The 56945-nt window shown below is 36.8% G+C and carries 37 protein-coding genes, 1 tRNA gene, 1 other RNA gene and 5 pseudogenes; 18 read left to right on the top strand and 26 right to left on the bottom strand.

Going from position 1 to position 56945, the window contains the following annotated elements; genetic code table 11:
* From AC0QT1_RS06035 to AC0QT1_RS06015, 5 genes are all read right to left on the bottom strand, one after another.
* On the bottom strand, positions 1–2193 hold a 2193-nt coding region (locus AC0QT1_RS06035), incomplete at its 3' end, for a restriction endonuclease (protein WP_473201859.1).
* A 647-nt stretch (positions 2194–2840) separates the two neighbouring features.
* Positions 2841–4454 (bottom strand): YfjI family protein, encoded by a 1614-nt coding sequence (locus AC0QT1_RS06030; protein WP_473201858.1) that lies wholly within the window; start codon positions 4452–4454, stop codon positions 2841–2843.
* Positions 4451–5374: a DUF7146 domain-containing protein gene (locus tag AC0QT1_RS06025; RefSeq protein ID WP_473201857.1), complete on the bottom strand. Its 924-nt coding sequence runs from the start codon at positions 5372–5374 to the stop codon at positions 4451–4453. Before AC0QT1_RS06025 ends, AC0QT1_RS06030 begins: the two co-directional genes overlap by 4 nt.
* Positions 5375–5475: 101 nt before the next feature.
* Complete coding sequence (locus AC0QT1_RS06020; protein WP_473201856.1) at positions 5476–5676, bottom strand: helix-turn-helix transcriptional regulator; 201 nt, start codon at positions 5674–5676, stop codon at positions 5476–5478.
* 211 nt (positions 5677–5887) lie between these two features.
* Positions 5888–7063 (bottom strand): tyrosine-type recombinase/integrase, encoded by a 1176-nt coding sequence (locus tag AC0QT1_RS06015; protein WP_473201855.1) that lies wholly within the window; start codon positions 7061–7063, stop codon positions 5888–5890.
* Between the two features lie 144 nt (positions 7064–7207).
* On the opposite strand from AC0QT1_RS06015, the gene AC0QT1_RS06010 reads away from it, so the two are divergent.
* A complete protein-coding gene (locus AC0QT1_RS06010; protein WP_473201854.1) occupies positions 7208–7834 on the top strand; it encodes a DapH/DapD/GlmU-related protein in 627 nt (208 codons plus the stop codon).
* Positions 7835–7882: 48 nt separating this feature from the next.
* On the opposite strand, the gene AC0QT1_RS06005 is transcribed toward AC0QT1_RS06010, so the two are convergent.
* The 5 genes from AC0QT1_RS06005 to ssrA form a co-directional block, all read right to left on the bottom strand.
* Entirely contained in the window at positions 7883–10138 is a 2256-nt protein-coding gene (locus AC0QT1_RS06005; protein ID WP_473201853.1) for an ATP-dependent helicase, read from the bottom strand.
* A 183-nt stretch (positions 10139–10321) separates the two neighbouring features.
* Entirely contained in the window at positions 10322–10573 is a 252-nt protein-coding gene (locus AC0QT1_RS06000) for a ribbon-helix-helix domain-containing protein (RefSeq protein WP_473200269.1), read from the bottom strand.
* Between the two features lie 11 nt (positions 10574–10584).
* Complete coding sequence (locus AC0QT1_RS05995) at positions 10585–10767, bottom strand: DUF4169 family protein (RefSeq protein ID WP_473200268.1); 183 nt, start codon at positions 10765–10767, stop codon at positions 10585–10587.
* Positions 10768–10774: 7 nt separating this feature from the next.
* Complete coding sequence (locus AC0QT1_RS05990) at positions 10775–11320, bottom strand: SspB family protein (RefSeq protein ID WP_473200267.1); 546 nt, start codon at positions 11318–11320, stop codon at positions 10775–10777.
* A 170-nt stretch (positions 11321–11490) separates the two neighbouring features.
* Positions 11491–11844: a transfer-messenger RNA gene (ssrA, locus tag AC0QT1_RS05985) on the bottom strand.
* A gap of 96 nt (positions 11845–11940) precedes the next feature.
* On the opposite strand from ssrA, the gene AC0QT1_RS05980 reads away from it, so the two are divergent.
* Positions 11941–12246: a DUF2853 family protein gene (locus AC0QT1_RS05980; RefSeq protein ID WP_473201852.1), complete on the top strand. Its 306-nt coding sequence runs from the start codon at positions 11941–11943 to the stop codon at positions 12244–12246.
* A 75-nt stretch (positions 12247–12321) separates the two neighbouring features.
* Here AC0QT1_RS05980 and AC0QT1_RS05975 read toward each other — a convergent pair whose 3' ends face one another.
* The 3 genes and pseudogenes from AC0QT1_RS05975 to AC0QT1_RS05965 all read right to left on the bottom strand — a co-directional run bounded on the left by AC0QT1_RS05975 (position 12322) and on the right by AC0QT1_RS05965 (position 17349).
* Positions 12322–13629 (bottom strand): MFS family transporter, encoded by a 1308-nt coding sequence (locus tag AC0QT1_RS05975; RefSeq protein WP_473200265.1) that lies wholly within the window; start codon positions 13627–13629, stop codon positions 12322–12324.
* A 537-nt stretch (positions 13630–14166) separates the two neighbouring features.
* A pseudogene (locus AC0QT1_RS05970) lies at positions 14167–15474 on the bottom strand (MFS family transporter).
* A 567-nt stretch (positions 15475–16041) separates the two neighbouring features.
* A complete protein-coding gene (locus tag AC0QT1_RS05965) occupies positions 16042–17349 on the bottom strand; it encodes an MFS family transporter (protein WP_473200263.1) in 1308 nt (435 codons plus the stop codon).
* A gap of 207 nt (positions 17350–17556) precedes the next feature.
* On the opposite strand from AC0QT1_RS05965, the gene AC0QT1_RS05960 reads away from it, so the two are divergent.
* The 7 genes from AC0QT1_RS05960 to AC0QT1_RS05930 all read left to right on the top strand — a co-directional run bounded on the left by AC0QT1_RS05960 (position 17557) and on the right by AC0QT1_RS05930 (position 26294).
* On the top strand, positions 17557–18351 hold the full coding sequence (locus AC0QT1_RS05960; protein WP_473201851.1) for a thymidylate synthase: 795 nt from the start codon (positions 17557–17559) through the stop codon (positions 18349–18351).
* Positions 18348–18857 (top strand): dihydrofolate reductase, encoded by a 510-nt coding sequence (locus AC0QT1_RS05955; protein ID WP_473200261.1) that lies wholly within the window; start codon positions 18348–18350, stop codon positions 18855–18857. Before AC0QT1_RS05960 ends, AC0QT1_RS05955 begins: the two co-directional genes overlap by 4 nt.
* Before the next feature lie 118 nt (positions 18858–18975).
* Positions 18976–20121, top strand: a complete 1146-nt coding sequence (gene hflK, locus AC0QT1_RS05950) for an FtsH protease activity modulator HflK (RefSeq protein ID WP_473201850.1) — start codon at positions 18976–18978, stop codon at positions 20119–20121.
* Between the two features lie 2 nt (positions 20122–20123).
* The gene (gene hflC, locus AC0QT1_RS05945; protein WP_473201849.1) at positions 20124–21059 is read left to right on the top strand and encodes a protease modulator HflC; all 936 of its coding nucleotides are present in this window, start codon (positions 20124–20126) and stop codon (positions 21057–21059) included.
* 151 nt (positions 21060–21210) lie between these two features.
* On the top strand, positions 21211–22722 hold the full coding sequence (locus tag AC0QT1_RS05940) for a Do family serine endopeptidase (protein ID WP_473200258.1): 1512 nt from the start codon (positions 21211–21213) through the stop codon (positions 22720–22722).
* Positions 22723–23357: 635 nt separating this feature from the next.
* Positions 23358–24230, top strand: a complete 873-nt coding sequence (miaA, locus tag AC0QT1_RS05935) for a tRNA (adenosine(37)-N6)-dimethylallyltransferase MiaA (protein WP_473200257.1) — start codon at positions 23358–23360, stop codon at positions 24228–24230.
* A gap of 270 nt (positions 24231–24500) precedes the next feature.
* Positions 24501–26294 carry an acetolactate synthase 3 large subunit gene (locus AC0QT1_RS05930; RefSeq protein WP_473201848.1) on the top strand — a complete coding sequence of 598 codons (1794 nt, stop codon included), beginning with the start codon at positions 24501–24503 and terminating at the stop codon, positions 26292–26294.
* 665 nt (positions 26295–26959) lie between these two features.
* On the opposite strand, the gene AC0QT1_RS05925 is transcribed toward AC0QT1_RS05930, so the two are convergent.
* Both AC0QT1_RS05925 and AC0QT1_RS05920 read right to left on the bottom strand, forming a co-directional pair.
* Positions 26960–27799, bottom strand: coding sequence for a TauD/TfdA family dioxygenase (locus AC0QT1_RS05925; protein WP_473201847.1), 840 nt, complete (start codon positions 27797–27799; stop codon positions 26960–26962).
* Between the two features lie 187 nt (positions 27800–27986).
* Positions 27987–29195 (bottom strand): MFS transporter, encoded by a 1209-nt coding sequence (locus tag AC0QT1_RS05920; RefSeq protein WP_473201846.1) that lies wholly within the window; start codon positions 29193–29195, stop codon positions 27987–27989.
* Between the two features lie 1670 nt (positions 29196–30865).
* On the opposite strand from AC0QT1_RS05920, the gene AC0QT1_RS05915 reads away from it, so the two are divergent.
* From AC0QT1_RS05915 to ilvC, 3 genes are all read left to right on the top strand, one after another.
* The gene (locus AC0QT1_RS05915; protein WP_473201845.1) at positions 30866–31987 is read left to right on the top strand and encodes an ATP-dependent DNA helicase; all 1122 of its coding nucleotides are present in this window, start codon (positions 30866–30868) and stop codon (positions 31985–31987) included.
* An 82-nt stretch (positions 31988–32069) separates the two neighbouring features.
* Positions 32070–32804, top strand: a complete 735-nt coding sequence (locus AC0QT1_RS05910) for a pyridoxine 5'-phosphate synthase (RefSeq protein WP_473201844.1) — start codon at positions 32070–32072, stop codon at positions 32802–32804.
* An 882-nt stretch (positions 32805–33686) separates the two neighbouring features.
* The gene (ilvC, locus tag AC0QT1_RS05905) at positions 33687–34706 is read left to right on the top strand and encodes a ketol-acid reductoisomerase (protein ID WP_473200251.1); all 1020 of its coding nucleotides are present in this window, start codon (positions 33687–33689) and stop codon (positions 34704–34706) included.
* 85 nt (positions 34707–34791) lie between these two features.
* Here the strand turns inward: ilvC and AC0QT1_RS05900 are convergent, their stop codons facing one another.
* The 6 genes and pseudogenes from AC0QT1_RS05900 to AC0QT1_RS05875 form a co-directional block, all read right to left on the bottom strand.
* On the bottom strand, positions 34792–36192 hold the full coding sequence (locus tag AC0QT1_RS05900; RefSeq protein ID WP_473201843.1) for an amino acid permease: 1401 nt from the start codon (positions 36190–36192) through the stop codon (positions 34792–34794).
* A 1390-nt stretch (positions 36193–37582) separates the two neighbouring features.
* Positions 37583–38149 (bottom strand): LysE family translocator, encoded by a 567-nt coding sequence (locus AC0QT1_RS05895; RefSeq protein ID WP_473201842.1) that lies wholly within the window; start codon positions 38147–38149, stop codon positions 37583–37585.
* Positions 38150–38211: 62 nt separating this feature from the next.
* The gene (locus tag AC0QT1_RS05890; RefSeq protein WP_473200248.1) at positions 38212–38820 is read right to left on the bottom strand and encodes a fumarylacetoacetate hydrolase family protein; all 609 of its coding nucleotides are present in this window, start codon (positions 38818–38820) and stop codon (positions 38212–38214) included.
* Between the two features lie 234 nt (positions 38821–39054).
* Positions 39055–39359: pseudogene (locus AC0QT1_RS05885) on the bottom strand (NAD(P)-dependent oxidoreductase).
* Positions 39356–39790 carry a Rossmann-fold NAD(P)-binding domain-containing protein gene (locus AC0QT1_RS05880; RefSeq protein WP_473200247.1) on the bottom strand — a complete coding sequence of 145 codons (435 nt, stop codon included), beginning with the start codon at positions 39788–39790 and terminating at the stop codon, positions 39356–39358. Before AC0QT1_RS05880 ends, AC0QT1_RS05885 begins: the two are co-directional and overlap by 4 nt.
* Positions 39787–40354: pseudogene (locus AC0QT1_RS05875) on the bottom strand (2OG-Fe dioxygenase family protein). Before AC0QT1_RS05875 ends, AC0QT1_RS05880 begins: the two are co-directional and overlap by 4 nt.
* Before the next feature lie 542 nt (positions 40355–40896).
* On the opposite strand from AC0QT1_RS05875, the pseudogene AC0QT1_RS05870 reads away from it, so the two are divergent.
* A pseudogene (locus tag AC0QT1_RS05870) lies at positions 40897–41837 on the top strand (DnaB-like helicase C-terminal domain-containing protein); the annotation flags it as partial.
* Positions 41838–42232: 395 nt separating this feature from the next.
* Here AC0QT1_RS05870 and AC0QT1_RS05865 read toward each other — a convergent pair.
* A tRNA-Lys gene (locus AC0QT1_RS05865) sits at positions 42233–42308 on the bottom strand.
* Positions 42309–42761: 453 nt separating this feature from the next.
* Between AC0QT1_RS05865 and AC0QT1_RS05860 the strand changes: the two genes are divergently transcribed.
* Positions 42762–44315 carry a TerC family protein gene (locus tag AC0QT1_RS05860; RefSeq protein WP_473201841.1) on the top strand — a complete coding sequence of 518 codons (1554 nt, stop codon included), beginning with the start codon at positions 42762–42764 and terminating at the stop codon, positions 44313–44315.
* 526 nt (positions 44316–44841) lie between these two features.
* On the opposite strand, the gene AC0QT1_RS05855 is transcribed toward AC0QT1_RS05860, so the two are convergent.
* The 4 genes from AC0QT1_RS05855 to AC0QT1_RS05840 form a co-directional block, all read right to left on the bottom strand.
* Positions 44842–45795 (bottom strand): lysylphosphatidylglycerol synthase transmembrane domain-containing protein, encoded by a 954-nt coding sequence (locus AC0QT1_RS05855; RefSeq protein WP_473200245.1) that lies wholly within the window; start codon positions 45793–45795, stop codon positions 44842–44844.
* A gap of 16 nt (positions 45796–45811) precedes the next feature.
* The gene (locus tag AC0QT1_RS05850) at positions 45812–47566 is read right to left on the bottom strand and encodes a cation:proton antiporter domain-containing protein (RefSeq protein ID WP_473201840.1); all 1755 of its coding nucleotides are present in this window, start codon (positions 47564–47566) and stop codon (positions 45812–45814) included.
* Between the two features lie 93 nt (positions 47567–47659).
* A complete protein-coding gene (gene secD, locus AC0QT1_RS05845; protein WP_473200243.1) occupies positions 47660–50173 on the bottom strand; it encodes a protein translocase subunit SecD in 2514 nt (837 codons plus the stop codon).
* 76 nt (positions 50174–50249) lie between these two features.
* Entirely contained in the window at positions 50250–50624 is a 375-nt protein-coding gene (locus AC0QT1_RS05840; RefSeq protein WP_473201839.1) for a hypothetical protein, read from the bottom strand.
* 179 nt (positions 50625–50803) lie between these two features.
* Here AC0QT1_RS05840 and AC0QT1_RS05835 point away from each other — a divergent pair, with 179 nt between their 5' ends.
* From AC0QT1_RS05835 to AC0QT1_RS05820, 4 genes and pseudogenes are all read left to right on the top strand, one after another.
* Positions 50804–53179 carry a mechanosensitive ion channel domain-containing protein gene (locus AC0QT1_RS05835; protein WP_473201838.1) on the top strand — a complete coding sequence of 792 codons (2376 nt, stop codon included), beginning with the start codon at positions 50804–50806 and terminating at the stop codon, positions 53177–53179.
* On the top strand, positions 53173–53445 hold the full coding sequence (locus tag AC0QT1_RS05830) for a hypothetical protein (protein ID WP_473200241.1): 273 nt from the start codon (positions 53173–53175) through the stop codon (positions 53443–53445). Before AC0QT1_RS05835 ends, AC0QT1_RS05830 begins: the two co-directional genes overlap by 7 nt.
* 640 nt (positions 53446–54085) lie before the next feature.
* Positions 54086–54979, top strand: a complete 894-nt coding sequence (locus AC0QT1_RS05825; protein ID WP_473200240.1) for a porin — start codon at positions 54086–54088, stop codon at positions 54977–54979.
* A gap of 531 nt (positions 54980–55510) precedes the next feature.
* Positions 55511–56685, top strand: a pseudogene (locus AC0QT1_RS05820) (tyrosine-type recombinase/integrase).
* Positions 56686–56945: the final 260 nt, after the last annotated feature.

Below are 56945 nucleotides of genomic sequence, written 5' to 3'. Positions count from 1 at the left end.
GATGGCAAATTTCTTTGTTAAAAGGGTTATCAGAGCATTACGGAACTCTTTAAAAAAAGATAATTGTTGTCCCAGTATTCCAACGCTCTTAGAAGGTTCATAGGCAGGTTTTCCAATCTGAAGTCCCGTACTTTCTGATTTCTCATGGATTGAGAGTTTATCCTCAACCGCAGTCATACTGTCTAAGGCAAGAATCTCTAGGGTATGACTTACATCTTGCCCTAAAATCATCTGGTTAAGGATAATCTCAAAATTTTCATCATGGGCAAGAAGAGCATTGATTACTTGCCAGACAACTTTGTATCTCTTGTTGTGTCTTAAAGCCTGTTCAGCAGAAATCCCCGCAGGAACGCCAACAGGCAGAATGATATAGCCTCTTTTTTTCCCCTTGGCACGGCGCATGATACGTCCCACCGCCTGTATGACATCCACATGACTTTTGCGCGGGTGTAAAAACATCACCGCATCAAGAGCAGGAACATCCACACCTTCAGAGAGACAACGAACATTGCTTAACACACGGCAGGTATTGTCCCCCGCATCTTCCTTTAGCCAATCAAGAGCTTCATTGCGTTTTTTAGCACTTTGTTTTCCATCAATATGTTTAAATCTACAGTGAAGAGCAGGCGTCTTTTTATGACTTTCATAAAGAGCACGCAAGTCAGACTGAGTTTCATCAGAATTAAATGCTCTACAGATAAGTTCAGAGGTTTTAATATCTTTACAAAAAGCCAAAGCACGGCGCATGGGATTGGGGTCATCGCTTAAATCAATCTTCAAATCGATTTTGCTCAGAGCTTGGTAACAGCCTATGAGCTTGGTTTCATCATCAAGAGTAAGTTCATAATTATCATCGGTTATACGATGTTGGATGGATCGACTTACGATTTCTTCATTCACCCCCAAGACAATAATCTTATAAGGTGCTAGCAATTCATTCTTTACGGCTTTTGAGAAGGTATAAGTGTAAAGGGTTTTTCCATAGAGATCTTCATCATCCATGGAAGCTAGCACAGCATTAATCTCATTGGCTTGTTTCTTGGCATTATCGGTAAAGATCTTTGGTGTTGCTGTCATGTACAGGCGTTTTTTGCCTTTAACAATACTGTTGTCATGAACCTTAACAAATTCTGATTCACTGTTGTCTGTACCCAATACAGCACCCGTTGTCCTATGGGCTTCATCGCAAATAATCAGATCAAATTCAGGTAAATCATAGTTCCTTTGCGCATCGGATATCACTTGGATTGAATGATAAGTCGAAAACACGACAGTCATCACATCAGGAGAAATTTTATTGGCTTTGCTAGCAAGTTCTTTTGCATCTGTTGTAGCAGGCAGGACAAGATCGGATGCGTTAAAATCAGCAGCATCCTCTTGGTTTTTACGCCGCTTGCCAACTTGTGTATCAGAACACACCGCAAAGGACCGCAAGGGTATCTCTGTATCGAGGGTCCATTCTCTGATGGTTTGTGACATAAGAGCAAGGGAAGGGACCAAAAACAAAACACGCTTGCCTTGACCAGCAAGAGTTTCTGCTATCTTAAGACTGGTAAAGGTTTTACCGGTTCCACAAGCCATAATCAGCTTGCCACGATCGGCTTCTTTTAAACCCTCACAGACAGCTTGAAGGGCTTCTATCTGATGATCTAACAGCTTTTTCTTCTTTTGCTCTTTAAGGATAACATCCCCATTTTCTTCAAAAGCACTCCAATCGATTTGGCTGTTTTCTAGATCAAACAGATTAATCTGTTGAATGCGGATTTCTTGTCCTTCACAGGTATGAGAAGCATTATCACTCCAATCACTTTCAGTGCTGTCAATAAGAATGCGACGGGAGAAGATCTTTTTCCCAGAGGCAGCAATGAAGCTATCAATATCTTCTTTTTTAATGCAATGAGAGGCGTCATAGCATTTGCATTGGATGGCAGCATAGCTTTCTTGATCACGGATTTTAGCAACCAAATCAATTCCAATATCACGTCCATCTTCCCCACGCTCTTTAGCCCAGTCGCAATAGGTTTGAACCTTTTCGTATTCTTGGCATTGCAGCGGGTCATGGGTCAAATAAGCCATGACAAGGTTTTCGAAAAGAGTACCTAATTCACGAGGAGATTGTGCTTTATTACGATAAGACTGTAAGAGAGAGCGTAAAGAAGATTGTTTATTATCAGAATTGAGAGATTGAAGCATTATGCAATAAACCTCATTGCTTTGTAATATTGATCAATTATCATCAAAGGAATCGAAATGAAGTTTATTAAAGGGTTTCAAAATAAATATCGACAACAAAATGAGACAAATATACTCAAAAGCCGGTAAATTGCTTAAAAATAAATTTTATAAATGAGCACTGCTATAAGCAAAGTTAAACCTACAAAATCAATAAAGTAGTAAATTTTTCTATTCATTTTCATCTCCATATGCCAGTGATTTGATCATTTTATGGAATAATAAGAACATATTCAATATGTATTTTATTATCAAATATGTAATTTTGAGTAGCTTTATGGTTCTCTTTATGAACCTAAAAATCTAAAAAATAAATTACACCCAAAACCTCCAAAACCCCCAAAACATATAGCATTGGTTGTATTTTCACATTATATCGTTAATTGTTATCAATCATGAGTTGTCTCTTGAAAATTGATAAATCTTAACATATTGAAATATAACATTTTTTATTTTTAGATAATTTTTTTTAAAAATGAGCCCCCAAAAGAACCCCCAAAACCCCCAAAACTTATAAAAGATGTTGTTTTTATGCTCTATACATCTGTTAGCACAAAGAACTTTTTACATTTTTTGTTATAGGTTTTGAGAGTATTTTAAGAAGTGCTTCATTGTTGTGTCCTCTGATTTTTTACCAAAGGATGCCATTCATAGCGTATGGTAGGACGACCGCCTTTTTGCTCCTTGTCTTCAGAGGTTTCACGAAGATAGTTGCAACGACATAAAACATCTAAAGCTTTTTTAACGCTTTCAGTATCCTTTAAAAATCTCCAACCATGCTTATAAACATCTCGTACTGTAAAAATATCAGGTAAGCAATCACAACGCTTTACAAGCAAATTTGCACGCTCTGTTGTTAAGCTATCATCTGCCGCATAAAGCCGTTTCGCATGACTTAAAAGATATTTTGACCAACGCAATGCCATAAAAAGATAAGGGTAATCGACTTCAAAACGCTTTCCATCAACAAGTTGGAAGATTAAAGCAAGACTTGCTATGGTTTTGGGCATTTTTAAAAGATAGGATTGTAAGGTTTCAGAGAGATTATCCTCTCTTACTTCTTTATGAAGATTTTCCCACCATTCACGAAACGCCTCTTGTGCTTTGGAAGAAAAATGTATCACCCGCGGCTGTTCGGGAGAGCCTAACGGTTTATCCCGAAAAGAACGAAACACCTCTTCATAGTCTTTATAGGCGTCTTGTAAGGGGGTTCTATCAATCCATTTGCATTCTTTATTATTATCGGGCCAAACGATTATTTGAAACCGTTGCAAGAAACCATCATCGTTTATTCCACGGTTTATAGCCTGAACGATGGGAATAATCCGAGAAGGTTGAATGCCCCCAATCATAGAAAGTGTTGCATTTTCAACATGGATTGTGCCACGCCCAATACGGTCATGGGTATAGGGTTGATCACCATTGAAAGATTGCAAATAAAAACCGCGGTCTGTTTGATACTCCTTACGATCTAGATTTGCTAAAAAACCAGAAAGTTCATCACGGACAAACAATAATCCACGCGGGTTTTCTTTGAGTAATTCTCCAAGCTTTTCAACTGTTGCATCATTGACAAGAAGACGCCGCTTTGTATCGTTTTGGTTACTTTCTTCCTCATTTTCAATCATTTCTTCTAAAAAGGCACGGGTTGCGTTATAATCACCCTTTTTAAAAGCCTTTGCTGCTTTTTTATTTCCTTCTTTTTTACGCAAGGTCTCAAAAGCTTCCTTCACTTTTGCTTGTTTATTCTTTTGTTGACAGTTTTTATGCCATTCATTTTGTAAGCTATAGAGAGGGGCAAGAGCCGCTTGCATGGCAGGTGTTTTTCGTGCAGAAGGTTCTCCAATAATAGCTCCCCACAGATTAGGAACAATGTACCAATTATCATGCTGTTTTGGAGCGATGCGCACGCCATTGCCAATGACGGAGGCTAAAGCACAGACAGCAGACACGGCAACAAAATCGATCGGAGATTGTTGACGATCAGAAATATCATAAATATATTTGCTTAGCTTATAAGGCATTTGTGCTAGGTTAAAAGGCTCAACCGGTAAAAGCGCTTTGTTTATCGGTTTTAATTCGCCCCATCCCATTTGTTGCAATGCCATTTCATAAGGGATGGCTTGTAAACAGGGATGCTCCTTTAAAGAGACAGGGTTGTTATCGTTATCAGTATCATTTACAGAACTATTTTCATTGTTATCAAGATTATGTTTTGTCATTGTTTTTCTCTTTCATAATTTAATAATAAAACGTTGAAGTCAGAGCCATGGGGAGCTTGCATCATAAAGACATTGAAGCCTTGGCACTGAGCACGGGCAGCAAGGGCAAAACCTGCTTTACGACCCGCATCATCGCCATCCATAGCTATGGTGAGACGCGCTTTGGTATTGATATTGGGTAAGTGCACATGCACCATGCCACTGGTTGAAAGGGATGCCCATAAAGTAACAGGCTCCGATAACAGACCAGACAGTAGAGAAAGACCTGTTTCTATTCCCTCACAAATGACCAGATGTTGAGAATTGGCTTGGCATAAATGCACAGCACCGCCCTTGACAGAGCCCAGCATGGCTTTTGCTGGTAAATGTTCTGTTTTGCATCCATTGTCTTGTAAAAAGGTTCTATGGATTGCAAAGGAGGCACCACCCTCAACTAAAGCCACCAACGCGGGGAGGTTTTTTCCAGAGGGATGAGGGCATTTATCGTGATAGCGTAAATTAGAGGGTAATTCACAAGTGATGCCCCGCTTGTGTAAATAAACCTCTGCTAAAGTGTCTTTAATTGGTTGACTTTGCTTCCAAATCTCTAATGCTTTATCAGCTTTCTGTTTTGCTGTTTTCTGCTCTAATAAAGAGCGATTGTAACAAGAGGTTTTATGATCAAAATATGCTTGCCTCTCTTTTTGAAAGTAAGCATCTCTACCAATTAACCCAATGTTCTTGAGAGCTTGTAAGATCTCTTCAAAAGAACATCCGGCATAACAATAGAGTAAGAGCCGCCCATCATTTCCATTGGCAAGAGCTAAACTAGGTGACCTATCATCATGGGCAGGGCAACGGGCAAGTCCATAATGCCCGTACCAAGCACCATGCAATGCATAAGTAATGCTTTTAAGAGTTTTAGCATTTGCAAAATGCATAAAATACTATCCTGCTACTTGCATTACAGGACAGACTCTGTTATTTCGATATTCGCTAGACTCGAAATACTTTTGTCTGTCCTATAAGACGAAGTTTTTCTTTAAGCGGCGTTGTTGCTACGTTGGTTTTTAGCCTTCTCGATTACATCATGAAGGTCTGATGCTAACCAACGGGATAAGGCACCAATTTTTAAAGGTTTTGGTACCGTTCCATCAGCAACACGCCGCCAGAGTGTTGTAACGCTTATACCAAGCAGTTTTGCACTCTCACGAGTTGTGAGAAGTTCTTTATTTGTATTCATGAGATTCCCTCTTTTTTATATATTTAAGTGATCGAATCACCACTCAATGACCATATATAAATAGCAATTTGTATCAAATATTACCAGCAAAAACATACGTTTCTTTCATAAAAAAACAATATATTGTGGTTGTGATCTTCATAATAAGCAATAAGTTGTGTTTGCTATTATTCATTATGGATATAACAAAGGCGAAGACATAGAATTATTCTTAACTTTTATGATCTTGTCCCGTGATATAAGCCGCCCATTTATCCATATAAACACGACGCTGTTCTAAATAGTCCGTACGACGATAAGCACGCTCTACTTTACCCCCGACTGTATGACCTAGAATGGTTTCTGCTACTTCAAAAGAAGCATCTGTTGTTTCTGCTAACCAATCGCGTAAACTAGAGCGAAAACCATGCGGGCAGGCTTCAAGTCCAATTTTTTTCATATACTGGGACATGCAATTCATACTCAGGGGACCACGACCAGTTGCAGAGAAAAAGAAATCATTGCGAGAAAGCAAACGCGCTTGTTTCAAAATTTCCAATGCTTCTGTTGATAGAGGCACGCGAAACTCTGTTGTAGCATCACGTTTTCCTTTCATATTCTCAGCAGGGATGGTCCAGATATCATCTTCAATCTGATCTTTATGGATATGACGCAAGGGGTTTGTACGAACACCTGTCAAGATCAGTAACCGCAAAGCTAAATGTGTCATGGTTGTTTTTTCGCAAAGTGTTTTATAAAAAGCTGGTATATCTTTCCAATCCATTGCTGGTACGTTTTGCGTTTTATGCCGTTGTTTGCCTAACAAAGCTTTTGCTTTTTCTGTTGCTTGCAAATCAACATCCAATCCCAATGCAGCAGCATGTTTAAGACAGAGATTAAGACGGTTAAGAGCTCTATAAGCTGTTGCAGCTTTTGCGTGCCAGATAGGAGCAAGCGTATTGCGTATATCTGTTTGAGTAATCTCTGAAACGGGGAGGCAGCCTAATTTAGGGAGAATATAAAGACGTAAAGGTGAAAACCAATCTCCATTTTTACCATCTCCTTTTAATTCAGCTTTACGACTTTCAAAAGCATCGAGAGCAATATCTTTCAAATAATGGAGATTACGCACTGCCTCACGCTTTTGTTTTTCGCGTTCTTTAATGGGGTCACGACCCTCACGAAGAACAGAACGCCATTGGGTTGCACATTCACGGGCTTTTTTTAAAGAGACGTCTCTTAAAGCCCCCAAGCCCATTTCATGGCGTCGTCCGTGAATGGTATATCGATAAATCCATTGAGCACCACCATCTTTACGCTTATGAAGTAACAAGCCGGCACCATCGTTATATTTGCCAGCCCCCAATGTTGTGACAGCCCTTGCATTAAGACGATTCATTAAAGGCATTTTTGCTCCTTTCTAAATGTTTTTTATCCACACGTTAATCCCACTTGTTACGTGCAAGGGGATGGTTTTGATTGATTCAAAATGAAATGATTTGAAATGAGAAAATCTTACAATATTCGGGGGTATGATACAAGTTGAAAAAGCATGATTTATCTTTATAAATCAATATGTTGTCTTCATACGACAGCACGATTGCATGGTTGTAAATTGGGGCGTTATGTAGAAATCAATGAGCGCGTGGTTTTGCGTGATGTAACAGTTGGAGATTTTATTTATTTTGAACGGAACAGTGAAGCGATTTATAGCGATATTGGTCGTTTTTGTTCTATTGCGTCTCGTGTGTGTGTAAATGCATTAGAACATCCCATGGAACGGCTTTCAACGCATAAAATAACTTATCGTCCTAATGAATATTTCCGCTATATTCCGTTAGATAGTTCTTTTCGTGAAAGACGTTGTGCAAAACGTGTTATCATTGGGCATGATGTATGGATTGGATATGGTGCTGTTATTATGCCAGGGGTGACCATTGGGCATGGCGTTATCATTGGTGCTAATGCTGTTATAACAAAAGATATTCTTCCTTATACAATTGTCGCTGGTGTTCCTGCAAAACCGTTGCGGATGCGTTTTTCTGATCATGTGATCCAAGAACTTTTGGAGATGACTTGGTGGAATTGGCCGCTTGATAAAATTTATAACGCATTGCCTGATATGCAAAATCTTCCAATCGAGGTTTTTATTCGAAAATGGAAAGAGCGTTCAAAATAAAATAAAAAAATAGTTTTTGTCTGGGGATGTGATACCATTATGTTGATGCTAAGCTTTGTTTACAAAATTATCGAGGACACGTTTTTCTCCCGCTTTCTCAAACATAATGGTTAATTTATGACCATCTATTGCTGTGATATGACCATAACCGAATTTTATATGAAAAATCCGATCATTGATGGCAAAATTTGAAGGGGTTTCAGAGACTGATTGGGCAAGAACTTTTCCTTCAATGTTTTTTTGTGTGCGCTTCTGTTTTGGTGTAGTAGAATCATTATAAAATGAACCATGATGTTTAACAGAAGATTTCCCATACCCCCCATAAGAGGTCTCCATTTTTATAACTTCTATATGTTCTTCTGGTAATTCATTAAGAAAACGCGAGGGTATTGTGTTTTGCCAAAGTCCATGGACTCTTCGATTAGAGACAAACCATATATGCAAATGTTTTTTTGCTCTCGTCAATCCTACATAAGCTAGTCGCCGTTCTTCTTCTAAACCTGAACGGCCGCCTTCATCCAGTGAGCGCTGATGAGGAAAGAGACCTTCTTCCCAACCAGGAAGGAAAACTGTTTCAAATTCAAGCCCTTTGGCTGAATGAAGAGTCATGATGTTAACAGCATCAGTATTTTCATTGTTTTCAGCATCCATTACGAGTGCAACATGTTCTAAAAAGCTATGAAGACTTTCAAATTGTTCCATGGAGCGAACCATTTCTTTAAGATTTTCTAGCCGTGTTGGTGCTTCTGGTGAACGATCTTCTAACCACATGGTAGTGTAGCCTGAATCCTCAAGAATTGTTTCAGTAAGTTCTCTATGGGGTGTGCTTTGCAGCATATTTTGCCAGCATCGAAAGTTTTCAATAACGCTTCGCAAAGCACTGCGTGCTTTAGGTTTTAGTTCGTCCGTTTCAATTATTGCAGCTGCGGCAGAAAAAAGAGGAATAGCGCGTGCCCGTGCACTTTCATAAAGAATGCGTAGAGTTGCATTGCCTAAGCCGCGTCTAGGTGTATTAATAATGCGTTCAAAAGCTAAGTCATCTGCTGGTTGGACGACAACGCGTAAATAAGCCATCGCATCACGTATTTCCATTCGTTCATAAAAGCGCGGACCACCAATGACGCGGTAGTTAAGACCAAGTGTTACAAAACGATCTTCAAATTCACGCATCTGAAATGATGCGCGCACCAATATAGCCATATGATTTAATGAATGGCCAGTCTGTTGTGCCCGTTCAATTTCTTCTCCAATTGCACGTGCTTCCTCTTTCGAATCCCATGCTGCATGAACTTTTACTTTTTCTTCTTCGGTATTTATTTGATCAGAAAAAAGTGTTTTTCCAAGTCTTTCTTGGTTATGAGAAATGAGATGAGAAGCGGTTTTGAGAATGTGTGATGTTGAACGATAATTGCGTTCTAAACGGATAATTTTTGCAGGAGGAAAATCTTTCTCAAAACGTAAGATATTATCGACTTTAGCACCACGCCATCCGTAAATGGATTGGTCATCATCGCCAACACAACAAAGGTTGACATGTTGTCTTTCTGGCTGTTGTGCCAAAAGGCGAAGCCAAAGATATTGTACTGTGTTGGTATCTTGATATTCATCAACAAGAATATAGCGAAATTTGGAGTGATATTCCCGAAGAATATCTGGATTATGTTGGAAAATAGAGAGTGGATGAAGTAAGAGATCGCCAAAATCACAGGCATTAAGGCTTTTTAATCTCTCTTGATAGAGATGGTAAAGTTTACGTCCCATACCCTTACCAAAGGAATGAGAATCGTCTTCTGAAATATGTTCTGGTGAAAGCCCTTGATTTTTCCAAGAATCAATCATTATAGTAAGATTCTTGGCGGGCCAACGTTTATCGTCCAATCTTTCAGCTTGAATAAGCTGTTTTAAAAGCCTAGTAACATCATCGCTATCAAGAATTGTAAAGTTGCTTTTTAAGCCAACAAGTTCTGCGTGACGGCGCAAAATTTTTGCCCCCGTGGAATGAAAAGTTCCAAGCCAAGGCATGCCTTCAACAATTTCACCAATAAGTGTGCCAATGCGCATTTTCATTTCACGTGCTGCTTTGTTGGTGAAGGTTACAGCAAGTATTTGCTTAGGAGAGGCAAGCCCAGAGCGTAAAATGTGAGAAATGCGGGTTGTTAAAACACGCGTTTTTCCAGTACCAGCACCCGCAAGAACTAAAAGAGGTCCTTCTGTATTCATGACGGCTTGTTGTTGCTCTGGATTGAGTTGTTGTAAATAATCGCCATCACATTGCGTTTTTTCTTTTTCTTTTACAGTAGGCATAGTGGCTCTAGAACTCTTTTCATTATGGAGAGGGGAGGCTTATCTTCAAAGAATGGTATGGGATCAAGAAAATTGTTCATTATACATTTTGTGTAGTACTTTTTTCATCTGAATGCTAGGTCCAAAAAAACATACTCTCTTCGGTTGAATAAGGGACAGAGATTTTAAAAACTAAAACAAATATTAAAAGCGTTGGGTGAGAACGCTTTGAAGTGCATAAATGCGTAACGAAGACGAAAGATTTACTTCTGGTGGTCTTTTGCTATCAATATCGGTGATAATAAAGGCTAAAGATTGTTTTTTTTTGTGCGCTATGGTTTTGAGGATATCTAGAAATGGTTGTTCTAAAGATACGCTTGTTGCATGTCCATCAATACGGACAGATATTTTTCGCAAAATTACTTTTGACCAATCGATGAAAGTATCTTCATGCATTCTTTTTATTCTTATTCCTCGCGCTCTAAATAATTTTGATCAAGAAATTTTTGCGTTTTTAAAGATTCTTTTTGCTCGAAAAGTTTTTCAGCTTTTGTTCTTCCAAAACGATAGCGTCTTTCTTCTGCATGAACAGCTTGTTCTGCACGCTTTTTCTGTTTTCGAAATTGACGAAGATTAATGATTTTAGTCATGAAACACTTATTTTTTGCGAAAAGAATCTAAAGAAACAACATCAGCACTTGGTTTGATATCATTGTTTGAGGGATCTGTATTTGGACTAGGATTTTGTTCTTTTATAAGCGAGTTCTCTTTTTTTTGTTTGTCTGATAGAACCGTCGGTGTACTTGGAGCATTTTCTGAATTTTTGTCTTCTCCAGAAGTAAGGTTCGAGGGGAGATCAAATGCTGCTTCAAATGCTGCTATAGGGTCATAAAAGACTTGAATAGAGGTAAAAGGAATTACAAGTTTTTCGCTAATTTCTCTAAAGGAAAGTGTTACTTCGAAGGCATGCTCTGAAACACTTAAATCTCTAAACTGATGTTGTAAGACGATTGTCATTTGCTCTGGGTACCGACTTTTTAGACGAGGAGAGATTTTTACGCCTGGGGCATTGGTCAAAAAAGTAATAAAAAAATGATGATTTCCTGGAAGTCCTGCTTTGGCAACTTCCGATAAAACTTTACGGATAACCCCACGAAGTGCATCCTGAACGAGAATATCGTAACGGACTTGATCTTGAACCATCGAAGCTTTCCTTTTATTTCATACGATAGATGAGCGTGCGGAGTATTTTGCTATAGAATGTCTTTTTAAGCTAGCAATATTTTGTCTCATATGTACTTAAATCACTCAAAAAATGATATGAAATTTTATGACAAAAAATGTCTCGAAGATCAATTGATCGTCTTTATAAAGGTGAAGGCTTCTGTTGCCAGGTGCCTCCGAACCCCGCTTAAACCTGCGACGGTTTAAGGCTTAATTTGAAGCATTCACACCACCTTAAGCGGCGAGACGTGCTTCCGCATAGTTGTCATTTGCAACTACTCATTTAGCCCGATAACGGTGGTACTATGCCGAGTAAAAGAGCAATCTTTACACTCTTGTCGATCCTATTTCGCCCCCATCAAAGTATAATTTTGTATTATATTTTGGTGGAGGCGCCGGGTACCGCCCCCGGGTCCAATAAGTTTATTCCATTGTCCATTTATTACCATAGCTGGCAAGCCAGCACTTTAAATATAGATGAAGACGAGTCTTTAGAAAAGGGGGGTTGTTAATATTTTTAATCCTCTAATTATTATGAGAAGCTCTGTGATGCGGTTGTAGAGTACAGTCGCTAATTTTTGGAGAGGAGAGGGTGCAAAATGACCAATGATCTAGCAGATATTAAATTATATGACCAAAATCCCGATGAGGCTGCAATAGAACGGCTAAGACATCGCTTAGCTTTGGTGATGAAAAAACAGGATGCATCACTGGTTGCTACATCGGATCCAAAAGAGTTAGAACGCGTTGAAAAATGGGTTCGAGATGTATTAGGCGCGGATGAGCAGAGTGCTAAGAAGGCTGTGTCAAAAGTTGCGGAAATGATGTCTGGAGATCGCAGAAAAAGCCGTATGACCTTTTATTATTTGGTCGCCAAGCAATTAAATGCACTTGATAAAGTTTAAACAATTTTAAACTAAATTTTGCTCAAGAACAAGAAAGCTCAAAATTCTTTGAGCTTTTTTGTTTAGCATAGAGGATTAATTGGTTTCGTCTTCTTGAAGATATCCTCCTTTGCTCATATCCGGTATAAAGAGGGTAGCAATGAATGCCATGATCATCACGCCGATTACGTAAAAATAAAAGAGTGATTCATGTCCCATATTTTTTAATCCGAGTGCTACATATTCGGCAGAACCACCAAGTAATGCATTCCCAATAGCATGAGAGAGACCAACTCCTAATGCTCGTACTGAGGAAGGAAACATTGCTGATTTTACGACACCAGAGATGGATGTATACATGCTCATAATACAGAATATTCCAATAATGGTTGACAACGCAATCCATGGATTATGCGTATGACCGATTATGAGAAGTCCAGGAATTGTAAAGAGAGTAGAAAGTGCACTCCAAAGGATAAGTAAATTTTTTGTGCCAATTTTATCAGCTAGGATACCAAATAGGGGTTGAAGGAGTATGAAAATAAAGAGTGCAGCAGTCATCAAAGTTGTTGCGGTATGTTTATCAAATCCGGTGGTTGTGATGAGATATTTTTGCATATAAGTCGTACAGGTGTAAAATGTAAGAGATCCTCCAGAGGCGAAGATAACAATAACAAAGAAAGCTTTTGAATGTTTGCTGAAAAGCTCTTTCAGACTTCCCGTTCGTTTTCTAGAACGGCTTTCTTTCGTGGTTGTTTCATGAAGCGAACGACGGAGATAAAGTGCAACGAGTGCTGCTAATCCACCAATCGCAAAAGGGATACGCCAGCCCCATGCTCTTAATTGGTCTTCCGTTAGATAAAGTGCCAAAATGAAGATAATAAAACTCCCTAAAAGTTGACCAGTAATAAGCGTACCAGATTGGAAAGAAGCAAAGAGACCACGATGATTTTTAAGAGAAATTTCGCTTATATAAGTTGCAGCTGTACCATATTCACCACCGGCTGAAAGTCCTTGCATCATTCGGATGAGGAGCAGAAAAATTGCGGCAGTTATCCCTAAAGTTTCATAAGTTGGAAGGATGGCAATGAGGAAAGAGCCTCCACACATCATAAAAATAGATATGAGCATTGAACGCTTGCGTCCATAGCGATCAGCGATAAAGCCAAAAAGCCAACTTCCAATTGGGCGCATAAGAAAACCGATAAAGAAGATTCCTGCCGTTCTTAGAAATTGGGTAACAACATCGCCATTTGAAGGAAAAAATTGTGGTGCAAAGTAAATCGACGCAAATGAATAAATGTAAAAATCATACCATTCTACTAAATTCCCTGATGCACTGGATATAATAGAAGAAATACGTTTTCTTGTATCATCTGGTTCTAAAGTTGTTTCATTTTTCATGAAGTGCTTCCCTTTGGTTTATAGTTTATATTTTTCACTTTAAAGTTTTTTATAATTTGTATCATTAAAATTCAATTGTATATAATAATTTCTTATGAAAGCTCTTTCAGAGGATTTATGTGGGCTATAAGTTTGCGCTTCATGAGGATTTTATTTTGTAGGAGGATAAAAATCATCATACCGAATCTAAAAGGCGACGTGTGTTGAAAAAGAGGTTCAAGCTGGATGAAATGTTAGTAAAAAGAGTGCTTCAATAGTTCTTTATAAAAGTTACCGATAAGATGGTTGAAGAATGTAAAAAAGTTGCGTAACTTTTTCTTGTTTATGTGCTAAAAATTCAATTTATTCGATAAAATCTAAACAAGACAGAGTCTTATAAACATCTTCTTCACCTTATAGAGGAGCATTATATTTTTTCTTGTAGGGTGAGCTCTAAGAAGTGAATGACTTTCTATTATTTGCTTGTTATTTTAAATATTTGTACATTCATTATAAAAAAGCCTAATTGCTTAGGCTTTTTTATTTTGTGTAGAAAATTTAATGGACCTCATTGTCTTTAAGGTATCCTCCTTTGTCTATATCTGGCATCAAGAGAATTGAGATGAGTGCAATGATCATCATACCAATGATGTAAAAAGGAAAGACAGTTTCATATCCTATAATTTTTAGCCAAAGAGCTATATATTCAGCAGAACCACCAAACAGTGCATTACCAATGGCAAAAGCAAATCCAACTCCGATTGCGCGGATTGAAGCAGGGAAAAGTTCTGCTTTTATGATCCCTGCGATGGATGTATAAAAACTCATAATACAAAGCATTCCAATGATGATTAAGAATGCGACCCATGGATTATGGGTATTTCCAATCATTTTTAGCACAGGAATTGTGCAGAGAATGGATAAGGTACTCCAACTGATGAGGGAAGCTCTTGCTCCAATTTTATCGGCTAGAAAACCAAAGAGCGGTTGGAGTAACACAAAAATAAAAAGTGCAGCAGTCATTATCGTTGTTGCTGTATGTGAATTAAAACCGCTGGTTGTTATCAGATATTTTTGCATGTAAGTCGTGTATGTATAAAACGTGAGCGATCCTCCTGCTGTAAAACCAATAACCAGAAAGAAAGCTTTTGTGTGGTTATCTAGAAGTACGCTAATACTGCCAGTGTGTTGTTTAGAACGACTTTCTTGAGTGGTTGTTTCATGGAGCGAACGACGCAGATAAAGGGCAACGATTGCTCCTAAGCCACCGATCACAAAGGGAATACGCCAGCCCCATGCTTTTAGCTGATCATCAGTGAGATAAAGTGATAAAATAAAGATAACCAAGCTGGCAAGAAGTTGTCCTGAGATCGTTGTAGCATATTGAAAGGAAGCAAAGAGCCCACGACGATTTTTGAGGGCGACTTCACTCATATAAGTTGCTGTTGTACCGTATTCACCACCAACGGAAAGTCCTTGAAACATACGGATTAAAAGCAGAAGGAAGACTGATGTTATTCCCCAAGTTTTATAAGTGGGAAGGATGGCAATGAGGAATGAGCCACAACACATCATAAAAATGGAAATAAGCATTGAGCGTTTACGTCCATAACGGTCGGCAATAAAGCCGAAGAGCCATGCTCCAATAGGGCGCATAAGAAAGCCAACAAAAAAAATCCCTGCGGTTTTTAAGAGTGTTGTCACAAGAATATCGTCTGAAGGGAAGAATTGTGATGCGAAATAAATCGATGTAAATGAGTAAATATAAAAATCATATCATTCTACTAAATTTCCTGATGCACTCGCTATGATAGCAAATATGCGTTTTCTTGTATCATCTGGCGCTAAAGTTGTTTCATTTTTCATGAAATATCCCCTTTTAATACTTATCCTTATTTTTTCTCTTTAACGTTGTTTATAATTTGAGCCATCAAAATTCAATTACTAAGGGTTGTTTTTTTATGAAAGCTCTTTGAGATGCTTTATTGGAATTAGAGTTTTTTGAGTTTCTATTTTTTATATTAAAATGAAATCAATAGTAATGTTTACTTACAAGATTTTCTCTTGATTTTTATTATCTTTTTAAGAGTAGCTTTAATTTTTGAGAATGAGGCTTTCTATACTAACAAACACGATTTAGTTTATAGATTATGCGCGTCTTTTGAGAAATAATGAAACTGTATTTTTGCTTTCAATTACTTGCTTTTGTGATTTTTTAAAGGGACTAAATTTACCAAAGTTAGAAAATAATGTCCTTATAATAAAGTTCGATAATTTGTTTTCCAAGGTTTGTGTTAAAGCAAGAAAGATTACTGCTTTTCCTTATAGAAGAGAGCAGCGTAATATTTTGTAAATACTTAATTTTCTTTATGAATTTCGTAACAAAAAAGCTCAATTTATTGAGCTTTTTTGTTTAATTTCATAGAAAAAAATTTAACGGACATCATCGTTTTGAAGATATCCCTTTTTTCGGGCATCGGGCATCAAGAGAATAGCAATAAATGCAATAATCATCATGCCAGTTATATAAAAATAGAAGACAGATTCATAGCCAAGCTTTTTTAATTCAAGGGCTACATATTCAGCAGAACCACCAAACAATGCATTGGCAATAGCATAAGAAAGTCCGACTCCTATTGCCCGTATTGAAGCGGGAAACATTTCTGATTTTACAATACCAGAGATGGAGGTATAAAAGCTCATAATGCACAGCATTCCAATAATGACTGATAGAGCAATCCATGTATTATCAGTTTTGCCAATCAGATTAAGGCCAGGAATTGTAAAAATAATCGATAAAGTACTCCAAATAAGTAGAGATATTTTTGTTCCGATTTTATCAGCAAGAAAACCAAATGCAGGTTGAAGTAACATAAAAACAAAGAGTGCGGCAGTCATTAAAGTGGTAGCCGTATGTTTATCAAATCCAGTCGTGGTGATAAGATATTTTTGCATATAGGTTGTATATGTGTAGAATGTGAGTGATCCCCCAGCGGTAAAACCAATCACTAGAAAAAAAGCTTTCGAATGGTTGGAAAAAAGTTCTATAATACTTCCAGCTTTTTTACTAGAACGACTTTCTTTGGTGGTTGTCTCATGGAGTGAGCGGCGTAAATAGATTGCAACAATTGCTCCAAGCCCACCAATGGCAAAGGGAATACGCCATCCCCATGCTTTTAACTGATCCTCGCTCAGATAAAGCGCTAGAATGAATATAACGAGACTAGCGAGAAGCTGTCCACCAATCAGTGTGGTGTATTGGAAAGAGCTAAAAAATCCACGGTGATTTTTGAGAGCAACTTCACTCATATAAGTTGCCGTTGTACCGTATTCACCACCGACAGAAAGTCCCTGAAGCATTCTAAGTAACAGTAAAAGAATGCCTGCTGCTGCTCCAATGGTTTCATAGGTAGGAAGTAGGGCGATTAAGAACGAACCACCGCACATCATAAAAACAGAAATAAGCATTGAGCGTTTGCGTCCATAACGATCAGCAATGAAGCCGAAAAGCAAACCACCAATTGGACGCATCAAAAAACCAATAGCAAAGACGCCAGCAGTTTTTAAAAGTTGCGTAACAACATTACCTTCTGAAGGAAAGAATTGTGATGCAAAGTAAATGGATGTAAAAGAATAAACGTAGAAGTCATACCATTCTACTAGATTACCTGATGCACTGGACACAATAGCCCAGATACGTTTTCGTGTATCATGCGGCGCTAAAGTTGTTTCATTCTCCATAAGTCTATCCCTTTATTCATCTTCATATAGTTTACTCCCCCTGTTATTTATTCTCCTAAAGGTTGTCTACAGTATTTTATCTTTTGCGTCAAAAATTTAATCGAAACATAAGAATTTCTTGTGTAAAATGTTTTGAAAGGAAATTTAAATTGTTTTTTTATAAATTTTACAATTTCTATATTCGACAGAATCGTCCATAATGTTTGTATGAAAAACTACCTTGATCTTTTGTCTCATGTTTTAAATCAAGGCACGGATCGTGCGGATCGAACGGGTGTTGGAACGCGGTCGGTTTTTGGTTATCAAATGCGATTTGATTTACAGGTTGGATTCCCATTATTAACAACGAAGAAGTTGCATTTGCGTTCAATCATTTATGAGCTTTTGTGGTTTCTTAAAGGTGATACAAATATCGCATGGTTGAAGGACCATGGCGTATCAATTTGGGATGAATGGGCTGATGAGAAAGGGGATCTTGGTCCTATTTATGGTTATCAGTGGCGCTCTTGGCCTGCTCCCGATGGACGGCATATTGATCAAATGAGTCATCTCTTGACTATGATTAAGAAAACCCCCGATTCTCGTCGCTTAATTGTATCTGCTTGGAATCCCGCACTCATAGAGGAGATGGCTCTTCCACCTTGTCATTGTCTTTTTCAATTTTATGTTGCTGATGGTAAATTATCTTGCCAACTTTATCAACGTTCAGCAGATGTTTTCTTAGGTGTCCCATTCAATATTGCTTCTTATGCGTTATTAACAATGATGATTGCCCAAGTATGTGAACTTCAAGTCGGTGATTTTATTCATACCCTTGGTGATGCACACCTTTATTTTAATCATTTTGAACAGGCTCGATATCAATTGTCTCGTAGTCCAAATGCTTTGCCGTTTATGCATATAAATCCAACGGTAACAGATCTTTTTTCTTTTAAATTTGAGGATTTTGAATTGCTTAATTATGAAGCGCAACCCCATATCAAGGCACCGGTAGCAGTATGATTCTTCCAGTTTGTTTAATTGCAGCTGTTGCAGAAAATGGCGTTATCGGCCGTGAAGGTGCCTTGCCTTGGCGTCTGTCGACAGATTTGCAACGCTTTAAAGCTTTGACCCTTGGTAAACCCATTATTATGGGACGAAAAACTTGGGTTTCTCTTAAACGTCCGTTACCAGGACGCATGAATATTGTAATTACTCGTGATCCTGCTTTCACAGCTGAAGGTGCTGTTGTTACTCACTCTTTATCTCAGGCTTGTTCTGTTGCAAAAAGAGAAGCTTCTCAAAGGGGTGCAGATGCAATTTTTATTATTGGTGGTGGTGAAATCTTTCAACAGGGATTACAGATTGCTGATAAAATATTCCTTACAGAAGTCTTAGCTTCCATTAAAGGTGATAGTTTTTTTCCTGATTTCGATAAAGAAAAGTGGACTATTGTGCAATCACAATATATCTCTGAAGGAGATAAAGATAGTCATCCAACACGTTTTGTAGTTTATGAGCGGAGATAATCATTTATAATTAAGTGGAAAGAGCCTGTCGGTTCCATTGTAATCAGACAAGAGCCATCCTATAAGGTTAAGTAAAAAGTTGGTATTTGGTTAATGGTATTTAGTTAAAGAGGTGATAATGCCCTGGACAAATCAAAATGGTGGTGGCCCATGGAGTGGCGATAAAAATAAACTCGGTGGTGAGAAAAAAACACCTGCTAAGAATATCTTTGGTTCTGGTGGCAATAATGGTGGTGATAGAGGGCCCAGTCTTGATGATATTTTGCGTAAAGGGCAAAATCAGCTTAAACAATTTGGCGGAGGTGGCCTTTGGGGGCTATTGTTTTTGCTTGCTGTGTTTTTTTGGCTGTATCAGTCAGTTTATATTGTTCAGCAAAATGAACAGGCTGTAGAATTGCGTTTTGGTGTTCCTAAAGTAGGAATTATCGGCGATGGTTTGCATTTTCACTTTTGGCCAATTGAGACTTATATGAAAGTACCTTTAACGGAAAAAACAATTGCAATTGGTGGGCAGTCTGGTCAGGCGCAACAGAGTGAAGGTTTAATGCTTTCGAGTGATCAGAATATTGTGAATGTTAATTTTTCTGTTTACTATCGGATTTCACATCCTAGTCAATTTTTGTTCAATGTGAGTGATCAAGAGGGAACAGTTCGTCAGGTTGCTGAGAGTGCAATGCGTGAAGTCATTGGTTCAAGGCCTGTTGATGATGTTTTACGTGATAAGAAAGAAGAAGTTGCTGGTGACGTTAGAAAAATTATCCAATTGACGGTGGATAAATATCAACTTGGTGTTGAAATAAGTCGTGTGTCGATCAGTGAAGCTGCTCCTCCTACCAAGGTTGCTGCTGCCTTTAATTCTGTTCAGCAGGCAGAACAAGAACGTGGGCGAATGATTGAAGAAGGAAATCGTGTGCGTTTTACGAAGATTGGTTTAGCAAATGGTGAAGCTTCACGGACACGGGAAATCGCAAAAGGTGAAAAGGCACAAATGGTTGAAGAGGCAAGAGGACGAGCTGAGCGTTTTCAGGCTATAGTTCGTGAGGCTGAAATTTCACCAGAGGCTACACGTTATCGTCTTTATATGGAGACAATGGGGCGTATTCTTTCTTCGCCAAACAAGTTGGTTCTTGATCAAATAAATTCTTCAGCAGTGCCTTATCTTCCTCTGAACGAATTGCTGCGTAATAATTTATCAGAAAATGCGAAAAAAATGCCAGCACGTTCTGCACCGCTATTAGATTCTCGTATTTTGGAAGGACGCTAATTATGCAGCAGTCTCGTTTCTTGTTTATTTTTAGTTCCATAGTCTTTCTTTTGATGGTTTTATGGATGTCTATTTTTATTGTCTATCCTCGTCAACAAGTAGCCGTTAAGCGTTTTGGGCAAATTGTAAAGGTAGAGTCTGATCCTGGAATCTATTTAAAAGTGCCCTTCGTGGATAAGATGATTGTTGTTGATAACCGGTTGTTACGGTACGATGTTCCAACACAATCTGTACAGGTGAGAGGGGGGGCTTATTATGAAGTAGATGCGTTCTTTATTTACCGTATTATGGATCCTAAGTTGTTTTTACAGCGCATTGCTTCAGGGCGTCCACAAATTGCTGCGCGTGAAAATCTTGCACCGCGTTTTATTGATGCTTTGCGGGCTGTTTATGGTAAGAGAGAATTTAGAGCAGCTTTATCAGATGAACGGGGTGCAATGATGGCTGAAGTGCAGCGGCAGTTTTCTGTCGATGCAGGGTCTTTGGGTATTACCATTGTTGATGTGCGTATTCGCAAAACTGATTTGACTGATGCTGTTTCAGAAGATGTCTATCGGCAAATGGCAGCTGAACGTGAAGCTGTAGCGGAAAATATTCGTGCCCGTGGTCAGCAGGAGCGTGATCGTATTGTAGCAGAAGCCAATCGTGAATATGAAGAGATCGTAGCAGCGGCAAGGCGTGATGCTGAAATTACCCGTGGTGAAGGTCAAGCTGAAAGTATTCGTTTGTTACTCAATACAAGAAAGACTAATCCATCTTTTTATGATTTTTGGTTGGCGATGGAACAATATAAGAATTTGGAGCGCGTTCCAATGGTGATTTCACCAAATGAGGATTTCTTTTTCTATTTTCGTAATCCACAGAAAGAAAAGGGAAAAATTCCATCAACAATGAATACAAACCTCAGTAAGACGGAACCAAAACTCATGGGAGAATAGATACAACAATCGATCGTGGCTACGATTTGACGTAAGAAGTGTGCTTTGTGGTTGTTTTTTTTATGATGAGAATGGTAGAGTGTTGAGCCGTACTCATTTTGCATAGTTAAATTGAGTAAGGCTCTTTGCAGCATTTTGTTAAAGGCAGATTATGGGTAGAAATGTCGTAGATAAAAATACGTCTTTGAGGTTCTTTATCACAAAAATTGTTGTTTGTGTGGTTTTGTTTTTATTTGAATCAAGCAGTTTGTCTTGGGGAGAAGAGATAAAAAATACACCACCTTCTGTTCCTGATTTAGCTGCTGAACTTTTAGAGACGGTGGTGAATATTTCCACGGCACAAACCGTCGATGGTACAGAACAAGACGAGCATACTTCCGTGCCTGCTATACCAAAAGATTCATTGTTGGAAGAGTATTTTAGTGATTTTTTTACACCCAAAGATGGTCAAAAAGATAGTCAGTTTCAAAAGATACGTTCTTTGGGATCTGGTTTTGTGATTGATGCGCAAAGAGGGCTTATTGTTACAAATTACCATGTTATTGTTGATGCTGATGATATTGAAGCTAATTTTACCGATGGTACAAAACTAAAAGCAAAATTGCTTGGAAAGGATAGCAAAACTGATTTGGCGATTCTTCAAGTAGACGCAGGAAGTAAAAAATTAAAAGCTGTACGTTTTGGTGATTCAGAAAAAGCCCGTATTGGTGATTGGGTTATGGCTATTGGGAATCCCTATGGTTTTGGTGGAAGTGTGACAGTTGGTATTATTTCTGCACGCAATCGTGATCTCAATGCTGGTCCTTATGATAATTTTATTCAAACAGATGCAGCAATTAACCGAGGAAACTCTGGAGGTCCGTTATTTGATAGAAATGGTGAGGTAATTGGTATTAATACAGCAATTATTTCACCTTCTGGTGGTTCGATCGGTATTGGTTTTGCTATACCATCAGAGATGGCTCTTGCTGTTATCAATCAGTTGCGTGATTTTGGAGAAATAAGGCGTGGTTGGTTGGCTCTTCGTATTCAGCCAGTAACTGAAGATATTGCAAAAAGTTTAAAGCTAGAAAAAGCTGTGGGAGCATTGGTTGCTGGTAAAATAGAACATGCTGATGTTGATAATAGCCAGTTACAGACTGGAGATGTTATTCTTTACTTTGGAAATACAAAAATTAAGCATGCGCGTGATTTGCCGCGTTTAGTAGCGGAAAGTTCTGAAGGCAAAGTAGTGGATGTTACTGTTTTTCGAAACGGACAGAAAAAAACAGTAAAAGTTAAGCTTGGTCGTTTGGTTGAGACAGATGAAAATACAGTAGAAGAATCTGATGGTGACAAAAGTAGTGCTGTATCAAAAAATGTGACAATGCAATTTATGGGAATGACATTATCTGAACTTACAACAGATTTGCGTCACCGCTATTCAATTACAGATAAACTTCGAGGATTGGTGGTGGCGTCTGTTGCAAAAAATAGCACGGCAGATAAAAAGCGTATTCGCACTGGTGAAGTGATTGTTGATATCAATCAAAGTTCTGTTACAACGATTGATGAGGCTAAGAAACGTCTTCATAAATTACGTGAAGCTGGGCGTAAAAATGCTCTCTTCATCGTTGCTCGTCCAGATGGAGAGTTGCGTCTTGTAACAATTCCAATGGATTAATAGTTTTGGGAATTGAAGCTTTTACATCTGCTTCTCATTACTTTGTGTTTTTATTATCACCCTTAAAATCTACGATAGGGAAGAGATTGTACTCTTCAGTTTTCAAATAGCAATTATTCGGAGAGATTAATATTTTAGAGTTGGTAATTTATGAGCATTACTGCATTTTGCTTTGTTGTTGATGAAAGAGTAATGGTTAGTAATGGTTGTAAATGGGAGTGTGAAGAAAATGATGCACTCGTTTCTTCTTATAAATCAGAATATTATTTATTTTCGTATAAAAATATAAAATTATTTAATTATATGCGTGAATCTTAAGGGTTATTTTTTATATGATTGTAAGAAATATATTTATTTATAATGCTTTCTTTAAAAAAATTTTGTAGATGTATTGTGTTGTTGAATAATGATAAACAGAATAAGTCCCTTGAGATTTTTTTGTATTATGATTGGATTCATTTTTCCGAGGGAGCAAAACTATTATAGATACTTTTACTGTTTTAGTTATAAAAGCTCTGTTTGTATTTCGTTTGAAGTATTTACTCTATGACAATGGAGATGAAATACAGATTTTGCGTGGTTTGTTATGTGTGTTGCAAGAAATTTTTGTTTGGTGGAAGTAGAGATTTCTATTCATGACACAGAGAACAATTACATTGATAGCTGGGCCAACTGCAAGTGGAAAGTCATCACTTGCGTTACAGATGGCTCAAGAAAAAAATGCCCTTATCATTAATACGGATTCAATGCAGGTTTATGATGTTTTAAATATTTTAACGGCACGTCCGACAAAGGCTGATACGACAATTGTTCCACATTATCTCTATGGTTATATAAGTCCTGCACTGAATTATTCAGTGGGACAATGGTTGCTTGATGTTGAGAAGTTATTGACAAAATTTTCATCAAGGTCACTTATTTTTGTTGGTGGAACAGGGCTTTATTTCCGTGCTCTTTTAGAGGGAATTTCAAAAATCCCTGATGTTCCGGATATTGTACGCCAGAAATGGCGACTTCGGCTTGATCAAGAGGGTGCTGAAAGTCTTTATCACCAGTTCTTACAGGTTGATGCTGTTCTTGCTGAGAAAATTTCTTCACAAGATGGTCAACGTATTGTTCGTGCTTTAGAAGTTTATGAGGCAACAGGTAAGAAGTTAAGCTGGTGGCAGAAGCAAAAAACAACACCTCTCATTGTTTCAAATTGTTTAGAAAAAATTCTTCTTCTTCCACCACGTCAATTGCTTTATGAACGTATTCATAAGCGGTTGGACTCCATGATTGAAAGAGGTGCTTTAGAGGAGGTTGCTGCCATGAAGAGGCTTAAACTTTCTCCTTTTTTACCAGCGATGAAAGCTATTGGCATACCTGAATTTATAGCTTACTTGGATGGATATAGAAGCTTTGAAAGCGTTCTTGAAACGGTGAAAACACAAACAAGGAGGTATGCAAAAAGGCAAATGACATGGTTTCGTCATCAATTTGATAAAGAATGGATGCTGATTTCTTGATAAAAGAGTTGAGAAGCTTGAAAAGCAATTAAAAAAATCCTTATGAAGGGATTTTTTTTAGGAAGTATAATTTTTTATTGACGAATGCTGTTAATAGAATTAAAAACTCTTCTGTAGGAAATGTTTTCCTTATATGTTTGTGCATTGGAATGAGGAGGGGATCATACAATATATATTTTTTTGTGTGTAATGGGCTCCTTGGGGGTCTTTTTTTATGGGCTCCTCTAGGGGCTTTTTTTTATTTTACTATCAAGTAAGCGAGTGGGAAAAATGACAAATCATCCAAGAATGCAAGAGAGTGCGGACGGAAAAAGAATGTCAGGTGCTGAAATGGTGGTTCAAGCTCTTATTGATCATGGGGTTAAACATCTCTTTGGTTATCCTGGTGGCGCTGTTCTTCCTATTTTTGATGTTCTTTATCAACAAGATAGAGTTCGGCATATTCTGGTACGTCATGAACAAGCAGCAGGTCATGCGGCTGAAGGTTATGCACGCAGTACTGGGAAGGTAGGCGTTATGCTTGTGACTTCTGGTCCAGGGGCAACGAACGCTGTGACACCTTTACAAGATGCACTCATGGACTCTATCCCACTTGTTTGTTTTTCTGGTCAGGTACCGACAACTGTAATTGGAACAAATGGTTTTCAAGAGGCCGATACAGTTGGGATTACAAAACCCTGTACTAAGTATAATTGTTTGGTTAAAGATGTAAATGATCTTGCCACAATTATTCATGAAGCCTTTTCTATTGCTCAATCAGGGCGTCCGGGACCAGTTTTGATTGATATTCCTAAGGATGTTCAATTTGCCTCAGGTATTTATAGAGCACCTCAAGTTGTGGAAGCTCCGCATTCTTATTTCCAGTCAAAAGAGGAGGCTGTCGAATGTGCTGTTGCTCTTTTAGCAGAAGCAAAACGCCCTATTATTTATTCTGGTGGTGGTGTTATTTCATCTGGGCTTAAAGCTGTACAGTTTTTGCGTGAATTGGTTCAACTAGGGGATTTTCCAATCACTTCAACACTCATGGGACTTGGTGCTTATCCGGCTTCTGGTAAAAATTGGCTTGGAATGCTTGGAATGCATGGAACCTATGAAGCTAATATGGCCATGCATGATTGTGATGTTATGTTAGCTATTGGCGCACGGTTTGATGATCGTATCACTGGGCGACTTGATGCATTTGCACCTCATGCGCGCATTATCCATATTGATATTGATCCTTCTGTTATCAATAAGATTGTAAAAGTAGAAGTTCCACTTATTGGCGATGTAGCACATATTTTAGGAGATATAAATCGATGCTTGCATAAGCAAAAACCAATATTTAAAAGCGAAAGCCGTGATATGTGGTGGAGACAAATTAATGGCTGGAAAGCGCGTAATTCATTGGCATATGCTGAGAGAAAAGATGTCATTATGCCACAATATGCTCTTGAACGGCTTTATGCACTGAGTAAAAGTGCAAGTCCTTATATCACAACAGATGTTGGACAGCATCAGATGTGGGCAGCCCAGTATTATCGCTTTGATGAACCAAAACATTGGATGACTTCTGGTGGTCTTGGAACTATGGGGTATGGTCTTCCTGCTGCTATTGGTGTTCAAATTGCACATCCTGATGCCCTTGTTGTCTGTATTTCTGGTGACGCTTCAATTCAGATGAATATTCAAGAGCTTGCAACAGCAATGCAGCATAATACGCCAGTGAAAATTTTTATTTTAAATAATCAATATATGGGTATGGTTCGCCAATGGCAGCAATTGTTGCATGGCAATCGTCTTTCTCATTCTTATACAGACTCTATGCCTGACTTTGTAAAATTAGCGGAATCTTATGGAGCGGTTGGTATTCGTTGTGTAAAACCGGATGAACTTGATGATAAAATTCAGCAAATGATTGACTGTGATAAGCCAGTTCTTTTCGATTGTCGTGTTGAGAATTTAGAAAATTGTTTTCCCATGATTCCATCTGGATGTGCACATAATGATATGCTGTTGCCTGATGAGGCTAATGATGAAGTAATTGCAAATGCTATTTCTGCTGATGGTCATATTCTCGTGTAAAATGAATATTTAAGCAAATAATGAAGGATGGTGATGATGAAGTCTCTGGAGTCTTCATCTCTGTCTCTTCTTTGTGGAGAGTTCCTATTATCCTTAGAGCTCATTTTATGATTTTCATTCTTTGTTTAAAGACATGGGGTTTAAAGAAATGTTATAAGTCATGTGCTCAATTATGTTTGAATTTATTTATACGCAATGTTTGTTTTTTTAATTCATATATTCATATTAATAGCTATTTCGTTGCATTTTTTAGAGAGTATATTGAATTATTTGTTATAAATTGATTATGTCGTCTCATATATGAAAGATTCCATCGTGCAAGAAAAAAGCCACCGTGCTTGAAGGGTGCAACCATGCAAACCGTCATGCCTATGAAAATAATAGAGAAAACAATAGAAAAGTTTGTCACTCTGTTTTGGTTTCGCATTATGAAATTACTTCAAATTGCTCTTTCAAGGGCTTGAGAGGAGAATCCCCCTAGCGGCTTGAAAGGAAGGGCAAAAATAACAAAGATCAAATGCAGCCATAGAAAATCAATTAGCTACCATAGCTTATAATCAGCTAGTAATCTCACTGGATTATGCGCGAGAAATCTCTACATATGAGATGTATCGTCAATATCTATAAACCAGAATAACATTCAACTTTATATCATTATCATGTCATTAACATTGAAAATCAAATATTCTTTCTTTTATTTGTTCTACATTTCTATGATTCCATAAATCTGCAGATACAAACACTCTTTGAATCCACCGCATTGGATTTTCATAACTATCAAATGATCCAGAAAATTTATCTCTAGAGTGTAGAGCCATTCTGTTATCAATGTATAATAATCTTCCTGGTTGTACATCAATTCCAAAAGATACAGCCTTAATAGCTTCATAAAAATGGTCTAAAGCTTCCTTAGCTTTTTTTGACTGTGGCTCTAACATGCCCAGATAAAAAACAGCGCTGATATCTGGGAATTCACCGTTCCCTTGAACTAGGGGCACTTTACTTGTAGAGGTTACTCCATTTTTTCTCCATCTATAGGGAACGTTAATTATATATAAATTATCCCTTAAGCTACTCAAATCCTCCTCACTTAAAAGTTTTAAAGCTAGACGTGCACCAGATATTCTCGTTAACGGACCATTAACATCATTGCGAACACCAGATAAAAGGATCCCTTTAGGAGATAAATTAAAACCCGTTATAAATTTTAGTGCAGCATTTTCTATATGAAAATCTAACTCAACTTCAGATCCTAATCCTGTATAATCTTTTTTATTATCCCCTAAAGGAACTAGGTTATTTACTCTATGTCCGCCTTCAAACTTAATTGAATAAGGCTCTCCGATCAATAAAGAAAACATCATAATTAAATTTTCGCTAATATAGCCACTTTTACAAGATGCATCTAAATTATAAGGATTAGGTGACGTATTAATTTGTCTATCAATTGGAAGATTTTCAAAGATTAAATATGGTCTAGGAGTAATAGACCTCTTTTGATTCATAAGAATTGTCAATATTCTCTGTGGTAGAAGCGGAAACGCTCTTTTTTAGCTCAACCGAATATTCAATACCACCGTACGGATCATAAATAATATGGTCTAAAGCCTTTCAAAGTTTGTCTCTTTCGACATTGCTCAATTCAAAAGTCTTTTCATTTATCATTATAATTCCCTCCCCAATTATATTTCCCTATTTTTTTATTAAGAAAAGTGAAAAAACAATCATTAAAATTAAAATCAGCCATGTTAGTAAATAAGTGTCTGTAAAATCTTGGATTAATCCAAATAATGGTGGAGCAGTAATAATTGCGATTTGATTTACAGACATTGCTAAACCTAGAGAAAATCCAACGCTTTCCTTCGGCGAAGAGTCTACAATATAAGCAACCCAAGGGCCATACCATCCCAATCCAAAAAAACCTAACCAAGCAGATAAAAGAGTTAAATAAATTATGGATCCACTCATGCCCAAAATTAATATTAAAAATCCAAAAACGACTGCAATCATGCAAAACAAGACAGGAAAAAATCGTCCTTTTCTACAATGATCACTCCATGCTGCTAAAATAATTCTTCCTAAGGCACCAGAAGCCTGTGAAACAAAAAACAAATAAGCACTTTTATCTAAAGACAGGTGATAAATTCTATAAAAATAAACAGTTATAAAAATGGTTAAAACATATTGAACTATCACAAGGGAAACGCCTGAAAAAATAATATTCTTCATATGTGGCGCAGCTAACATTGCAAGACGAGATTTTACATTTGCATAGAACGAAACTCTTGCCTTGCTTTCTGGAACGATAGCTACAACTTTTGCTGGTGAGTGATAAAAAATAATAAATAGACATCCACCTAAAAAAGAGGCTATGGCACCGATCAAAAACGCGCCTTGTATGCCATAGACAAGCGCACTAGCAGGAAGAACTATCCCAGCTAATGCCCCACCTAATGGTAGCCCCGCCTGCCTTATTCCCATTGCAAATCCACGCTGCGATTGTGGAAACCATGCAGAAACAGATTTAGCGCCACCGGGTTGAGCAGAACTATAAAATCCCCCTACAATGAGCAAACAAACCAAAAGGGAAAGATAGTTATGTGCGATTGCTCCCAACAAAAGAGCGACAGAAACGCCGACCGCGCCAACTCCAACAATATAGCGCTCGTTAAATTTGTCTAGTAATTCGCCAGCGACAAGTAACCCAATAATAGGGAGGAACTGCGCTGCTGAAGACAGCAAACCAATCTGAGAGTCACTAAGCGAGAAATCGTTCTTAAAAAATTCAGCTAAAGGACCAATCCCTTGAACAAAGAAGCAGGCTGATGCTTGAGCGATAGTGGCAACAAGCAATACAATCCATCTATAATAATTTTTTTCTATAAATTTATTATTGCTCATTATGCCCCCTCCAATGAAAGTGTATTCTAATGAAGTAGCCTTTTTTAATAATGATTGCCAACAATAAATGAGGTATTTTATGCTGATGGTTATATTCTCGTGTAAAATGAATATTTAATCCAATAATGAAGGGGCTGGATGGTTCTTGGTTTTTTGAATCATTTCCCGCTCTTCTTCGTTCTTTGATGATTTTTATTGTTTTGAGAACGCATTTTTTTAAGATTTACGCTCTTTTCCTAAAGAGAGGGTGTGTCATATTTTTAGCCTAAAAATGCCTTAAATTATAAAATTATTCCACCTGAATTGGCAAGACATGTTACTGTACATTTTAAAATGTGCGTGTTTCTGTTTTTTAATCAATAATACTATCGTTATATTTTAAAACTGAAATGCATTACACCGTGAGGTCATTATATAAAAAATGATTTTATTTTAGAGGCGTTCATGGAAAGATAGTGTATCGTTGATTATATTTTTAGAATTTTTCTTTTGCTACATGTGAAGTTTATCTTTGTTTTGAGACATTGTTTTTTGATTTGTGAAGTTAGACCACATTCTAAAAGTCCTTGTTCAATTGTGCATTAAAAAGATCCTTGAGAACTTTCAGAAAGTTTTAGCGTTTGTTTTTTGCACTTTCAACTCCAGCTCTATGTTGTGTTTTTTCGATTGTCTTCTATAGAGTAGTGCAATTATATTTTCTTCATAAAGGTGAATGTTTTTTGTCTTTTGTGACTTTAGCGCGTTATGCTTATTGATGTTTTTAAAATATTGTTTTTGTGACCAAGCAGATGCTTCTTCAACAAATCGCAGTTTTGATTTAGAGAGTGTCAGATTTTGTAATTGAGCAAGTGGTTTTTTAGAAAGCTAACAAACTTTTGCGTTCCATCAGTTTTGCATATTCTAATACGCTCTCTATATTCAATGTACCCATACGCTATGATTTTACTATGGCATGCGATTTATTTTTCTTTGACAAGATAAGACGGACGTAGTTCTGTTATGGAAAGAGCTCATAAGTTTTGTTTCTATAAATTCTCATTTTTTTGCCTTCTCTTAAAGCACTTGCTATTGCTGGCGACTACGATAGGAAGGCAATAATATCTTGTCTTTATCTTCATTATTTAGTTGTAGTTTATCCCGTGCCATAAATTACGCATTTGTTAAAAGTTGTTATGAGAGGATGGGGGCTGTAAAAGATTCTCCATAAATTTTCAGCGGCTTTTATTGAGATCTTTTTATCTTTTGTTCTCTTTTTGCTAAAAAGGTTTTGAAAGCTTCACTGTTCTGTTTAATTGATTGCTCATCGTGGTGGGCGTGTTTTTGCTTTAGCAATTTTCTTTAATTCTAAACATGATGTTAGAGAAGTGTATATAAAGGTTATTTTAGTTGATTTCATGCATTAATTTTCTGTCGTTTTTTCTATAGAATAGGACATTCAGTTTAAGAAATGTAAGATTTTGTCAAAGGGATGATACAAATTATGTGTGGGTACAAAATTTCAATTATTGAGAGATTTTGTATAAAAATGATTGATACAATGGTTGATAATCGTCCTATAAAAGTGATCGAATGGGTCTGTATCAGAAATCCTTAATGATAAAAAGTTTTTTGAATGTGATTTTGTTTTCAAAACTCTTGCTCTTTTTACGCGAATCTTATTTTGATAAATTATGCAGTTTTCACCGGAACAGGATAATGCGTTAAAGGCTGTTGCCGCGTGGTTAAGGGAAGGGCGTTCGCCACTTTTTCGCCTTTTTGGTTATGCGGGAACAGGGAAGACGACGCTTGCGCGCTATTTTGCCGAAACAGTTGATGGATCTGTTCAATTTGCTGCGTTCACAGGAAAGGCAGCACAGGTTTTACGGTCTAAAGGTGCGAGTAATGCTTGCACCATTCATTCGTTGATTTATTGTCCACGTGGAGAAGAAGAAGTTTCTGATGAAGTAACAGGAAAAAAATCTCTTGCACCGACATTTGCTTTAAATCGGAGAAGTGCAGCCGCACACGCTAAGCTTATCATTGTTGATGAGTGTTCGATGGTAGACGAACAATTAGCCCGTGATTTAATGAGTTTTCGGACGCCAATTCTTGTGCTTGGTGATCCAGGTCAATTGCCTCCTATATCAGGAGGTGGTTTTTTTTCCAACGGTACACCAGATTTTCTACTCTCTGAAATTCATCGACAAGCACGTGATAATCCGATTATTCGTCTGGCTATGGATGTTCGTGAAGGGCGCGAGATTGTTTATGGGGATTATGGGGCAGCTCGTGTTATTACACGTAAAGAGGTCGATCAGAAATTGGTTCTAGATGCTGATCAGGTGTTGGTAGGGGTTAACCGCACACGTCACCTTTATAATAGACGTTTGCGTGCGTTGAAGGGATTTACAGCAGATTATCCACAAGCGGGAGATAAACTTGTGTGTTTACGTAATGATCCTACTAAAGGTTTGTTAAATGGCTCTTTATGGAAAGTAATGACTTCACACAAGGAAACCGTTAAACCAAGTATTAACCTTCTTATTAAACCAGAAGAAAGTGATCGTGGGGTAACGAAGATTAAGCTTTTAAAAGCAGTGTTTGAAAATCCTGAAAGTGAGATTTCATGGGCATTAAAAAAAAGACACGATGACTTTGATTATGGGTATGCATTAACTGTTCATAAAGCACAAGGATCTCAATGGGATAATGTTGTTTTATTTGATGAAAGTTTTGCATTTCGTGATATGTATGCCCGTTGGCTTTATACGGGAATTACGCGTGCAGCAGAGCGTTTAACAATTGTTCGATAGGAAAAAAATATTTTTATCCTTTATATTATATTGGTAAATATATTTTTTGTCTTGAGAATTGTGTATGAGAATGGAAGTGGGTATGACCATAAAACTTTCGGTTAATCTTAATGCTATTGCTGTTTTGCGAAATCGGCGTAATCTTCCTTGGCCAAATATCAAGACTATTGGACATATAGCACTCGCAGCTGGTGCTGCTGGTTTGACAGTTCATCCGCGTCCAGATGAGCGGCATATTCGTTTTTCTGATTTGCCGGATATACGCTGTTTAATTAACAGTACTTTTCCTGCTGCTGAGTTTAATATTGAAGGTTATCCGAGTGATACATTTTTGGATATAGTAGAAAATTATGCTGATCAGATTACTCTTGTTCCTGATGATCCAGCTCAGTCAACTTCTGATCATGGTTGGGATTTTGCTCGTAATGCAGAATTTTTAGCACCTATTATTCAACGTTTGAAAGCAAAAAAAATTCGTGTGTCTTTATTTGCTGATCCTGTTGTCGGTGGTCTTGATATTGCTAAAGCGATTGGTGCTGATCGTGTGGAGTTTTATACTGGCCCCTACGGTGGTGCATTTCAGGATAAGATAAAACAGGATCAAGAGCTCAGTAAACTTGTTTTAGCAGCAAAAAGGGCTCAAGAGTTGCAATTAGGTGTTAACGCAGGGCATGATCTAACAGTTACAAATCTTCCTGCTCTTATTAATCGTATCCCTTGGCTTGATGAAGTTTCTATTGGTCATGGGCTTATTGCCGATGCGTTAGAATATGGAATGCACAAAACGGTTGAGCGTTTCATCCGGTTATTGGTATAACCCCTTTTCCCTTTATACCATGGGCAAGATAAATTTTTGTAAAGCTCTCTTTATCTTGAAAAAACAGCTGTGTATATGTTTGTTTAGATAGATGTTACTAGTATACATCATGAGAGCGATAGAAAGGCTACGTTCAATTTAAAATGATTGGTTGTAACTTCATCATATTAGCCTATAGAGATGTGACAAAGTTTTGTCGTTTTTGAGGAAATCTCCTTTAAAAAGGCAGGAAATCAACGATAGATTTCATAAGAAGTATAAGAAATAAAAACTTTTAGATTTGTGTTAGCAACTGAAGTGAGAAAAATAATTATGATGAGAATACAGACTTATGTTTTTTCTGTATTCTTCAGTTATGAATTTATTCAGTTAAAATATTCAATATTACCTCTATTGAATCTGTGAAAATAGGACTCTATAAGGAACATTTTTTTATCATGAGAGCAGTGAAACTGATTTTTTGCATTTAAGGATAAAACAGGATCCTTTATTTATAATTTTTCTTGCTATCCACTTTGATTTAGTTCATGTTAAAAAATGCATACAATATCTTAATTTCAAGGATATAATGCCTTATTCTTTGAAAGAAGAATATAATTTTAGTATATGTATTTATTTTATAAGTACTGTTATTGTACAATATAGTATTTTTGTAAAGACGTAGTTGAATTCTATTTTGTTAAAAATATTCTTTTAAAAATTTTTGGGGATATAGCTTTTTGTATGCAAACTATAAATTTAAAAAAGATATGCAATTTCTTTGTTACTATAAGTGATGTTTTTTATTTATATTTTCCTCAAGAACTTGAATTAATTTTTTAATTATTTATTCAATGAAAATAAGCCAAAATTAAGTTTAAATAGAGAGAAGGAAGTATTTTTATGCGTGTTTATTATGATCATGATGCAAATGTTGATTTGATTAAAGGAAAGAACGTAGCCATTGTTGGTTACGGTTCACAAGGGCGTGCTCATGCTTTAAACTTGAAAGACTCCGGTGTTCAAAATGTGAAAATTGCTCTGCGTTCAGGATCCGCAACAACTAAAAAGGCTATGGTGGATGGTTTTGAGGTTATGAGTGTTGCTGAAGCAGCAAAATGGGCTGATCTTATTATGATGGCTACACCAGATGAATTGCAAGCTGATATTTATAAAGAGCATATTCATGATCATTTACGTGATGGCACTGTGATTGCTTTTGCTCATGGTTTGAGTATTCATTTCGGTTTAATTGAACCTAAAAAAACAGTTGATGTTGTGATGATTGCTCCTAAAGGTCCTGGCCATACAGTGCGCAATGAATATCAACGTGGTCGCGGTGTTCCTTGCTTGATTGCCGTTGCACAAGATGCTTCAGGACAGGCACATGATGTAGCATTATCTTATGCTTGTGGTCTTGGTGGTGGACGTGCTGGAGTGATTGAGACAACCTTTAAAGAAGAGTGTGAAACTGATCTTTTTGGTGAACAAGCTGTTCTTTGTGGTGGTCTCGTTGAGCTTATTCGAGCGGGTTATGAAACACTAACGGATGCAGGTTATGCACCAGAAATGGCTTATTTTGAATGTTTACATGAGGTTAAGTTGATTGTTGATCTTATGTATGAAGGTGGCATTGCAAATATGAATTACTCAATTTCTAATACAGCTGAATGGGGCGAATATATGTCTGGTCCACGTGTGATTACGGATGAAACGAGAGCAGAAATGAAACGTATTTTGCAAGATATTCAGACGGGAAAATTTACATCCAATTGGATTCAAGAATACAAAGCTGGTGCTGCTCATTTTAAAAGTATACGGCGTTTAAATGATAGCCATCCTATTGAAGAAGTTGGTAGAAAACTCCGTTCTATGATGCCTTGGATAAAATCTAATGCCCTAGTTGATAAAGAGCGTAATTAAAATTCAATCTGTAAATTGTACATGTAAACATCAAAAAAGGGTAACTTTCGTTACCCTTTTTTGATGTCTTTATTCTGTAGAGATTCTATTTGTTGTCTTTAAGCGTTTTTTTTCTCACAAACATAAAATACATTATGCCTAAAAAAACAAACCATACTACGCCACATTGAAAAGCTATGAAAGTATCATGTTCTAATGTTAACAAATAAAGCATGAAAGCAAAAAAAACTAAAATAAACCAGCATACGATAATGCCTCCTGGCATTTTGTAGACAGATTCAGCATGTAGGTGAGTATGATTGCGGCGATATACAATATAGCTAATCAAAATTGTAGACCATACGAATAAAAACGCAATAGCTGAAATACTCGTTACAATTGTAAAAGCACTTATAATGCTTGGAGATAGCGATGTAATTGAGTATCCTAAGAAAATACAGAGACAAGAAAAAAATAGAGCATTGGCTGGAACATGGTATTTAGAAAGTTTTCCCATAAGGCGAGGCGCACCATTTTGTGTTGCAAGCCCATATATCATGCGGCTGGTAGAAAAAATACCACTATTTGCTGAGGAGGCAGCCGAAGTGAGGACAACAAAATTTACCAAACCAGCCGCTATTGGAATACCAGCAAGCCAAAACATCGAAACAAAGGGGCTTTTCTCCGGAGTAATTTGATCCCAAGGTGTGACTGACATAATGACAGCAAGAGAAAAGATATAAAAGAGGACAATACGAACCGGTATTGCATTAATTGCTTTGGGCAGAACTTTTTTAGGGTCTTTGACTTCAGCTGCGGTTGTTCCTGCAATCTCTATACCAACGAAAGAAAAGATGGCGATTTGAAATCCAGCAAAAAAACCTGTAATTCCCCGAGGAAATATATCTCCACCGTTCCATACGTGACTGAGAGAGGCAACAGTGCCATTTGGAGAGGTAAAGCCAGTAATGACCATATAAAGTCCAACAACAATTAATGCTAAAATTGCTACGACTTTGATAAGACCAAACCAAAATTCAAGTTCTCCGAATAGTTTTACAGCAAAGAGATTGAAGATTAAAAAGAAACCAATGCAAGAAAAAACAATAATCCATGGATTGAGTGTTGGCCACCAAAAGTGCATGTAAGTGATGATGGCGATAATATCTGCAGCTCCAGTTACGACCCAGCTCAACCAATAGCTCCAGCCAACAAAAAAAGCGATTCCTGGTCCTAGCATATCAGTTGAAAAATCAATGAGAGAGCGGTATCGTGAATTAGAAAGCAATAACTCTCCCATAGCACGCATTACAAAGTATAAGGCACACCCGATAATAGCATAAACGAGTATAATGGAGGGACCTGCTACACTGATTGTCTTTCCTGATCCCATAAAGAGACCTGTTCCAATAGCACCACCAAGGGCTATAAGTTGTACGTGACGGTTATCTAATCCGCGTTGCAATTTTTGCTGAGGATTAGCTTCTGAATTTTGTTTATAGTTCATTTTTTGAAGGTTCCCTTTGATTATTTAAGGTTTAAAATTACACTGAAAAAAGTAATCTCCTGTATCGAAGCATGATATAAATGAGGAGTAAAGGAAAAAAATATTTTTTATGATTTTATGTGGATAAAGAAAAGGTATAGAAAACGTCTAAGGAGAGACGACTTTACTCCAGAATTGGAGTATAGAGTTTTAAGTTGTCGCTGAAATGATGGGCAAAGAGTTGATAAAAGAACTGAGCATTATGCTCGTTGTTTTTAAACTATTTCAAACAGTTCGTGAGAAACTGCTTGTGAGAGATGGAAAATTCTAGCCGTATAAGTACTATCGTTGCTTCTAAGATCATAATGGGAAAAGAGTTTCATTTTCATTTGAATAGAGTATAGAGTTTCTATTCTGTTTAAGAAATAATTTCCAAATGATAAAAATTTTAAATTGATTTTTACAATCATATGTACTGATGGTTTTTAATATTGTTCTGTGCGTTTTGCGTTTTACCATAACCGAGATCCAGCTTGGTCTCTTCAATTGATAATTCCTTTATAAAATTTGGTACTTTAGTCATGCATTTGTGGGAAGTTCAAAAATGTTAATTGCTTGAGAGCCTTTGCGGGGTTTATGACAATAAGTTCTGGTGAGAATGCTGTACGATTGTTACACCTCATGGTTTTATGAGCTGGTGCCTTGTGATGGTTTATAGTTCTAGGTAGTGCATTCACTATGGTTTGGAAATGGGATAAGGTTAGCCATGAAGGTGATTATCGCTGTTATTATCTCTGTTGTTATCATTGCTTGTGCTGGTTCTCAATATTCATTTGGTACTGTTTTTTAGAATAGAGAATATATTTGATCTTTTAAATTCTTTCTCTGTCTTCTAAAGGAGAATGATATATATTTAACGTGAAACTGCTGTCGGATATCACTTTAAAATTTTTGTCCTGTCGTAAATACAATCTGCTCATAAAACATCAATATGAATCTCTCAATTGTTAAAATTAATTATGCGGATTGACAATTCTACAATGTTTTTAATTGACACTGCGTGGGAATTTCAACAAGGGCTTCAGGTTCATTTTCAACGGTGATGATTGTATTGATCAGAGTCATCTCATTACTTCGATGGTATGTTGAGTCATCTCTGGATCAGTAGAAGCAACAGCTGTGAGCTATAAGCTTATTATGAGGGGCTATAGCGCTTATAATCTATAATTTATAATACCTTATGATGAGAGTATGGTAAATGAGATAGTAAAAAGTATTTTCAAATGTCTCATATTTAATTTTAATAAATCAGCATTCCAAGAGTAAGTTAGATCAATTCATAGCCTAACTGGACAAAGATTGTGCAAAGATTTGTCTGTTAGCAAGGCAACATATTATTGATAAGATGCTGTTATCCAAAGAAGATGAAAAAAGAAAACAGAGATAAAACTGTTCCTGTCGCGATATTAATTGCCCCTTTTACTCTCTGTTTTTTTAAAGCATTGCTGGTAAATGATATAAAAAGGGTCATAAAAGTGAACCATACAAAGATATTGAAAGAGTGTATTGTGATAAGTTCAAAGCCTTTTTTAATGCTCCCACCAGAAGCCAAGAATTTTGGAAAGGCTGCTATGTAAAATATTGATACTTTAGGGTTGAGTATTTGGGTCAGAAAACCGTCCATATAACTGGTGAAAAGCTTTGTTTTACCTACGACATTCTTTTTATTCATTAATATTCGTTCTTTTGAATTTAAACTGTGTATTCCAGATTTAATCGCTTTAAAACCCATATATAATAAATAGCAGCTTCCCATAAATTTCACTAAAAAAAATAGCGTTTTGTTGTTGAGAATGAGCGCTGATACACCTAATATGGAAAATGTTCCATGCACATATGTTGCTGTACACAATCCTAAAACGTTCGTAAATGCGTTCTTTTTTCCCAATCTCGTGGCATTATCGATGATAAGGACCATATTTGGCCCCGGTGAGATGACTAAAAAAAATGAAACAATGAAAAAGGTTAATATTTGATGATTCATTTGACTTTTAGCTCTGAAATTAATTGGTCTTCGAGATATAATTCTATTCTATCGAGCTTAGAAAGTTTCCCTACACCCTGTGGAGTGCCTGTGTATATGATATCACCACGTCTTAACTGAATGTAGCGACTCAAAAATGATATTATTTTCTCAAAGCTAAAGATCATGTTTTTCGTATTGCCAATTTGCCTCGTTTCTCCATTCAACTTCATTATAAAGGTTATTGGATTATTTATTTTTTCCTTGTTTATAAAGTCAGATACATATGCGGCGCCTTTAAATCCTTTAGACAAAAGCCAAGGAAGCTTTTTTTCTTTCAGTTTTGTTTGCAAATCTCTTGCTGTGAGATCGAGACCTATTGCTATTGCATCATAGCATTCTTTCGCTTCTTTCTCAGTGACTATGAAAGCATCCTTTGAGATTTTGAGCACAATTTCAGTTTCAAAATGGATTTCTTTGGAAAAATCAGGAAGATAAATTTCATTGCCTAAAAGGAGTGAACTTTTGGGCTTGCTAAAGATAACAGGTTCATCTTCAACATTATTGCCTAGTTCATGAATATGCTCAACATAATTGCGTCCAACACAGTAAATGTCATTAATCATAGGAAATCACCAAATTTTTCATTTTCTTTTTGTATAGGTAGGATATTACTGTGGAAACAACATCTTTTCTCATATCGATGTGTGAACTTTCTGAAAAATATGCATTGTGTGGATTAATGACTAATCGCGACGATAACCACTTCGCATTATCTCGCCAAGCTTTAATGAGAGAGTAATCACTTGGGGGCTCCATAGGAAGAACATCAAGGAGCACTTGGAAGTCAGGATTTTCTCTTAGATGCTTTTCCAAACAATCAAAATCACTGAGGATTTTTCCCCTGCAGTGTTCACTAGAATACCATTCTTCTTCATCTTATTAAGGAATGCTGAATTAATCATTCCTGTTGTTTTTTTGTAAGAGGGCAATGCACTGATATTACATCAGATTCCTCTAGAAGGGAATTAATCTCTTCGAGAAGTTTGAAGTTGAGAGATTTAGCCAGACCTGCATCAATATAGGGATCGTAGACAAGCACTTTAAAGCCAAAAGGCCTTAAACGTTCTAACGTTGCTTTTCCTATTTTACCCAAGCCAATCAATCCAATTGTTTTCTGCTTGGGACGGACTGTTTTAAGATTGTTTTCTTGCCATATTTTTTTGCTAAATCATTATGTCTAGAGACTTGCCTGCATCCCTCTAAAATCATGGTTAAGGCGGTGTCTGCCACTTCATCTATACAATAGGAAGGATTGTTAGCAAATTCAACACCATGCTTTCTAAGTGCTTCGTAATCTACCTGATCATAACCGATACCAAAGCGTACTGCTATTTTACACTTACGCAATTTCTTCGCTGTTTTTTCTGTTATTTTTGCATGCCAGATCAATAAGGCATCAAGTTCTTCCAAAATGTCATCAGGAAAGTTATCTTCATTTAAAGAGTTAAAAAAATAAAATTCAGCACCTAAATCAACCAGTGGTTTTTCAAATTTACTTATTTCAGTTATTCTATCTGTTATCGCAATTTTCATTGTATTTTTTCTCTATAATCGATAACCATCAAATCCCTAAAACCTCTTTCATCGTTTCTTGATGAAATTGCAGAGGCTGAATGATACATTTCACTATCATCCAGCAGTATACTTTCTAAATTTTTTTTCAAAATGATCTCTTTTATTTTTTTCTGTTTTCATCATAAATATAGGATGTGCCACCTTCAATATTGTGTCTATCGATCAGGTGCATACTTATAAATGTATGACCATCTTTATGGATTCCTTCAGGTGTAGGGTTTCCTTGAATTCCTTTTTTTGCTTCAATACGGAATTGGTGGACAAAGACATCCCATATTGAGCTTTCTTTATTTTTATATATCAAAAAAGCACTAAGTGTGTTTTGAATTATTTTGTGCAATATAACATTTGATGATATTGCATCGGATATTTTTGGTAGTTTTCTTTCAATTCCACCCGCATAACTGTTAATTTCAGAACTCTGAAAAAAACATTATCTTCTACAAAATTTATAGTTTTGTTGGCTACATCTACGATAAATTTGCCAAAGCATTTTCTCCTGTAGGTGTCACCTTTTTTCATGTAAGGATCGATAGGTAAATAGTCCCAGCTTCTCTTCAGTCGGGCTAGATCAGTTATCTCATGAGCTCTGATATTGATTTTCTCAGAAGGAATGTGGGCAAATTTATTTTTCTTAATTTTTCAACAATTTGATCTATATTTACAAACATCTATCTCCCCCTCTGTTATATAAATGAATTTTGACTGTAACATATAATGTATGTCTTTTTTGTTAATTTTTTTGAATTGTCACTTTTGAAAGCAAAACGAGATTCTCTCAGATAACAGTTTGTTTTATACACACGGTGTTTTATCTATGTATACCCTACCAAGCATACCGCAATTTTCCTTTTAAACCAGTACGAGAGTGTTGTTTGACAGTAGATTTTGTATTAAGTGGGAAGAGGTAAAATTAGCCAAGAGCTAAGTGTTAATTTATTATTTTTATGTCTATTTTTTACCATAAAATGCACGTTTTGTTAAAATGGATTTTGATACCTAAAAATCACGAAAAGAGCAGAAAATAGCAAAAATCAGAATTTTGCATAAAAAAGGAAAAAGACTTTGAAAACTTCAATAAGACCGTAAAAAAGCATCCAATACACCAAGCGCTGCTATAAAGCGCTCTTCAAGGCTTTCAGGGATAGCGACTTATATAAAACACTTGATGAAAAAATGGGAGGGTTACAAAAATCTGATCTTATTATTCTCACTGGACGCCTCGGTATGGGGAAAACCTCTCTTGCGACCAACATTGCTTTTAACATTGCCAATGTTTGTAAGCATGATAGCAAAACGCGAGAATAAGATAATGAGGGGGGGGTATTGTTGGATTCTTCTCGTTGGAAATGTCCTCAGAACAATTAGCAACTCGTATTCTTTCTGAGCAAACAGAGGTTTCTTCTTCTGATATCAGATGGGGCAATCTCTCAGAACAGCAATTTACTAAAATCATTCATATGACGCGTTCTTTGCAAAAAGCCCCGCTTTATATAGACCAAACGGGTGGTCTGTCTGTTGCCCAATTAGCAGCGCGTGCAAGGCGCCTCAAACGACAACATGGTTTAGATGTGTTGATGATTGATTATCTCCAGCTCATGACGGGTCATACAAAGCGTTCCTCAGACAATCGCGTGAAGAAATCACAAGGATTACCATGGCTCTTAAGGCATTGGCAAAAGAACTGAATATTCCTATCATTGCTCTTTCACAGCTTTCACGACAAGTTGAGAATCGCACCGATAAACGTCCACAACTCTCTGATTTGCGTGAATCAGGTTCAATTGAACAAGATGCCGATGTCGTTCTGTTTGTCTATCGTGAAGAATATTACTTAAAAAATGAACAGCCAAAGGAAGGCAGCGTTGAAGCTGTCAAATGGCAAGAGAAAATGGATCAGGTGAGGGGGCAAGCGGAAGTGATTATTGCCAAACAACGCCATGGTCCCACAGGAACTGTCCCTCTTGCTTTCCAATCTGATTTTACACGTTTTAGTGATCTATGAAGAAAAGCATGCATAAAGGGGGCAATAAATGGTCTTTGAGAGGTCTTTGAAAAAATGAAAATCCTTTGAAAATGAGGTCATTTTTACAAAATATGATGCAAATGATACAAAATTTGTTGGTCTCTGCATGCATATTTTACAGATTTTAGGTGTCAAATAATAGGATTGTTGGAAAAGATGAATCATCTCAAATTGTGATTCTGATCCAAAGAAAACAAGACTCATGAAAGCGGCTCTAAACACCTCTTAAAGCTTCTCTGAGAAGCGCCTAAAAACGCCTTTGAAAAAAATGAATTGCTGCAAAACCTAGTGGCAAGCTACACTGGTGGCGGGCTACACCCTCACTACAAAAAATATATGTTAGATCAATAAGTTAGATGTATCGCAAAAGTAGATGGTGGGTGATGAGGGGATCGAACCCACGACCCGCTGATTAAGAGTCAGCTGCTCTACCGACTGAGCTAATCACCCATAGCTTATCAGAAAGTAAGAATAGGTGATTCTATAACGCTCCTAAGGGAATAAGTCTAGAGAGTTTTGTTGCTTTTTACATGAAATGGGAAAGTTTATAGCTAAATTAGCTGTATCATTAAAAATGTAATATACATCTTGATCTTATGTAAAAATAGTCCCATTATAAGAAGCTCTATAATAAATGTTCTGATTATTATACGGGACTATAGTTTGGAGGATCGTCGAGCATAATGCCCGAAAAAGAATCAGAGGAGCCTTCGTGTGGTTGTGGGCGGTATAGGTTACCTTTCTGTTTTATGAATTTTATCAATAACTGTGTAGGGTTAAGGAGTACATTCCTTTCTTTGAATGCAGTCTTTCTGTGTTCAATGTTCTTTATCAATTGTGCGAATGAAAGCTCATGAATTTGTTTTATCAATCGTGCACGTTTAAGTGTTTAAAGGGTGAGCTATGATGGAGTGGATCGCTGATCCCCATGTGTGGTTTGGTTTGATCACGTTGATTTTTCTTGAAATTGTTTTAGGGATAGATAATCTCGTTTTTATTGCAATTTTAGCTGAAAAATTACCGCTGCATTTGCGTGATCGTGCACGCTTGATAGGCCTCACCTTAGCGTTAGCGATGCGGCTTTTCCTTCTCACGATTATTGGATGGGTGATGAATGTCGATACAATAATTTTTTCACTCTCATTTTTTGAATTTAGTTGGCATAGCCTTATTTTAATTGGGGGTGGAGTTTTTTTGTTGGCAAAGGCAACATTAGAATTACATGAAAGGTTAGAAGGAGTCCCGCACGAAAGAAAAGCAGGCATTGCGTATGCTGTTTTTTGGCAGGTAATTGTTCAAATAGTGGTGCTGGATGCTGTTTTTTCTCTCGATAGTATTATTACTGCAACAGGGATGATTGCAAAAGAGCAGGCAATAGTTATGTATATAGCTGTCATTGTTGCTATGGGGGTGATGATGTGTGGATCTGGTGTTCTTATGCGCTTCATTAATCGTCATTCCACCATTGTCATCCTTTGTCTTGGCTTTTTGATGATGATAGGCTTTACTCTTATTGTTGAGGGATTTGGCTTTCATATTCCAAAAGGGTATTTATATGCTGCTATTGGTTTTTCTGTTCTCATTGAGGCTTTTAATCAAATCGGACGTCGTAATCGTGAGAAAATGATTACAACAAATGATCTGCGTGGTCGAACAGCTGATGCTGTTTTGAGGCTTTTAGGAGGCGGAAACAAAGACGGTAATCTTGGTGAGACTGTAGATGTTATTGCTGAACAAGCCGCAGCTTCTGAGTTGTTTCGACCAGAAGAAAAGGAGATGATCCGTGGTGTTCTCGATTTGGCTGATCGTCCTGTTCGTTCTATTATGTCACCACGCAATGAGATTGAATGGTTGGATTTGAACAGCAATGAGAATGAAATGCGTGAAGAATTACAACAGGTTAAACATAGCCGCTTAATTCTGGCACGTGAAAAAGTGGATGAATTTGTTGGCGTTGCTTTGACAAAAGATCTTCTTTTGAACTTGGCTGAAGGAAAAAAAATCAATTGGAAAAAAGCTATGCGGGAACCCCTTGTCGTTCATGAAAATACAAGTGTTTTACGATTGATGGAGCAATTACGTCATTCTTCAATCCAGCTGGCAATTATTGTTGATGAACATGGATCTTTTGAAGGGATTGCAACACCAACAGATATTCTTGAAGCCATTGCAGGTGATTTTCCTGATGATGATGAAGAACCCATGATTGCAGAGAAACTTGAAAATGGAAGTCTTCTTGTTGAAGGATATGCTGATATTCGCCGTTTAAGTGGTTATCTTGGGCGTAATCTTGTTGATGAGGCAGATCGTTATACGACTCTTGCTGGCTTTATGCTATGGCGGTTTGGCCATTTACCCAATGAGGGAGAAAGCTTTGAGGCTGATGGTTTGTGCTTTAAAGTTGTTGAAATGGATCGCCGAAATTTATCTAAAATCCTTATTTCTCCACTTGTGTAACACGAAAAAACTCATTATTCTGAATGTGTAGAATGAGTGAAAAAAGTTGAGTTGTCAATGAATCTCTAGCTTGGAAGAGGGGAGACTTCATACTAGATGAAGCCCTTTATTGATGATTTGTTTAGCGAAGAAGAAAATGGTGCAAAGTTATTTGTGAAACCATTTTTGCTTTCGTCAGGTTATCTTAAAAATTTTTGTTATTCTTTTCTATCATAAAAAGTTTTATAAAGGGCATTGCACTATAAGGAAGTAAACTCAATGTTGAAAATGGATTCAGGACTATAAAAGCGTGATTTTTTCATACAGAATTTATTGGATAGGTTTATTTGGACGGTTTGCTAAAGGAAATTCAAATATTAAACTATTTTTATGTATTTTGATCATGAAATTGGTATGAAAAAGAGAGGCTTCAAATCAATATAAAAAAATCAATTAAAGATAATGTTTATGTTGATTTACAAACAAGACAAGATCCAACAGGGTTATTGTTATTTATATGTCATAAAAATAAAGGCGTGATTTCTCTTTATTTAGGGGGTGTTTTGAAGATCCGTTTCCGATATTGTTGTGTTTCAAAAATTGCTACAACAAATAAAGAAATGATCAGTGGTATGATTAAATAAAGCATTCTAAATACAATAAGTGCTGCAACAACATCAGTTGGGTTTACACTGGGCATACCTGTTATGAATAAAGCTTCCAGAACACCAATTCCTCCGGCTGGGGCGTTGGAGAGAAGCGTTATAGTGAAAGATGCGAGAAAAACACCGAGCACAGAAATAAAATGAATATCTGTATTATGTGGGAGGACTGCGTATATAATCCCTACTGCTCCTAAAAGTTCTAGGGGGCTAATGAGGAGTTGTTGGATGACAATTTTTAATTGTGGGTAGGAAAGTTGAATTTTTTTACTCAAGCGGAGGGGTTTCAGTTGAAGCCAACTGCCAAAGGTATAAAGGGCTATACAGCCGAGCAGAATTATACCAATTGTTGTTCCAAGCCATTCAGGAAGGTTATCATGAATGAGTCTGATAATTTCAGGTTTTAAAATCAAAACAATTCCAAAAAGTAAGATTGTACCTATTACAAAGGTAAAAGAGCAAAAACCTACTAATATCGCGATTTCGGTTCCACTTAATCCTTTCATTCTATAGGCGCGATAGCGTACGACTGCACCAGAAAAAACTGAAGCACCAATATTGTGTGAAAGGGCATAGGTCGTAAACGAACAGAGTGCGATAAAAAACCAAGAAATTTTATGGCCCAGATGTTGCAAGGCAATTCGGTCATATCCCGCAAGAGCAGCATAAGCTAGAAGAGAACACGAACAGGCTAATAGCCAATCTTGTGCATTTAAATGGCCCAAACGTTCCAATACATCATTAAAAGAAATAGCAGAAAGTTTTATATAAAGAATGCGGATAGATATCAGCATTGCTAAGATACCAATAAATGGCCATATAAATTGCTTTATTTTCACGCTTTGTTTATCCACTTTATGTTTTTTGTAAATTTATCACATGATTGTGCATATTTTTTACAGATCTTTGTTCTATGATATGTTCTATAATACTGTTAGCAATTTCTTCGTCATCAGTTACTACGACATTTGCACCTAAATCAATGAGATAAGTTGTTTCTACATCGGATAATGCATGTGTTACTATCTGAATATCTTTTTTCATATTACGGATATTCACTATACATTCTCCGACTTCAATGGTACTTCGCATCGTAACAACAACTTTGTATGCATCACTTATATTTGCTGCGTTCATCACTTCCTGTTGAATGATATTCCCACAAATCACTTCGAAGCCGTCTGCAATTGCTTTATCAGCGAGGCGTTTTGATTCTTCGACTATCACTACAGGTTCATTCCTTTTTATTAAAGATAATGCAATACATTTACCAATACGACCGTAGCCAACAATCACGATATGATTGGTTTTTAAGGTCATTTGTAAAGATTCTTGATCGGAATCTTGAGAATCAAGATCAATGATCGCTTGTGTATCTTGTAAATTTGTAGGCAATTTTTCTAGATGTTTTTTTATTTTATCGCAGGCAATAAAAACAAGGGGATTGAGCAAAATAGAAAGAATCGCACCTCCAAGAATTAAATCATGGGCATCATTGTTTAAAAGTCCCAAGCTCAAACTTAAACCTGCAAGAATAAAAGAAAATTCTCCGATTTGAGCAAGGCTTGCAGAGATGGTTAAAGCTATTGCGTTAGAATAACGAAAAGCCTTAACGATAAAAAAGGCGGCAATAGATTTTCCTATTATGATAATGAAGAGCGTTGCTAAGAGAGGAAAAAAATGCGTTAATAGTTTTCCTGGATCAAATAACATCCCTACAGAAACGAAAAAAAGAACAGAAAATGCATCGCGTAGCGGTAAAGATTCCTCCGCTGCACGATGGCTTAATTCTGATTCACTCATAACCATACCGGCAAAAAAAGCACCAAGAGAAAGAGAAACTCCAAATAAATGGGCTGCTCCAAACGCTACTCCTAATGCAATAGCAAAGACACTAAGACGAAATAATTCGCGTGATCCTGATTGCGCACTCATTTTTAATAACCATGGGATAACACGTCGTCCAATAACGAGCATAAGTGCAATAAAGAGGATGACTTTCAATATGGTAAGACCAAAAATCCCCCAAATGCTTAAATCCAACCACTGAACAAGAGGATCAATTGCTTCCTTTTTTGTATTACTAAGGATATTTGCTAGTGATGGTATGAGGACAAGAATAAGGACCATCGCTAAGTCTTCAATAATCAACCACCCAACAGCAATGCGTCCTTTTTCTGTCTCAATAAGATGGCGTTCTTGTAAAGCGCGTAGTAAAATAACAGTACTGGCTATTGATAGAGCTAAACCGAAGACTAAGCTACCGCTGAAACCCCATCCCATCATTAAACCAAGGCATAAGCCCAGAAAAGTAGAAAATGCCATTTGTCCAATGGCAGCAGGGATAGCAATAGCTCTTACAGATAAAAGGTCTTTTAATGAAAAATGGAGTCCAACACCAAACATCAGCAAAATGACACCAATTTCAGCGAGTTGGTTGATAATAACGGAATCTATTCTAAAGCCGCCTGTATTTGGTCCTACAATCACACCGGCTAATAAGTATCCTACCAGTGGTGAAATACGCAAACGGCTAGCAATCATTCCTAGAAGAAAGGCTAAACATAAACCTGCAACAATAGTTGTAATCAGTGGTGTATCATGAAGCATGGATTATCTACGACTTTTTATCAAAAAATGAAACAATTGTGAGTTTTTTATGAGAAGAGAGGTGACCTGTTGTATAAGCATGGCATTTTCATTTTAGTTTAGTGTTTTATTTGTACGATTATTCCGTTTATGCCACCAATCTCCTAGCAGAAGCAAAATCGGAGCGGCAATAAAGATAGAGGATGATGTCGCAATAATGATCCCGAAGACCATGGGTATTGCAAAATTATGGACCGCACTTCCACCCCATATCGCCATCGGTAACATAGCAAGAACCGTCGTAGCCGATGTAAAGAGACAACGGATAAGAACTTGATTAATTGAAAGATCAATGAGTTCTCGCAACTGCATTTTTTTATAAAGACGCATATTTTCACGCATGCGATCATAGACAACAACTTTGTCGTTTATGGAATAACCGACAATTGTTAAAAGAGCAGCAATGGCCGTTAAATTGAAATCAAATTGGAATAAGGCAAAAAAACCAATCATTTTTGTCGTATCTAAGATAAGTGTTATAATTGCACCGACCGCGAAGAACCACTCGAAGCGCAACCATATGTAAAGAGACATGGCAATTGCGGCCAGAATAACAGCAGTAAAAGCAGCTGTAGCAAGCTCACCTGAAATTTTTGGACCAACAACTTCTATTTGATCGAATGTGGCATCTGGATAGATGTTTTGTACTGTTGTTTTGACTTTATCAATGGCGATGGTTTGTTGCGCTTCACTGCCACTTTGTTTCTGCATGCGAATCAATACAGTGTTTGCATTATCAATATTTTGTAAGGTAATTTCACCAATATTAAGGGTAGAAAGCTTAGAACGTAAGGTCGCTAAGTTTGCTGGTGTTTTTGTGGTAATACTCATTTGGCTTCCACCAATGAAATCAATTCCGAAATTTAAGCCAGGTTTTAAAAACAGAAAAATCGAAGCAAGTGATAAAACAATTGAGACGCCAATACCAATAAAGCGTGCCTTCATAAAACGGAAATTTGTATTTTTTTGGATAATATTGAAAAGAGAATGAAGATGCAGAGTTTTAATTTTCCATTTGCGGATTACCCAAACCATTATGATACGCACAATGGTGATATTTGTGAACATGGAGATGATAATACCAAGCAGCATTGTTACAGCAAAACCGCGAACAGGACCGGTGCCAAACCAAAACAGTAAAATAGTTGCAATAATTGCAGTAACATTGGCATCAACAATGGTTGCAAAAGCGTGTTTGAATCCACGATCTAAAGCTGCAAAGGCGCTAATGCCTTTTCGGCTTTCTTCACGAATACGCTCATTAATGAGAATATTGGCATCAACAGAAATACCGATACCTAAAATAATACCAGCAATACCGGGTAGGGTGAGAGTTGCACCTAGAAGACTGAGTGCAGCAAATGTTAAAATAGTATGGAGTGCAAGTGCTATATTCGCAATAAGTCCCCAAACTCTGTAGAGAAGAAAAATAAAAATTGTAACAAAACCGAAGCCGATTATGCCGGTATAAAGCCCCATTTGAATTGCGTCAGCACCAAGATTTGGGCCTACAGTTCTTTCTTCAATCACAGTGAGTGGGGCAGGTAAGGAACCAGCTCGCAGGAGGGCAGCGAGAGTTGAGGCTTCTTTGGGATCAAAGTTCCCTGTAATTTGACCTTGCCCGTTGGGAATAACGCTATTGATAGTAGGAGCGGTCAAAACTTTGTTATCGAGAACGATTGCAAAAGGACGGTTAATATTTTGTCGTGTTATTTCCGCAAATGTTTTTGCGCCAGCGGAATTCAGAGTGAATGAAATGATAGAACGTCCTGGCATTTGTGGGTCAAAACCTGCGCGGGCATCTTTCAGGACATTTCCATCTAAGGCGATTTGATCATAAATTGCGTAGTGTTGTGTCTGATCTGTATATCCGGGGAGAATTGAAACACCTACAGGAGGGTTATTTATATCCACATTGGAAGGGACGAGATGAAAGCTCATCTTTGCGGTTGTTCCTAAAAGATCACGCAGCTGCTTTGGATCTTGTAAGCCTGGCAATTGAACCATAATACGATCGGTTCCTACCTTTTGGATGGCTGGTTCAGTAACACCAACTTGATCTATACGGCGACGAATAATTTCTAAGCTTTGTTCAATAGCATTGCTCATACGATCCTTGATACCAGCTTCACTTAATATGACACGGATAGTCTCATTTTGAGCACTAATAGTGATATCATCGGCTGTAGCACCAAAGCTACTGTGTATGGGGGTTATCAATGTCTTCAAAGCAGAGAGTGCTTTTTCAATTTGTAATGGATCAGAAACAAGTACAACCACGCTATCTTCGGTAATACGGACACTTGATGTAGGGATTTGTTTTTCACGTAGTGTGTTCCGTACATTTGCTAAAATTACGTGTAATTGGTCGCGTTTTAATGTTTTGCTATCGACCTCGAGGAGGAGAGAAGAGCCTCCTTGAAGATCAAGCCCAAGTGTTACACGGGTATCGGTTAAAAATCGTGAATTTTTTACCTGTTCTTGCGAGAATAAATTGGGCAAGGCAACATAAATGCTGCTTAAAAGAATCAGACAATAGAGAGTAGTCAACCAACTGGGTGTACGCATGATATATTCCGCTAATAGGCAATTTAAAGAGTTGTTAATTAAAGGTCGTGGTGAGATAAGATGATAGTTTCATAATTCAAGCAAGAGGAGGAGCGCGTTTATTTAAAAAATATTGTGTTTTAAGGTTTCTAAGTTGTGTACAAATAACGACAATTATTATCAAAAAGAGATTCAATGTTAGGATATTTTGAGAAGTCTTTTTAGGAAAAACAGGATCGAGATAAAATGTTGCAAACTTTTTAGTTTCAGTTGTATTAACGTTCAATTGGCTACGCTTATTTTGTGGATAAAGGTTATTCTTTTTAACTATATTATTTGCTTGGGGTTGTTTTATTAAATAAGCACGTGTTCCTAAGCTGCTTGTTAACAATAGGCAGAATCCTGACAGAAGAAGCCAGATCGTAAAGGGAAGAAAATTTTCTTTTTTGCAATAGGGGTGCAAAAAAAGCATGTTAGAGTACCTTCTTTAATTTTGTTATGTTCACAGTTACGATTATCCTTTCTCCTCTTATCAGTATTATAGGATAAGGGGAAGATTATAAATTGTTCTACAGAAGTTGAAAATATTTGTTCTATACCATATTGTTAACAAGAGGGGGCAGATTCCTCTTTGGTACATCTAAGGCAGATATGTATTCATTTTTTAGAAAAAAAATACGCATACTTTTCTTTGTTACTTCGATTATAGTTATCTTTAGCTCTTGTGTATGGGGAGATATTGGGTCACAAAATGCAATTGTTGAACAGGCAGTTACTTCTCAGTTAATTGATAAAATTATTCAACAACAACAGCTTGTTATTAAGAATCTTGAACAAAATACAGAAACTTTAAAAAAAGATTTTGAAAATAAATTAGAAGATGAGCATGCTTTAGCAGAAGTGCGTTATCGTGCACGAGATATCAGTCAGCGTGCTATAGAAGAGGCATTTGTTTTGCGTGCCCCTCTTAATGATATTAATGCACTTCTTGATCAATTAACAGAACTTCATGGTGGTTTAGAAAACTCGAAAAAAATAGCTAAAGAGTATGCTTGCTTGTTGGAGAAAAAAGCTGAAATTAACAGCATAGTGCTTCGATTCGAAGCAATATTTTTGGCTACAAATAGAATATCTGAACTTGCTATTTCTCAATCTCGAGAGCTTTTTAAACGCACACTTACACACAGGCTTGAGTTTTCAATTCCAATGCTCAAACATTTTTTTGAGAAAACAAAAGAAGCTTCGTCTGATTTTCTTTTTCTTTTGAGTTCTTGGATAAGTTTCGTTTTTTATTTCAAATTGTTACAGCTGTTTCTTTCCTTTTTTATTCCACTTTTTACTGCTTTAGGACTCTCTTATTTTTCTCGTAAAGCTCTTGCATATGTGTATGATCACTTTGCTAAAAGTAATGAGGAGATATCTTATTTACAGCGCTTATTAGTCGCTTTTATTTCAATTCTCTTACCTTTGCTTGTCTGTGTTTTTTGCGTTTGTCTTGTATTATTTTTATCTCGTAGTTTTAATTTGGAGCTAGGGAAGCTCACAGCAGTATTTGATACGATAGGCTATCAAATTATCTTAGTTTTTTTGATAAATCGTTTAGCAGTTGTTCTGTTATCATCGAATATAACCCCTATGCATCTTTTCAACATTGCTCCGTCGGTTGCACATCAATTGGTGATTTTGCTTACTTTTTTAGGTGGAATTTTAGCATTTGATGCTGTTTTTGATAGTATTTATCAAATAATTTCGGCTTCTCTTTTTTTAACAATCGCAAAAAGTTTTATTGCTGTTTTCCTTGTAGCGCTTCTGCTGTTTATAATCTCTTTTGTACCTTTACGTTTCAAGCGTAAGCATTTGCAAAATGAAGAAGAAAAACAATACTTTTGGCCATTTTATATACGCATTGCCTTCATTTTATTAGGATTGTTGCTGATTATAATGGATTTTTTAGGTTATGTTGGCTTAGCGCGTTTTCTGATGCAGCAAATTATAATTGGGGGCACATTTATAGTTTTAATGTATTTAGGGATAAAAAGTACGCAAGCACTTGGAAAAAAAGGACAATTTGTAAAAACAAGCGTTGGTCATGCTTTGATGCAATGGCTCCATTTAGAAGAAAAAACGATGGATCAATTAGGGAGTATTCTGAGTATTTTCCTTAATTTATTTGTTATTGTATTTTGTGCAATGCCCATTGCTGTACAATTTGGATTTTCTTACTCTGATTTGAGAGCGGTACTGTGGCAGTTGATGACCGGTTTTCAAATTGGAAATGTTTCTATTTCTTTGATTTCTATTATTACAGGAATCGTTGTTTTTTTCGCTTGTTTTTTTGTCATTCGTCAATTTATCGGTTGGTTAGATAGCACGATATTATCACATGGTGAATTTGATTCTGGTGTGCGTAATTCTATCAAAACAATTATAAGTTATAGTGGTATTGTTCTTTCTGCTTTGATCGGATTGTCGATGGCAGGTTTGGATCTTAGAAATTTTGCTCTTATTGCAGGTGGGCTTTCGCTTGGTATAGGTTTCGGTTTGCAGAATATCGTTCAAAATTTCGTATCTGGGCTTATTATTTTGATTGGAAGACCCTTTAAACTGGGGGATTATGTGGAATCTGGATCAGTAGGTGGTATTGTTAAACGGATCAGTGTACGTGCAACAGAACTTGAAACACTTCAGCGTAAGACAATTATTATTCCTAATTCAACTCTCATCAATAATAATGTTAGTAATTGGACACGACGGAGTAAAATGGGACGGATTGATATTCCAATTACTGTTTCTTCCAATGTCACTCCAGAACGTGTTGTTGAAATTTTGCTAGAAATTGCTTCTGCAACAGAAGGGGTTTTAAAAAATCCTGCGCCGCAGGTTAGTTTTACTGCATTTGATAGTAAGAAATTTTCATTTAATTTGGCTATTTATGTGCCTAATATCACCTCACCTTCTAAGGTGACAAATGCTCTTCATTTTATATTATATAAACGTTTCGTTGAAGAGGGAATCCTAGAATGTTAAAATATGTTTGCATTTGTATTGCAGTTGCTCTGTTGGATATTTGGGCTCTTACAACTTTTGCAGCAACCGTCAAGAATGCCGATTTAAAGGTACATTCTCTCATCATTGTGGAAGGCAGTATACCCTTAAATCTCTCGTTGCGTACTAATCAAACTGCTACGATTTGCATGAAAGGGTGTTTTATTACCTTTCCTAATAAAGACAGGTTCGTAGTTAAGCCAGAGGATAATATAGAAATCAGTCACGATAGAGCGATTTTTAAATAAAGCCGTTTCGATTTCTCTTATGAGATAAAATTTGAAGAATGATGATGCTATTTGTTTAGTTATTGAGAAATATTATAATTAAAAAGTTCTCAGTCAAAGCTGTAATCTTAGTATGAGATTTTACATTGAATAAATAACATGGGTAGCCTTTTTTACGTGAAGAATCAAAAATATGTATTTTAAGTGTGATAATTTTTAAAAAATTGCTCAAATAAATAACTGAAATAAAATCATTTCTTTTATGCAATACCAAATGTATTTTTAAATCTCTTTATGGCAAGGTTTGATAACTAGCAATGTGCCGATAATTTTCGGCATTATTGCGGATGGTGGCTGCGAAAAACAGGCCGTTGAATAAACTGATTTTGGAATTTTGATACAATCTTTTAAATAAGAAGAGTATTATATTTTATTTTTTAAGTAAAACATAACAGATTAAAATATAAAAGATGATATTTGATAAAATTAGATATAAAAGTATTGATTAAAGCTTAAAATTGAGTAAAAATATTTGCTGAATTAGGTTTTGATGTAACTATAGAGGAGTATATGTGATTTTGCAGCATAAGATTTGATAGCGCTTTGTTTTTACTGAATGTGATTTTTTATTATATTTATAATAGCAATGGGGTATAATTTTATGAATACAAAATTTCTAACAGCATCCATTTTTACTTTGGTTTCAACTTCTATGGTACAGGCAGCAGATGTTGTTGTTCCTGAACAGCCAGAACATGTTGCTTCACCAGTTGTTGTTTCTCCACCTTTTTCTTGGGGCGGTTTTTATTTCGGAGGCCAAGTTGGTGGTTTTTCGAGCAAAGTCTCTGCTATAGTGCCTGATGTTAATATTCCTCTCTATCCTGATGATGATAGTAGAAAGAAGGAATGGGTACCCGTGGCAAAGCAATATATGCCTAAACTTTCTGGTTTTTTAGGTGGGATTTATGCTGGTGCTAATTTCGATCTTGGTAATAATTTTATTTTGGGAATTGATACCGATATATTTTTTACGAGTCGAGACAATAAGAAAAGTCATTTTGAGACTGAAGAAGATAACGGAAGTGAGGTTATAGAGAGTGGGAGTGAAAATGGAGATAGCACAAATGGCTCGAAAGAAAAAGGCCTTATGATGCGAGTTAAAGCAAGAACCGACGAAGGTGCAGAAACAAGGAAAAGCAGTCTGACTTTCACTCATACTTTAAAACAAAAATGGACTGGTGCCACACGAGCGCGCATTGGTTTTACTGTTGATCGTATTATGCCTTATATCTCTGGTGGTGTCGCTTATGGTGAGTTTCAGGATATTATGTCGACATTAATTACAGGAGAGGAGCCCTTTAATAAAACATCAGATGTTACAAAAACTATGATTGGTTATACTCTTGGTGGTGGCATTGATGTTGCAATGACAGATAATGTCATTGTCCGTGCGGAATATCGTTACTCGGATTTTGGTAAAAAGAAATTCGGTGATGAAATTGAACTTAAATATAAAACGAATGACTTTCGTGTTGGAATAGCTTACAAATTCTAATTTTTGTAAGATTAAATTGATGGAAAAGGTCCTATCCTTGATAGGGCCTTTTTTTCGCTGTTTTGTAGAATGTTACCCTTTTTATGGAAAGAAAGGATTTAACTTTTAGTTATCTAGATTTTTAATATTGTGATAAGGTGATAAATAGCTTAAAAGATCTTTTTAGTATGAAAATTTAGTGAAGATCATTAGCGCTGCTAAGCGTAATAAAAGAAGTTATGATTCGTAATTAAAAGAGTTATTATAATACTGTTTTGTTAGCATTAGATGCTCTTAAATGCGGTTTAATTTGTCATTCTCTACAAGCTATTAATAAGGAAAATCTAAATGTTATGGTGCGGACGGCTGCACCATTTGTGCACCGATTTTTTCTTGTCTTAGAACTCTCTATAATATCACCTGATAGCGCGGTTTCTCTTTTTTATATTTAATAAATAATTGTTTTTATTTTATTTATTTAATTGCCTTTTATATATAATCTTGGTACCAGATGAAAGCGTTCCAATCGCGTTCCAAAAGGTGGTTCGAAGAATAAGAACACGTGATAGACTATCTGTCTTATCTGTAAAAAATCTATCTAAAGGTAAATATGCTGATGGAGCTGGTTTATGGCTCATCAAAACTGCACCAGATCAAGGACGATGGGTTTTTAGGTTTGATCTTAATAAAAGACGACGAGAAATGGGATTAGGCTCTTGTAGCAATGTATCTTTAAAAGAAGCACGGTTCAAGGCTACAGCTTGGCGTGATCTTTTGGATCAAGGAATTGATCCAATTCGCCAAAAACAAAAAGAAAATTTGCGTCGAGCAGGAGGTGGTATTTCTTTACGAGAAATTGCCTCCGGTACTTTTGAAGCGAAAAAAACGAATTGAAAAATGAAGGGAAAGCAGCAAGGTGGTTAACACCTCTTGAGTTACATGTTTTTCCTAAACTTGGTGATATGTCAATCACTGAACTGACGCAAGTTGATATAAAAGAATGCATTTCTCCCATTTGGAAGACAAAAAACGAAACAGCAAGTAAAGCTCTATCCCGCTTGAATATAGCTATAAAACATGCGGCAGCACTTGGTATAGATGTGGATATGCAATTAATACCAAAAGCAAAAGCTTTATTAGGAAAGTTTATTCAAAATACCCAAAATATTCCAGCAATGCCATGGAAAGAAGTGCCTAAGTTTTTTCAATCTTTAAATGATGAGCTTGTATCAAACTTAGCCTTAAAACTTCTTATTTTGACGGGTGTTCGTTCTATGCCAATCAGGCATATTCGGTTAGAAGAGATTTATGAATCAATATAGATTATCCCCAAAGAAAATATGAAGGGGATTGTTGGAAAGGTTTCGGACTTTCGTGTGCCACTTACAGCTGAAGCGCTTGCTGTTATTGAAAAAGCAAAAAAAAATGGTTTTTTATTTTCTGGGAGTTTTGGAAAGCCTATATCTGATGCAACGCTTTCTAAATTCATGAAAGACAAAGGCTTTGATTATAGACCTCATGGTTTTAGATCGAGTCTTCGTGACTGGATAGCAGAGATAACATCAACACCATTTGAAATTGCAGAATCTGTTCTTGCGCATTCAGTTGGTAATTCAGTGACGAAAGCTTACATGCGAACAGATTTCTTAGAACAACGTCGTATCCTCTTAGAACAATGGGCGTCTTTTATATCAGGAACATCTTTACCAAATATTCTAAACCGTTAAGCCTAAAATATAATTGCTGTCACTCTATCATAATGGCATCCCTAGAGCTTCAAAGAAGCGTTGCTTTCTTTTTTCGGTATCAGCATGAGTTTGTCAAATGAAATAACCTCTATATAAGACTCTAGCCTCTTCCTTTCTCTCCGCTTCTCAATCTTTAACTATAAATAACTTATTGATTTTCCATATATTTTTTAAAGGTGCGGGATACGTGAATAAAGGTTAGGGAATAGGATTTTCTAACATTCCTCCGCAACACGAAC

The sequence above is a fragment of the Bartonella sp. P12B genome, from assembly GCF_055796185.1.
Note: the sequence above shows the minus strand (reverse complement) of the source record. Positions and strands in the feature narration are given on the sequence as shown.

What these genes read in the sequence shown, in the direction of transcription:
- secD (WP_473200243.1), bottom strand. Translation starts at nt 50,173, where the DNA reads ATGCGTACACCCAGTTGGTTGACTACTCTCTATTGTCTGATTCTTTTA.
- AC0QT1_RS05830 (WP_473200241.1), top strand. Translation starts at nt 53,173, where the DNA reads ATGTTAAAATATGTTTGCATTTGTATTGCAGTTGCTCTGTTGGATATT.
- AC0QT1_RS06015 (WP_473201855.1), bottom strand. Translation starts at nt 7,063, where the DNA reads ATGCCTTTAATGAATCGTCTTAATGCAAGGGCTGTCACAACATTGGGG.
- AC0QT1_RS05895 (WP_473201842.1), bottom strand. Translation starts at nt 38,149, where the DNA reads ATGGTCCTTATCATCGATAATGCCACGAGATTGGGAAAAAAGAACGCA.
- AC0QT1_RS05940 (WP_473200258.1), top strand. Translation starts at nt 21,211, where the DNA reads ATGGGTAGAAATGTCGTAGATAAAAATACGTCTTTGAGGTTCTTTATC.
- AC0QT1_RS05995 (WP_473200268.1), bottom strand. Translation starts at nt 10,767, where the DNA reads ATGACTAAAATCATTAATCTTCGTCAATTTCGAAAACAGAAAAAGCGT.
- AC0QT1_RS05980 (WP_473201852.1), top strand. Translation starts at nt 11,941, where the DNA reads ATGACCAATGATCTAGCAGATATTAAATTATATGACCAAAATCCCGAT.
- AC0QT1_RS05930 (WP_473201848.1), top strand. Translation starts at nt 24,501, where the DNA reads ATGACAAATCATCCAAGAATGCAAGAGAGTGCGGACGGAAAAAGAATG.
- ilvC (WP_473200251.1), top strand. Translation starts at nt 33,687, where the DNA reads ATGCGTGTTTATTATGATCATGATGCAAATGTTGATTTGATTAAAGGA.
- AC0QT1_RS05965 (WP_473200263.1), bottom strand. Translation starts at nt 17,349, where the DNA reads ATGGAGAATGAAACAACTTTAGCGCCGCATGATACACGAAAACGTATC.
- hflC (WP_473201849.1), top strand. Translation starts at nt 20,124, where the DNA reads ATGCAGCAGTCTCGTTTCTTGTTTATTTTTAGTTCCATAGTCTTTCTT.
- AC0QT1_RS06010 (WP_473201854.1), top strand. Translation starts at nt 7,208, where the DNA reads ATGATTTATCTTTATAAATCAATATGTTGTCTTCATACGACAGCACGA.
- AC0QT1_RS05915 (WP_473201845.1), top strand. Translation starts at nt 30,866, where the DNA reads ATGCAGTTTTCACCGGAACAGGATAATGCGTTAAAGGCTGTTGCCGCG.
- AC0QT1_RS06030 (WP_473201858.1), bottom strand. Translation starts at nt 4,454, where the DNA reads ATGACAAAACATAATCTTGATAACAATGAAAATAGTTCTGTAAATGAT.
- AC0QT1_RS05835 (WP_473201838.1), top strand. Translation starts at nt 50,804, where the DNA reads ATGTATTCATTTTTTAGAAAAAAAATACGCATACTTTTCTTTGTTACT.
- AC0QT1_RS05880 (WP_473200247.1), bottom strand. Translation starts at nt 39,790, where the DNA reads ATGAAAATTGCGATAACAGATAGAATAACTGAAATAAGTAAATTTGAA.
- AC0QT1_RS05840 (WP_473201839.1), bottom strand. Translation starts at nt 50,624, where the DNA reads ATGCTTTTTTTGCACCCCTATTGCAAAAAAGAAAATTTTCTTCCCTTT.
- AC0QT1_RS05920 (WP_473201846.1), bottom strand. Translation starts at nt 29,195, where the DNA reads ATGAGCAATAATAAATTTATAGAAAAAAATTATTATAGATGGATTGTA.
- hflK (WP_473201850.1), top strand. Translation starts at nt 18,976, where the DNA reads ATGCCCTGGACAAATCAAAATGGTGGTGGCCCATGGAGTGGCGATAAA.
- AC0QT1_RS06025 (WP_473201857.1), bottom strand. Translation starts at nt 5,374, where the DNA reads ATGCATTTTGCAAATGCTAAAACTCTTAAAAGCATTACTTATGCATTG.
- AC0QT1_RS05910 (WP_473201844.1), top strand. Translation starts at nt 32,070, where the DNA reads ATGACCATAAAACTTTCGGTTAATCTTAATGCTATTGCTGTTTTGCGA.
- AC0QT1_RS06020 (WP_473201856.1), bottom strand. Translation starts at nt 5,676, where the DNA reads ATGAATACAAATAAAGAACTTCTCACAACTCGTGAGAGTGCAAAACTG.
- AC0QT1_RS06000 (WP_473200269.1), bottom strand. Translation starts at nt 10,573, where the DNA reads ATGCATGAAGATACTTTCATCGATTGGTCAAAAGTAATTTTGCGAAAA.
- AC0QT1_RS05825 (WP_473200240.1), top strand. Translation starts at nt 54,086, where the DNA reads ATGAATACAAAATTTCTAACAGCATCCATTTTTACTTTGGTTTCAACT.
- AC0QT1_RS05975 (WP_473200265.1), bottom strand. Translation starts at nt 13,629, where the DNA reads ATGAAAAATGAAACAACTTTAGAACCAGATGATACAAGAAAACGTATT.
- AC0QT1_RS05955 (WP_473200261.1), top strand. Translation starts at nt 18,348, where the DNA reads ATGATTCTTCCAGTTTGTTTAATTGCAGCTGTTGCAGAAAATGGCGTT.
- AC0QT1_RS06005 (WP_473201853.1), bottom strand. Translation starts at nt 10,138, where the DNA reads ATGCCTACTGTAAAAGAAAAAGAAAAAACGCAATGTGATGGCGATTAT.
- miaA (WP_473200257.1), top strand. Translation starts at nt 23,358, where the DNA reads ATGACACAGAGAACAATTACATTGATAGCTGGGCCAACTGCAAGTGGA.
- AC0QT1_RS05860 (WP_473201841.1), top strand. Translation starts at nt 42,762, where the DNA reads ATGATGGAGTGGATCGCTGATCCCCATGTGTGGTTTGGTTTGATCACG.
- AC0QT1_RS05990 (WP_473200267.1), bottom strand. Translation starts at nt 11,320, where the DNA reads ATGGTTCAAGATCAAGTCCGTTACGATATTCTCGTTCAGGATGCACTT.
- AC0QT1_RS05850 (WP_473201840.1), bottom strand. Translation starts at nt 47,566, where the DNA reads ATGCTTCATGATACACCACTGATTACAACTATTGTTGCAGGTTTATGT.
- AC0QT1_RS05890 (WP_473200248.1), bottom strand. Translation starts at nt 38,820, where the DNA reads ATGATTAATGACATTTACTGTGTTGGACGCAATTATGTTGAGCATATT.
- AC0QT1_RS05900 (WP_473201843.1), bottom strand. Translation starts at nt 36,192, where the DNA reads ATGAACTATAAACAAAATTCAGAAGCTAATCCTCAGCAAAAATTGCAA.
- AC0QT1_RS05925 (WP_473201847.1), bottom strand. Translation starts at nt 27,799, where the DNA reads ATGAATCAAAAGAGGTCTATTACTCCTAGACCATATTTAATCTTTGAA.
- AC0QT1_RS05960 (WP_473201851.1), top strand. Translation starts at nt 17,557, where the DNA reads ATGAAAAACTACCTTGATCTTTTGTCTCATGTTTTAAATCAAGGCACG.